We start from the raw sequence: 57,671 nt of genomic DNA on the forward strand, positions 1-57,671 counted from the left end.
AGAGTAGACTCATTTTCAAATGTTGTTAATTGTTATATAGAGTGTCGTAAAAACGATGGAACATATGATGATATAAGTAAGATGCTGGATGATGCAAAGAACAGTATAAAGAATATACCAGAGTCAGCGTCATATTATTCAAAATTAAAAGAATACTATGTTGAGGCAAACAGTTTCTATGAGTTCTGTTTAAGTCCAACAGGTAATTATGATGATGCAGGAAATAAGGTTGAGGAATTTAGGTCGAAATGTCAGGGATATAAGTCAGATTTATCTTTTGATTTAGAATAAAATATCATTTAAAGTTATGCATAACCCACTTGTGAAATTCAATTGAGCAAGTGGGTTATTTTCGATTCATATCGTTTTCAATTGCATTATTGGTCTTGATGTGATATTTGTACAGATAAGGACGAGGTGTTAAAGCTCATGAGCGTATTGACGCAGGACGAAAGATTTGAACAGGCGCAGGCTAACGGAAACAAATGAGAAACTGAACATATCAGTGGAGAAAGTCCAGAAGATAGCCGACACACTATAGGAGATGAAAAACATGCAGGTACACACACTTATATCTTCGGAAAATGGTCCGATCATCCTCTGGGTCATGTACCCACACAGGGGAGATGAACTGGAGCACACAGCGGATTCTATCAGAGAACTGGTGGGAGAAGAACAGTTTACACTTGTTGCGATACAGATAGATGACTGGAACAGGGATCTCTCACCGTGGAGATCGGATGAGGTCGATGGATCATTTGCCGGAGAGGCGGGACGGACACTGGATTATATAGAACATCAGGTCATACCGCAGTTGGATATTCAAAGTCGGGCGAACAGACCTCTTTATATTATGGGATATTCGCTTGCCGGGCTTTTTGCACTTTGGGCAATGTATCAGACTGATATATTTGCCGGGTGTGCCACATGTTCAGGTTCAATGTGGTATCCGGGATTTGTGGAATATGTAAACAGCCAGCCGACACTAGCGAATAAACGTATATACATCAGCCTCGGCGGCAAGGAATCGAGAACGTCAGACAGACTTATGGCAACTGTGGCGGATCGGACAAAGGAGATTTGCGGTCTGCTGAAGAAGGACAACGATGTGATATATGAGATAAATCCAGGCGGACATTTTGCCGATTCCGGGAAGAGGCTGGCGAAGGCTGTGAAGTGGATAGAGAAGGCAAAAGGATAACAAAAAGCACAGGAGAGCACATATATACAATCGTTCACTGGCAGAACGATACGAGGCATAACATATACCGGATAGATATATATTTTTATCGGAATAGATGATAATATATGGGGCAGACATATGGAGTAGATAGATTAATGGCAGACACGATCCGGTAAGTATATGCAGTGAAAAATCAGACCGTGGTAAGCCGGAAAGAAGGGCAACATGGGTAAACAGACAAAGAAAAAGAAAAGCACAGGAGCGGCAAAGGAGATATTTGCAAAGCCCCCAGGAAGGCTCGGCAAATGGAATGCGATAGCATTTGCAGTGCTTGTTGTGGGAGAGCTTATATACTATTATGCGGCAACACCGGCGATCAATATACAGAGTACAAGTTTCTGGGTATGGATGGTCATTTCAGTTGCGCTTGTTGGCTTTTGTACGCTTGATTTCACGGTGGAGAGTAATGATACCAGAAGTGTCGCAACGAAAGCAACGAAACCGGCAGCATGGATAGTAGTAATAATGATAGCGGTCGGACTCATTATGGTGGCGGCGTCATCCAAACTGTTTTGTGCATCAAAGTATGCAAGTCTCATCAATATAGAGGATGGAGATTTCCAGACAGATATCCCGGAGAGCAGGCAGATAAATGACATTGCGCTGATGGATACAAGCACAGCGAGGATCATAGGTGAGAGAGCCGTCGGTTCACTCTCGGATGTGGTCAGCCAGTACGAGGTCAGCGGCAATTACAGCACTATAGATTATAATGGCGCGCCGATGAAAGTCGCAGCACTCAATTATGCGGGCTTCATCAAATATATGAACAACAGGAAGAACGGAATCCCGGGTTATGTTCTTGTCGATCCGGTAAAGAATGAGGCACACTATATACAGACTGAAAAGCCTATAGTGTATTCACCTTCAGCGTATTTCAACAAGAACCTGTACAGACATGTCCAGATGGCTTATCCGACATATATATTTGAAGGTTTCTATCTGGAGCTCAGTGACGATGGCAATCCATATTACATCTGTCCGGTTCTTGAGTCGCATGCAGGACTCTTCGGTGCAAAGGATGTAAAGGGCGTGGTTATATGCGATCCGTGTACGGGCGATACAGAGTATCATGAAGTCAGTGATGTTCCACACTGGGTGGACCGTGTATATGATGGCGACCTGGTGTGCCAGAAATACGACTGGTACGGCGAGCTCTCAGGCGGCTACTGGAACAGCGTATTTGGCAATAAGGGCTGCAAGAGGACTACGGATGATTATGGTTACAAGGTTATGGACGGCGATGTGTGGGTATATACAGGTGTCACATCGGTAAATGGTGACGAGTCCAACATAGGATTTGCTCTGATGAATCTCCGGACAGGAGAGAGCAAATATTATAAGGTGGCAGGTGCAGAGGAATACTCAGCCATGTCATCGGCAGAGGGACAGGTACAGCATCTTGGTTATAAGGCATCCTTCCCATCACTCATCAATATCAGCGGAATACCAACCTACATCATGGTCTTAAAGGACAACGGTGGCCTGGTAAAGATGTATGCGCTTGTCGATGTGGAGAAGTACAATATTGTAGCTACAGGCACTACCCAGAAGGACGCACTTGCGGCATACAACAAGCTGCTGGCAGAGAACGGACTTAAGAGCACGCAGAGTATGACGGACGATATACCAAACAGACAGATCACGGTAGCTGATATCAAATATATCAACATGGATGAGACGACATATGTGTATATCACGGATGAAAATGGCAATGTATACAAGCAGGATTTCTCAGAGAACGAGGAACTGATATTTATACAGAGCGGGGATAAAATAAAAGTATTTTATCAGGAATCAGACAACGGCATAAATGACATAATATCTGTTGAGAGATAGATTTATTCACTAAATAAAAGCTCTCCCTGTGATAAACAGGGGGAGCTTTTTGCATGATAATGTGGTATTATAGAAATATCTTATTGAGAATAAATCTATATAACTGATTAATTATGATTGACAAGGAGGTTATTATCATGGATAAAAAGGCGATCTACAGTTTATCATACGGGATTTTCATGTTGTCCACAAAGCTGGGCGACAAGGCAAATGGCTGCATCATCAACACCTGTATACAGGTGGCGAACAATCCAACGCGGGTTGCGATATCGGTTCTCAACACGAATTACACATGTGATCTGCTCAAGGAGAGTGGTGTGTTTGCCCTCAGTGTACTTGACGAGCAGTGTACATTTGACTCGATAAAGCACTTCGGTTTCCAGTCGGGAAGAGACGTGGACAAATTCGAAGGAATAAGGATGCCGGAGGATGTCAACGGAATCCCTTACATGGGCTGGTATGCCTGTGCGGTTATCAGTGGCAGGGTAGTTGAGAGCCATGATCTCGGAACGCACACGTTGTTCATCGCGGAGGTGGTTGATGCAAAGATGCTGTCAGACAAGGCTCCTCTCACATATGCTGATTATCAGGCACATGTAAAGCCAAAGGCAGACAAGCCTCCTAAGACAGATAAGAAGATAGTGGGATGGCGCTGCAAGATATGTAACTATGTATATGAAGGAAGTGAGCTCCCGGCAGATTATGTATGTCCTCTGTGTGGACACGGAGCAGACGACTTTGAACCTATATATGAGTAATGTAAGATATGCCGTTATCGGCAAGAAATGAACGGTTTCAAATCTTGAAAAAGTTGATTTCTTGCCGGTAACGGCATATACTATCTATATACAAAACACTGTGCAGATGATAAAAGCCCATTGCGTAAAAGGAGGGATTTTCATGGGTTATATTTCAGTTGCAGAGACTGCAAAAAAATGGAATGTGTCAGAACGAACCGTTAGAAATTACTGCGCTCATGATAAGATTCCTGGGGCTTTTCTGACGGGAAAGACGTGGAATATACCGGATTCTGCGCAGAAACCAATGCGTCAATCTGCGGGAGAAGAGAACCGGGATCTGCTGACTGTGCTGAGAGAAGAGAAAAAAAATGGAATTAAAGGTGGCATTTATCATAAGATACAGGTGGATCTCACTTACAATTCCAATCATATAGAGGGCAGCAGGCTCAGTCATGATCAGACACGGTATATATATGAGACAAATACTATAGGCGTGAGTGATCAGGCGATAAATGTTGACGATATAGTCGAGACGACCAATCATTTCAGGTGTATAGATCTGGTGATCGATGATGCAAAGAACTTATTAAGTGAGAAAATGATAAAGGAATTGCATTTGATTCTCAAGAATGGAACTCAGGACTCACGAAAAGAATGGTTTGCGGTGGGAGATTACAAGAAAGTTCCGAATGAGGTGGGCGGTCATGATACGGCTTTGCCGGAAGAAGTTCCAGAGAAAATGAAAAATCTCCTTGCAAGATACCGCAAGCTCAATGAAAAGACACTAGATGATATTCTGGATTTTCACCATGAATTTGAAAGTATTCATCCGTTTCAAGATGGCAATGGCAGGGTTGGCAGGCTGATATTGTTCAAGGAGTGTCTGAAATATGATATAATTCCATTTATCATAGATGAAGATCTCAAATGGTATTATTATAGAGGACTTTCAGAATGGAATAGAGAAAGAGGATATCTGCGGGATACCTGCCTTACTGCGCAGGATAAGTTTAAAAAGTACCTGGACTATTTCAGGATACAGCACAGAGATTAAAATAATGGAGGAAATTATGGACAGAGAAAGAATGATGAAGAACGTAGCAGAGATATTCAGCCGCGGTGCGGTGGAGAAGAATCTTCCGGCATGGGTAAATATGCGCCACGCCTGGAAAGCAAGTGATGCGGCGAGAGACAGAGGGCTTGAATATCCGGCAAATGTTGTACAGATAAAGAATCTGGATTACAAAAAGGAGCTTGATGAGGTCCGTTTCAATGAGCTGATTGAAACATGGGACAAAGGTGTAGAGAGGAACATTATATTCTTTGCCGATTCCGGGGATGCCGCAGACGTGGATTCTGCAAGCTATACATCCAACAGCTACATGGATATCTGCGTTCCAATATCGTATATGACAGATGAAAACAGAAAATATCCGGTGATAGTGAGCGTGCATGGCGGAGGCTGGTTCTATGGTGACAAGGAACTGTACAGCCACTATTGCTGCCTTCTTGCGGAGCACGGGTACGTGGTGGTGAACTTTAACTATAGATTGTCACCGCAGAACAAATATCCTACGGCCATAGAGGATGTGGCGTATCTCATTCGGTATATCCATGAGAATGCGCAGACACTTGGAATAGACATGGATAATTTCTATATGGTCGGTGACTCGGCGGGGGCACAGCTCACGGCAAATTATTGCATCATAGCATCAAACAGCGATTACAGGGCAAAGCTTGATTTCTTCACATATGATCTACTGCCTAAGAAGGTATGCCTTAACTGTGGTGCATACAAGATGGCAGAGAGAAATGACAATATATCCGCATGGTATCTGAGAAATGATGTGGATGATGACCAGAATAGTGACGGAAAAACAAGTTCACACGACAAAGCTGAAAAATGTGAAAGTAAGAAAATAAGCCAGGCATATGCTGTGACGGAGGAACAGTACAAGTTGTTTATGGATCAGCTTGATTATATAAATACTGATTTCCCGGAGGCGTACCTCATGTACAGTGTAAATGATGATCTGGCATCACATACAAAAGCGTTGGATGAGGTGCTGAACAAAGTTGGAGTTGCACATATCACAAAAGCGTATGGACAGAACAATCCTGACAGCGGCCATATATTCCATATGAATATGTACAATCCAGAGGGAATACTCTGTAACGAGGATGAGTGTGCATTTATGAAATAAAAAAACTGTTTGACAACACGACATCAGAATGCTATCCTAAAAATCAGATAAAGGCAAAGACAGGAAGGAGTACTTAAGTCACTGTCACTTCAGAGAGTAGGCGTTTGGTGCGAGCCTATAGGACACCTTAAGGAAGCAGTCCCCGAGCTGTGACCGCGAAAGTTTTCCGGGTAGTGGTCAACGGAAGGTTCCACGTTATAGGAACAACGATAGTGATGGCTGTCGGCTGAGAGCAGGAATAAGTTCCTGAATTTAGGTGGTAACACGGACAAGAAAGTTCGCCCTAAGCATATTATAAGTATGCTTAGGGCTTTTATTTTGCGTTTTCAGGGTGACAAGCGGCTGCGATGCGCGAGCTTGCTCGCGGGCATCGGCAGATGCGGAGTAATCTCGAAGAAAACGCAAGTTAAAACCAACAATCAGCAAACACAGACAACAAGGGATCAAGAGATATAAAGGAGTGTGTATCATGAGAAAATTCGAAAAATCATCAAAGCTTGACAATGTGTGTTACGACATAAGAGGTCCTGTTATGGACGAGGCAAACAGAATGGTGGCTGAAGGGGTAAATGTCCTTAAACTGAACATAGGAAATCCTGCACCGCACGGACTTATGGCACCTGATGAAGTTGTAAGGGATATGGCATATAACCTCAGAGATACCGAGGGATATTCGGATTCAAAGGGACTTTTTTCTGCAAGAAAGGCGATCATGCAGTATTGCCAGCTGAAGAATATTCCAAATGTGGGAATCGATGACATATATACAGGAAATGGAGTCAGCGAACTTATCACCATGTCCATGCAGGGACTGCTTGATTCGGGAGATGAGATACTTGTCCCGATGCCTGACTATCCGTTGTGGACGGCTTCTGTTAACCTGGCAGGAGGAACAGCGGTTCATTATCTTTGTGATGAGCAGTCCAACTGGTATCCGGATATAGAAGATATCAAGAAAAAGATAACATCAAGAACAAAAGGAATCGTAGTCATCAACCCTAACAACCCTACAGGAGCTCTCTATCCAAAGGAGGTTCTTGAGCAGATAGTTCAGGTTGCAAGGGAGAATGAACTTATCCTTTTTGCCGATGAGATATATGACAGGCTCGTCATGGATGATAAAGAGCATGTGGCTCTGGCTTCACTGGCACCTGACCTTTTCACGATAAGTTTTAACGGACTGAGTAAGTCACACCGAGTTGCAGGTTACAGAGTTGGCTGGATGTGTCTGTGCGGAAACAAGAGCAATGTGAAGGGATACATAGAGGGACTTAACCTCCTGTCATCCATGAGACTTTGCTCGAATGTTCCTGCTCAGAGTATAGTTCAGACCTGTCTTGGAGGCTACCAGAGTGCAGATGAGCTGCTCTTGCCGGGAGGAAGGATCTATGATCAGAGGGAGTATATATACAAAGCACTCTGCGATATACCGGGAATAAGTGTGGTTAAGCCGGAGGCAGCGTTCTACATATTCCCGAAACTTGACAAGGAGAAGTTCAACATCACAAATGATGAACAGTTCGCTCTTGATCTTTTGAGGGATAAGCACATCCTCGTCACATGTGGAACGGGATTTAACTGGAAGGATCCGGATCACTTCAGAATAGTATATCTTCCGAATATGGAGATACTCAAGGCAGCAACAGCAAAGCTGGCTGATTTCCTGAGCTATTATCATCAGTAAAATATAAATATATGGGAAATAATAGGTAGGCTGAGATTTCAGTCTGCCTATTATTTTTTTATTCCCAAAATATGACAAATGTTATAAAATTAACATAATAGATAAACTATACCAGGGGGCACAAATGTATAAGATAGCAATTTGCGATGATGAAAGATATTTTAGAAATGAAATATACAGGAGACTTGAGGACTATTTGAAAAGAAAAAATATAGAATACGAGATAGATATATATACGACGGGAGAGGAATTGTGTGAGTTAGGTGAGAAGATCGTAAATTATTTAATTGTATTTTTAGATATCAATATGAAGGGCATGAATGGAGTTGATGTTGCGCAAAGGATAAGATTATATAGTGAAAAAATATTTATAGTATTTATCACAGCATATATAGACTATTCAATTGATGGATATAAGGTTGGAGCGGTTAGATATTTATTAAAAAACAATGAGAATTTTCAATTTGCTATTGAAGAATGTATGGATGCAATTGACAAAAAGATCAATACTTCAAGGGAGATAAGACGATTTATATTCACAGAGGGTCCGCTAGAAATAATGGTTGAAAAGATAATATATGTCGAGAGTAGTCTTCATAGATTGGAGTTTCACATAAGTGGAGAAAGCGGCGTAAAAAACATGTATGGACGACTTGATGAATTAGAAGAAGAATTTAAAGAAAATAGATTTATCAGGGTTCATCAGAGTTTTTTGGTTAATTTAATGTTTGTCAAAAAGGTTTCCAGGTATAGTGTTTTACTACTTACAGGAGAGTCGATACCCATACCAAGGGCAAGGTATAGGGCGGTGGAAGAAAAGTATATTGCATTTAAGGGGAGAATGTAGATGTTTGAATATATTGGAAGTTTATTTATTGTTATATTTGAGACGTTTTGTTGCAATATATTTTTTCAGAGCTTTGTATATAAAAGAGATAAATTAAAAGAATGGCAAAAAATTACGCTATTTGTTGTTATGGTAATATGTTTTTTTGCCAGTGGATTATTGCTATCATCTGTCCAAATAATAAAACTGATAGTTGCAATAATAAGTATCTCAACAATAATGTTTTTGACTTATCAAATAAGTATATGGCGTTCAGTAATTTTAGCCATGTTATTTTTGGCTATGGCGTGGGGGATAGATTATGTAGTTTATGTAGGAAATTCCCATATATTGTCGCAAGCGGGAGATGTAAAAAGTAAATATGAGATGCAGGGGGTGCTGTTGATAGTAATAGACAAGATGGTATTATTTCTGATTATCTTATTTATAAAGCGTTTCTTTTATCGGAAAAAAACAGAGATGCTTAGGGATTCAGAGTGGTTAAAGTTTATTGTATTTCCTATATTCACTATTATGGTTATAGCTGGAATGATAGCGGCTTTTTCTGATATAGATAGTCCAAAACAGATAGGGGTTGCTTATATGATAGCATTTGGCATGATAGGAATGAATTTAATCGTATATGTAATTTTGAATAGTGTGATTGATAACGCTATAGAGCAACACGAAAAAGAAGTTCTTGAAATACAAGTAAAAAATCAATTGAACCTGTATGATTCGATATCAAAAAATTATCAGAGACAGAAGCGTATTTCACATGAGTTCAAAAATCATATTTTATGTATTTCTGCATTGGTAGATAACCATCAGTATATTGATTTGGAAAATTATATAAATAAGATGAAAAACAAAATTAGGTCTGACGAAATATGTATAGACACGAATCATGTTATTGTAAATTCAATACTTAATGAAAAATATAATGAAGCGACTGAAAAAGGGATCTTATTTGTAGTTAAAGTGAATGATTTAAAAAATCTCAATATAGAAAATGAAGACTTGGTAGTATTGTTGGCAAATTTACTTAATAATGCAATTGAAGCCTGTGAAAAATGTGATAGTAAAAAAATTATTATGTTTAGATTCACCGTAGAGGATAATGAGACAGTTTTGTCTGTTGAGAACTCATACAATAGAAAATATTTATCATACCGGGGAAAGGAGATTGTCACAAATAAAAGAGATATATTCGATGAACATGGAGTAGGTATAAAAAATGTTGTAAGTATAATAGATAAATATAATGGAACATATACGATTGGATGTGAAGATAATAAGTTTTATTTTTCAATTGTATTATGATAAATTGCCTGAGAAATTCTTAATCAAACAATTTCCCGGGCAATTTTGTTGTTTTCTGTAAGATAATGTCATTTTCTGCAAGACATATTGCTATTGGGTAATTTCGTTACTATATTACAAATATGGGGGCGCAATATGGTTGCAAAACTTGCAGAGAGTATAGTTGATACATTGGAAAAAGAAAAAATAATTACTGCACAATTAAGAGAACATTATATATATGCCTGCATAACATTGATCGAAAGAATTGTAACATTATTGTCTCTACTGTGTATAAGCATAGGAATGGGAAATATAGCAAAGATTATATATCCGCCTGCTGAAGGGAGCACAGGTACTTCACTTTCAACAACTTTTGGAGTAAGCAAAGGAAAAACATATTATTTTTATACTGAACCGACTGGTGCAAATAATAGGACTGCAGGATCGTTCAGAGTAAGATGCTGATATTATAAAGAATGTGCTAAAAATATAGAAATATAGCTCCGTCATAATTTGACGGGGCTAATTGTGTATAGCGGGGGGGACATATGAAAACAAACTTATTTCTGATAACAAAATACTGGAGATATCATAAAAAGCAGTTTGCGAGCATGCTTACCTCGATAGTGATATTAACGGCTTTCCTGTTGATTGCACTTTTGATGGAGAGAACAGAATGTAGACGGCAGTATGATGACAAGCTGCGGGGAAGTAGTAAGACATTTTATCTGTATAGCAATCTTGGCAGTGATGCCTATGAGGAGATGTCAGAAGACAAAAGGGTCAGCATGATCGGGCGTACGGCTATATGTGGAAAGCTGGGAAATGACAAAACACAGTATACATATGGTACATATATTGACGATGCGGCAGAGGATCTTGAATATGTAAAGCTTTCGTCGGGAAGATTCCCTGAAAAAACCGGGGAGGCAGCAGTGTACGATTATGTGTTGGAGGATATGTTTTTTACTGTTGATCCTGACTCGTATGTTGGAAAGGAAGTAACCTTTGACAGTTATGATTTGGATGATACATATCTGTTGAGAACAGGTAGACATGTGGGACAGATTACGTTTACTATCACAGGTGTATTGTGTACAGACAGCAGAAGAGATCTTAAGGAGAACAGAGTAGACTGGGGATCAGACCTTTCGGAAGTACAGATGCCAACTATATATCTATGGCGGGATGACTGTGATTTGGACGAGAGTACATTCGTATATACTGCTGTCTCCCTGTATGGTGATGACGAGATAACAGAGCAGTCGGAGAGCGCTATGGAAGAGTTTGCGCAGGATTATTATGACAAAACTGGAATATGGCCAAGATCCGGCCGCAGCAGATCGGCTGCAGAAGATATCTGCAACATTACCCTTGGAAACGAGAAGCTCAACAGCGAAAGTTATCTGTCGGACTCTGTCCAGGGGATACTATATTTCAGTGTCATTGCTGTGATCTTGTCGGCTATATCCCTGTTTGGCGTGATGATAACTGTTATGAGCGAGAGACAGAAATCCCTGGATATCGTGAGAGATATAGGAGCCAGCCGGATGAAAGTGGCTTGGATACATATATTGGAATGGGGAATCCTGTTGGTTTCTGGAGTGGTATGCGGCGGAGTCGTTGGAATCACTGTATATGAAGTCATACTTGAGATTCAAAGTCGTTTTCTGGGGTTGCCTAAATTGCGCGGTTATACAGTGGAGTGGTGTGTACAGCAGATTACGGAAAATCCGTTTGTAATCTCTGTTGTGTGTGCAACAGGTACATTTACCCTTGGATATTTACTTTTTTATATATATCTTCATATAAAATCAAGAAGAAGGCTTATAAGAAGAGATCGTGTGAGATCATTCGGGAGAATCAAGTCGGTGGTTTCCGGTATTCCATTTGCAAATATAATGCAGATGTTGTCTGTTGCCCTGATCCTGTTTGCGGCGGTGATGTGCTACGCATTCTGCTCTATGGACGGCAAGGGAAAAGGATATTTTCACAATGATGATCTGGACAGAGACACATATTATACATATGGACAATTGGATATGGAAACCAGTGATGTAGATATATGCCTTTATGATCAGGGGTCGGGGATTACTGGTGGAGTATTGCTTACAGATACAGGACTTACTGAGGATGGGCGCAAGAGCATTGCGGATATGAACGAAGTAAAGTCAATAGAGAGTTTCTCCACAAACGATGGCTTTGATATATTTTATGATAGAAATGACGAGGATATTCCGGATGGATTGTGGCAGGCGGAGGTCCAGTTTCCTGAAGATACAGAAGAATTCTATCATGCAGACGATAGATTTTATTTCAATGTTCCAGCGATATGGCTGGATGATAACGGAATGAGAAAGCTGGATAAATATGTAAAAGAGGGGTCAATAGGTACCCATAAAAATGGTGTGGCGTGTGTTGAATATGAATATGACGGAATGACCGCGGAGTCGCCATATAAGATAGGCGATGTAATGCATACAATGACAGTGAACGGAAAAGGCGAATACAAGGAGACTGTTGAAATCGTGGATGCGATAATTGTGATTCCGGAGACCACAAAGGAGAGCGATCCGATATTGTATGCAGGTCTTGGCAGAGCTTCACAGTATGGATATGCAATAGTGGCCTCACAGGACACAGCAGTCAGTATTGGGATGTTTAAGACATGTTATGACGTTACATATATATCTCTAAGCAACAGGGGAGATATTGATAGAGTTGTATCCAGGTTTGCTGACATATTGGACTCTTCAATGGAACTCAGGATACGAACGATAGATGAGTGTGATAAGGAGTATCGTGAGGCATATATATCACAGTATGCGAGCACAATATGTCTGTTCTTTATTCTTCTTATCATGGCGGCATGGGGATATTGGGAACTTGTCACCATGCGTTACCAGAATGGCAGGCGGAACGTGGCGATCATGCGGGCTCTTGGAATGGAGAAGCACTCATGGAACATGACGTTTATATGGCATAACATAAGAAATGCCCTGGTATCATGTGCTGTCGGAGCCGGTATGGTGTATGGCATGAGATGGCTTTTGCGCTACAAGTACGAACAGGCGCTAAACATGTTCAACTGGCCGGAGACAGATTTATGGAACGTCGATGCAGATGTTATAAAAGAGGTAACGAGACTCCAGCATGTATTTCTATTCGACAGCGAGATATTTGTTGTCCCTGTGGGAAGAGCGTTGGTACTGATAGGAACATTCCTTGTTGTGATTTCGACGATTATTACGGTGCTGGTCATTCATAAGAAGAAATCGGAAGAGATAATTGATGATCTGGCTGAAAAAGAGTAAGGGGGACGATGCATATGATTCAGATAAAGGATTTAAATAAGACGTATGGTGAAGGAACAAATGCTGTTCATGCACTTCGCAACTGTAACGTGGAATTTGAGTATGGAAAATTTACGGCGATTATAGGAACATCAGGCAGTGGAAAGTCAACATTGCTACATCTGATGGGCGGACTGGATACAAAGGCAGAAGGAGAGATATTCTATGATGATGAAGATATACTCAGATATTCAGATGCACAGCTTGCAAAATTCCGCAGAAAAAATATAGGTTTCGTATTCCAGTTCTTCAATCTGGTGCCAGAGCTGACAGCAAAGGAAAATATATTCCTGCCAATGATGATAGATAAGGTTAAGGTAGATGAGGAGTACTTTGATAAGCTTACTGAAAAACTTGGAATTTCAGAGAGACTGACACATTATCCGTCACAGTTGTCCGGTGGACAGCAGCAGAGGGTTGCGATAGCCAGAGCGCTCATACACAAACCAAAAGTGTTGCTCTGCGATGAACCTACCGGAAATCTGGACTCTCAATCAGGAAAAGAAGTCCTGAGACTGCTTAGAGAACTGCAGAGTGAAGATGGACAGACTATAATTATGGTTACCCACGATGGAAATATAGCAGATCAGGCCGATCGTATCGTAAGGATAGAAGATGGACAGATAAAATGTGTATAATATTCACACAATTATATACATAAAAGACAATTTGATGATAAAACGCAACAACAATGACAATAAAATTGATAAATTGTCAAAAAATATGTTGACGATTTGCCTTGCATCATGTATAATAAAAGTACATTAAAGAACGGCCATTTGAAAAAGATACAGATGGCACACCATAGATTGTCACCCGTGACACGTAACATGTACGAAGTTATCTCAGAGATTTATAGAATCGTGAAAAAGACTTTACACATGGTGCGCAGGAAACAGAGATCCGTGGTACAAGTTCACGAAAGGAGGAGGTTCCGTTGGAGACAATTGAAGAACATTTTTATCATGATGGTAACTCAGAACTGGGAAGTTGTTTCCACACGAGATGCCTTTAAGATAAATCTTGAATCAGTCCACATGTAGATGCTGTATATAGCATGATTGAAGTGCCAGGACGCAGGTATTTGATACCAGATTTGATCCATCGTGATTGTTCAAAACACAAGATATGAGTGGTGTTTCAAGGGCATCAGGTCATATCACATACCGCAAGACCAGTGCTTATAAGAGGTTGGTACATATACAAGTTCATGCAGTGCATGTTATGAGTAGATGCAATTCGTACCCTGATAGTTTATATTCCGGTAAGTTTAATCTCTAGGCACAACGAATTTTTTCATAGATATTTATAATATAGTGGAAGAATCAATGGCATGTGTGGAAGCATTCAGATATTTTGATTAGATACTTCAATATTTGAAAAATGAATAAACTAATATAAAGCCAGTTGGTATTATGCCAGCTGGCTTTTTTATGTATTAATTACAACGTGTGTTAAACCACTGATTGCCCGCTCTGCGAGCTATAACAATCCGTGCGGCAACAAGAAACTAATATTAATTGCAAATAACTTAAATTATTGACTAATATGGCGTGCAAAAGCAATAAAAAACAACTTAAATATTCGGTAATTAATGACATGTTCAATAATTAAAAAATGAGTTAATATAAGTATATGTATAAATATTAATCACGAATTAGGCTGTTCGTGGTGAGTAAAGTGGAGGAATATCACAAAAAAGAAAGGGTAAGGAAATATGGTGAGATTTAGAACAAGACTTGTTGCTGTGACATGTGCAGTTGCAATGGTTGGCTCATTCTGGGGAAGTGCAGGGGCAATAGTCTCAGCTGATGCAGCAGATCCGTCTGCGGAAATGGCGTGGAGCATCACTACAGACAAACTGATATTTGACACTGGCGCAGATGCCAAGTGGACAGATAAAATTTATGCCAGCAATGATGAAGGTACATACCCAGAGTTAGGCAGGATCGATGATGTGTCTGTGGGTAAAAAGGCTGTGCTCACGGCAAATGTAACACTTAATGGAGATTTTTCAGGATTGGATGGTGCGGAGGCTGCTGACGGAACGTATAATGCGATCCAGCTTTCCTGTGCAATCAAGACTGGCGATGGATGGACATACACCAAGTCTGATGATTATCCATTCCTTAAAGCGGAAAATTTTACAGATGGCAAGACACAGGTATCATTTGCATTTGATGTGGAGGATACAGGAGCTGCGAACGAGATAGTATTCCAGTACAATTCAAACTCTGCATATACTGGAACAATATCAATATCTGATGTAGAGATTCAGAGTGATGATTCAGGAGAGGAGCCAGGTGGTGGAGAAGAGCCAGGTGGCGGATCATCAGCAACAGGAAATGTGACAGGTGTGGCAGCACCTTCGATCACAGACAATACAGTATGGAGCAGTTCAGATGCAGTTCTCACATTTGACGCTGCTTCAGATACGACATGGAAGGATAAGGCGTACGCCAGCAATGACAGCGATACATATGCTGATATGGCGAGAATAGAGGGTGCAACTGTAGGTGAAAAGGCGAAACTCACAGCTACGGTTTCACTTGATGGCGATATATCAGGCCTTGACGGTGCTGAGGCGTCAGACGGATCATATAATGCGATCCAGCTTGCTTGCGCTATCAAGGCAGGCGACAGCTGGACATATGTCAAGTCAGATGACTATCCATTCTTAAAGAGTGAGAACTTTACAGATGGCAAGTGCAGCGTAGAGTTCAACTTTAACGGAGTGGATGCAGGCGATGTTCAGGAGATCGTATTCCAGTACAATGCAAACTCAGCATTTACAGGAAAGGTTCTCATCGGCGGCGTTGCAGTTGACAAGGTAGAGAGTGGCAAGAAGCCGACTACAACTGAGACAGAGGCTGGAAACTTCGCAGATGCAAGCCTTGTATTTGACACAGCGAGCGATGCAAAGTGGACAGACAAGGCATTTGCCAGCAATGATACAGAAAGCTATACAGATCTTCCTACAGTAGACAATGTCAAAGTTGGAGCAAAGGCAAAGCTCACAGCTACGGTTTCACTTGATGGCGATATATCAGGCCTTGACGGTGCTGAGGCATCAGACGGATCATACAATGCGATCCAGCTTGCATGTGCCATGAAGACAGGCGACAGCTGGGATTACGCCAAGTCAGGCGACTATCCGTTCATCAAGGCTGAGAACTTTGTAGATGGCAAGTGCGATATATCATTTGCATTTGATGTATCAGAGGTGGGAAATGTACAGGAGATCGTATTCCAGTACAATTCAAACTCAGCATATGCCGGCAAGATCACAATAAGCAACGTTAAGGTACTTGATGTTAAGGAGAGCAGCGGCGGACTTGAGCAGAGAGATCCTGCTGTGATCTCAGATCTCTCATCGGCTGAGGATTATGACAAGTGGAGCACAGAGGCCGGATATGCATACAAGCACGGCGATGCAGCCAACAAGGCCGGTAATGCCACACCTGACATATCATATGACAGTGCAAATGAGAGACTTAAGGTTTCTGTTGACTACTCAGCAGATTCAACTTCCTCATGGAGTGAGGCAAAGGTTAAGTGTGTTCCTACAGAGGCTATGGATGTGAGCCAGTACAACCAGCTCAGTGTGGATATAATCTACCCGGCAAAGCTCAAGGGAAGTAAGATCAAGTTTTTTGCAGATGGAATAATAAATAAAGATACAACCATCGACGATGATGCAGAGGATATCGGAGATGGATTAAAGAAGGTTACAGTTACTATGGGATTTACTCCTACAGATAAACTACTCAGAGATGTGACAATAGGAATCATAGGAAGCAGCACAAGCTTTAAGGGAAATGTATATCTTGATAATCTTGTTCTGTCACAGGCAGATACAACAAAGGATTTTGTCGAGATAACAGAGACTCCTGGCGCTGGTTCACCAGCGGATCTTTCACAGATGCCATCATCAGTTAGAGTGAGCGATGCGAATGCAGCAGACAGTGCAAAGGCACTTGCGGCATACCTGAATACGCTCATGAATAGTGATCAGGTTCTGTTCGGACATCAGAATGATGTGAGCAGAAGCGTAAATCCACAGGCGTCACTCGGTGATGTATATGATGTGACTGGACAGGTCAGCGGTGTGTTCGGAATCGACTCACTGGCAGTTACAGGCTCGGAGGCAGGCGGTTCAGACGCGGCTTCGGCACTGGCAAACTCAGTGGCATACAGCAAGACTGCAGCGGCAAATGGTGCGATCGTGTCATTGTCAATGCATATGCCAAACTTCTCCAGCTCCAAGATAGTGAAGAACTCGGATGGAACATACAGTTTCTACGGATGTGATTTCTCAGAGTCCAAGGATCTGTCAAATGACATAGTAAAGCAGATTCTCCCAGGTGGAGAGTACAATGAGGTATTTACATCTTACCTCGATGTGATCGCAGACTACGCATCACAGCTTCAGGCTGCCGGAATACCTATCATGATCAGACCATTCCACGAGAATACAGGAAGCTGGTTCTGGTGGGGATCAATGAACACAGCTGAGACATACAAGTCTCTCTACAGATATACCAAGGATTACATGGAGCAGAGCGGTGTACACAACCTTCTCTGGGTATACTCGCCAAACGGACCTGTAACATCAGAGGCAGCTTACGTGTCATACTATCCAGGCGATGAGTATGTAGATATCCTTGCATTTGACTATTACAACGATTACAATTCGTACCCTGCAGCAGCAGACAACTCTTTCTTTGACAGTCTTGATACAACATGTAATATCGTGTCATCAATAGCTGCAAAGAGAGGCAAGATACCAGCCATCGCTGAGTGCGGTGTCAGAGTCATGAAGAAGGATGGTTCAGACAACGAGGGACTTCTCGTAAAGGGTAATCCGGTTGGAACAGAGGCTTCAGGAAAGAACTGGTATCAGGAAGTCAACGACATTGCGAAGAAGAACAACATGCCATACTACCTTGTATGGGCAAACTTCGGAGACAGCAACTTCTATGTACCATACAAGTATGATGCTACACATGGACAGGAGCTTATCAATGACTTCATAAAGTATTATAACGACGACTCATCAATATTTGGTGGCGATACAGGATTCTACAGTAACATGGGAACCCTTGCAGGAGTATCTGCAAATACATACACGGGCCAGATGGGTTACATGGTATATCCATTTGACAGAGATACCATCCTCAAGGCGACAACACTCAAGGCTGGTGTTAAGAATGCATCAAAGGTTCAGTTCATTATCAACAATCCTGATACAGGTGTTAAGCTTACACTTAACGCTGAGGCTGGAGCCGAGATTGCCGCTGCAGGATCAGAGCCAACACTTTACACGGCTGATCTTACAGAGAAGAATCTCAGCAAGCTTGGAAAGACAGATACAGCAACCATCACACTCTTGGCAGATGGCGAGCAGCTCGCACAGCTGTCACACATAAGCCTTGGAAAGGCCAAGGATAAGGCTCCTGCAAATGTCATCGAGGACTTCGAGTACTATTCAGGAAGCGACGGACTTCTGGATTCCACATACACATCTAACTCAGCCGCAGGATGCAGCTCAAGCTTTGTTCTTGACAAGACACATAAGAACGGTGGCACATACGGCGGTGCGTTCAAGTATAAGCTTGAGACAAATGGATCAGAGGTGTGGACAGGAAGAATTAAGTCAGAGCTTACAAACAATGATTTCTCAAAGTATAATGCGCTTGAGATGTGGGTACAGCCGGACGGTATGGGACAGAAGCTTGTGATCCAGATCACAGATGGAAGCGGCGAGGAATTTGAGGTATACCTCACAGATTTCGTAAAGGGAACAAAGGCACAGTATGTTACTATTCCATTCAGCTCATTCAAGGGTAAGAAGGGTGGTACACTCGATGCATCGGATATAGTCAAATTTGCTGTATGGTGCAACTCGATCGTGCCGGAGGATCACACTGGCAAGTGGACAGTTGACTCAACTATCTACTTTGATGGAATCCAGGCAGTGAAGCTCACAGATGATATGCTCAAGAAGAATCCAGTGGACAAGAATGGACTTATCATAACAGACAAGTCACTGGTTAAGAAGGATGCGGCAGATCCGGGTAAGGACGATCCAACAACAGAGGCTCCAACCACAGAGAATCCAACCACAGAGGATCAGACTACCGAGGCTCCAACAACTGAGAAGCCTGGCAATGACGACAAGACAACTGAGGCTACCACAGCAGCAACAACGGATGGAAGCACAGGTGGAAATGGACAGAACGTGGTAAATACAGGAGATAAGTCACCTGTAGACGTAATGTTTGCGATAATGATAGCATCACTTATCATGGCTGGTGCAGGCTATATCGTTATCAAAAAGGATAAGAAGTAATACTCATTTTAGCCATACAAAGAGCCCCACTGTCGGCGGTGATGAAGACCACCGTCAGTGGGGCTTTATTTGTTGGTTTATATTTGTATGCAATATCAGTTTGCAGCACGTCTCTTCTCAACAAGCTTCTCCACAGGGGTTGTGAGATACATTATGGAGAGCATCAGTGTACAGCAGAACCAGATGATAGGCTCTGTGATGGTAACTCCGAGATATCCAAGTCTTGGAGTGAGTATCATAACCGCAAGTACCTTTCCAACCAATTCTATAGTGGATGACATAACTGGAACGATCTTCCTGCCCATTCCCTGCATTGCACATCTCAGAACGAACAGAGGACCAAGTACATAGAAGCACGTCACGCCGATCCTTACATATCTCACGGCCGGATCTATGATGGCACTGGCAGATGTACCTGCAACCAGCTTTATAAGTGCCGGGCTGAGCAGCCAGCCGAATATTATCATGACAGTGGTTATGATCGTGTTTATGATGATCGCAGCCCTCACACCCTGATGTACCCGGTCGTATCTGCCTGCGCCCATATTTTGGCTTACATATGTCGTCACGGCATTTCCTACTATATATAACATGAACATGAGGATATCAAATATCTTTCTTGCCGCTGTGTGGGCGGTTACTATATCAGTTCCGAGTCCATTGATGGCTCTCTGGAGTATGACCGTTCCGATGTTCACTATACAGCTCATAAATCCCATGGCAAGTGCGGACTGTATGAGGTCTGACCGGTCACTCTTCTCTACGGAGTATTCATCCTTCTCCGGAATCAGATGCTTGGCCTTCACAAGTATATAGATCAGGGCAAGTATGCCCGCCAGCGCCTGTGATATATCGGTGGCGATGGCTGCACCTCGTACTCCCATGTCAAATGCCCTTATAAACATAAGATCCAGAACAATATTGAGGACAACTGATATACCGAGGAATATAAGAGGCGTCTTGCTGTCTCCGACTGCACGCAGTATGTTGGCGCACAGATTATATAATGAACAGAATATGATTCCAACGATTATGATTATAACGTAGCTTGCTGCCATATCCAGTATGTCGTCTGGTGTTTTGAGAAGTACCAGGATAGGCCTTATAAATATTAGACTCAGAACGGTCAGGACAATGGATGCCAGCAGTGTCATGATGGCCGATGCACCGATACATCTTCTCATATTGTGATAGTCCTTTGCACCATAGTATTTGGCTATAGGGATGGCAAGCCCCATGGTTCCGCTGTTGAGGAAGCCTATTATCATATTCGAAATGACTGAGGTTGCGCCAACCGCGGCGAGTGCCTGTGAGCTTACGTAGTTGCCCACGATGGCTGAGTCTGTAAAACTGTATAACTGCTGTGCGATCTGTCCCAGTATCATAGGAACAGCAAATAACCATATGACTTTCATTGGCTTTCCGACTGTTAGATCTTTCATATATAATAAACCTCCTTAATTTTTGCGCCTGATATTCGATTGTACAACAGTTCGCGATAAAGTCAATGTGGTTTTTGCTTAATTTTAAAGAAAAATGTTTTATTTTGTTATATAAAATGTTATGTTAAAGTGTAACGATTAAAAATGGCTTGATTGTGCATACTAACATTTGACATATATTTGTAGAAAGAAATGGAAAATATGGAAAAGAATAACAGACAAAAAAATAAGCGTAACAAGAAGAGACATGCGGAGCTCGAGAGAATTGCGTTATACGCAGTGGGAGTCATTCTGCTTGGACTGGTCATAGGCCTTGCTGTGAAAAACTATAGACTTAAGAGCAAACTGGATAATCATAATGAAAAGGACTCGGTTGCCACAGGAACATCGGCGGACAGTGATAATACGAATGGCGATGCTTCAGCAGCAACAACAGAAAAGGTTGCGGAACTCAAGGTTCAGGGAACTGTGGAATGTACGGACATAGCGGTTCCGGCGACTGAGCAGGAAGAGAATTATAATGGCGAGGATCTGGCGGACAATGGCTGTCCATACGCCATCAAGATAAACAGACAGGAAAATATAGTTACTATATACAAGCTGGACGCTGCTGGATATTACACTGTTCCGGTAAAGGCAATGCGCTGTTCGGTATCACCGGTGGGAGAGACTCCTGTCGGACTGTTCAACATACAGCTCAAGTGGGACTGGCTTGCACTGTTTGACAACTGTTATGGACAGTATGTGTCACAGATAGATGGCGACACCCTGTTCCATTCCGTGCCTTATCTGGACACCACAAAGGATTCGCTTGAGACATGGGAATTCAACAAGCTTGGAACCGGGGCATCACTGGGATGCGTCAGACTGTGCGTTGCAGATACCAAATGGATATATGAGAACTGCGAGTCTGGAACATATGTTGATATATTTGACAGTGACTATTATGGCCCGCTGGGAAGACCTGTGCCGGTGACCAGACTGGATAACACTGATGAGACCGGATGGGATCCGACAGACATGGTTGAGGAGAATCCGACCGCAGGAACAGCCGTGATATACGGTGCGGAGAGCCACAGCATAAACCAGGGCGAGAACTATGACACAATGGCGGGAATATGGGCCTTCAATTCACAGCGTGAGGATGTAACGGATCAGTTGAAGGTTGAGGGAACCGTGGACAATATGAAGCTGGGAAAATATACAGTAAAGTACAGCTTTACAGATCAGGGCAGTGAGATATGTAAGAGTATCGAGATAACAGTGGAGGATGATGAAGCTCCTGTTATAACAAGGGTTCCTGTGGAGATAAAGCTGGAGAGTTACAATGGACAGGCTGATGAGCTTGCAGATCTTGTTGCATCTTATGTGAACGCACAGGATGGTGATACACTGATAAGGACAGGAGTGGCCACAGATGGCAATGGCAAGACTCTGGATGGACAGGCACTCACAAGTCTTGGACAGGACGTTATATGTGTGGCTGTTAACAAAATGGAGTCCAAGGCGGGCAGCTATACAGTTGTGTGCTGTGCGCAGGACAGCAGCGGCAACAGATCATCCTATCACACAGTCACAGTCACCGTTGAAAAGTAGAGGTGGATCATGGCAGACAGGAAAAGTACAATTTATGATCTCGAAGCAGAGAAGATAAAAGAAAAGATAATCATATTTGCCGCCGATACAGGTGGATATACACAGAAAGAGGTCTCCTTGGAGATCCAGGCATCCCTGGACGAGCTCACGGAGCTCATAGACACAGCCGGAGCCGAGGTCGTGGGACGGCTGGTGCAGAACAGGGACCGCATTGCAAATGACTTGTATCTGGGAAGAGGAAAGGTTGAGGAGCTCAGGGAGATGATATATGAGCTGGGCGCCACAGGAGTGTGCTGTGATGATGAGCTGTCACCGGCACAGTTGATGAACCTTCAGGACGCACTGGACATAAAGGTTATGGACAGGACAATGGTCATTCTCGATATATTTGCAGCACATGCTGGAAGCTACGAGGGCAAGCTGCAGGTGGAACTTGCACAGCTTAAGTTCAGAGCCACCAGACTCGTTGGTATGAGAGATTCATTGTCGAGACTTGGCGGTGGAATCGGAACGAGAGGACCGGGAGAGAAGAAGCTGGAGATAGACAGACGAGTCATAAGGGACAGGATCTCCAGACTGAAGGCGGAGCTCAGGAACGTTGAATCCCAGAGAAGCCAGCAGAGAAAGCAGAGACAGAGGAGCGCTGTGCCGGTTGTGGGCATAGTCGGATACACAAATGCGGGCAAGTCGACCCTGCTGAATGCACTCACGGGGGCAGGAGTATTACAGGAAGACAAATTATTTGCGACCCTTGATCCTACGACAAGAGGATACAAGCTGCCGGGGGGACAGAACATACTGCTCACCGATACGGTCGGTTTTATAAGGAAGCTGCCGCATCATCTGGTCGAGGCCTTTGGCTCCACTTTGGAGGAGGCAAAATACTGTGATGTCATCCTTCATGTTGTGGACGCATCGGATGAAAACTGGGATAAGAACATAGAGACGGTGTACGGCACATTAAAGCAGCTCAAGATAGATGAGAATTCGGGAAAACCTGTGATAACTGTATTCAACAAGATAGACAGAATATCGAAGGATGACCTGGTGGGTGTGCGCGATCTGAGAGCGGACAAGACTCTGTATATCTCGGCTGCCACGGGACAGGGAATCCCGGAGCTTGCCAGTGCGATAGAGGAAATACTTAGAAATCAGAAGTCATATATAAGGCATACATTTGCATATTCTGAAGCAGGGCTCACAGGACTTATACACAAATACGGTGAGATCCAGACAGAGGAATATCTGGACGATGGCATATTTATAGAAGCTTATGTTCCAAAGTCAATACTTGGAAAACTTGGACTCAGTTTCGACGATGAAGCTGATTTTTAGTGCCGGCAATGTGGCGTATCAGGCGTTAACGTGCCATTTCACATTGCTTACATAATATGAAGAGATAATAAAAAATGTTTACATTTTATAAGTATTTGTGTAAATTTACAGAGGAAGGATAATGGTTATTCACACAGAAAGGGAGATATTATGAGTGATAATAACATGAATCAGATGCCGGACGGAATGAATCCTAACGGCGCCGATGGTCCACAGCCATCACAGAATCAGCAGGGTGATGCGGGTCAGCAGTATAGCGCAGACCAGCAGTATGCAGGACAGTATGGTCAGCAGCAGTACGGAGCAAACCAGCAGTACGCAGCGAATCAGCAGTATGCAGGACAGTACGGCCAGCAGCAGTACGGAGCAAACCAGCAGTACGCAGCGAATCAGCAGTATGCAGGACAGTACGGCCAGCAGCAGTATGGAGCAAACCAGCAGTACGCAGGACAGTACGGCCAGCAGCAGTATGGAGCAAACCAGCAGTACGCAGGACAGTACGGCCAGCAGCAGTATGCAGGACAGTATGGCCAGCAGCAGTACGATGCAAATCAGCAGTTTGCAGATCAATACGGTCAGCAGATGAATGCACAGCAGAGTGTATATGATCAGACCGTGAACATGTATGGTGATCAGGCGCACAAGCCTGAGTCTCCAAAGAAGAGAAAGGGTATCAAGATAGCCATAATAGCAGTTGTGGCAGCGCTTGTTATCATAGCAGCATTTGTTGTTGTATTCTTCGTGTTCATCAAGAAGAGTCCTAAGGATGCGGTTAAGGACGCGATGGAGAACACAGCAAAGGAACTTGAGAACAATAATATTGTGGGTATCGTCGGAGCAGATGACATAGATGTCGACAAGCTGGACGTTCAGTCAGATTTTACCATCGACAAGGTTGCCGGAGATGGTAAGCTCGACGGTTCAACATTTACATTTGACGCAAGCACAGCCAAGAGCGACGGACAGAACAGCTTCAAGCTTGATTCTTCCATGACACTGGCAGGCGAGACAGTCAGTGCGGATGTTGTAATGATCGGTCAGACGCTCTATATGTCATGTCCTGATCTCTTTACCAAGACATTTTCATTTGACATGAACAGTGTTATGGCAGAGCTCGACAGCAAGGATGCGGGAGCCGGCGGTTCAGTTGACAGCGAGGCTCTTCAGAAGATCATAGATGAGGATCTCAAGCCGGCTGCAGATAAGCTTGCAGAGTCCATAACATATGAGAAGGTCGGCAAGGATGAGTTTACAAATGCAAATGGCAAGACTATCAAGGCAGACCACTACACAGTGACAATCACAACAGACGCTATAGATGAGTTCTCACAGGCACTGGTTGACTGTCTGAACAAGTACATGGACAGCAATCTGTCAGATGATATGATGGATCAGATGGGTGTTACAAAGGATCAGCTCAAGCAGTCCATCGGCACTATTCCATCTCTGGTCAGCGCAGTAATGACAAAGGATGCCGTTGCAAATGTATACGTAGAAAACGACAAGGTGATCCGTGTTGACTGGGATTATGATCTTGCAGCAGCAGGCGTTAAGATTTCATTCACAGCAGATTACATGGGTGACGGAAATGTCACATCAGATGCTGTAACAAAGATAGCACTTACATACGGTTCAGATGTAAATATAGAGCTCAAGAGTGAGTCAAAGACTGACACATCAGGAGATAAGATATCAACTGACAAGAAGTACACATTATCAGCAATGAGCGGCGGAGAGAGCCAGGAGTTCACAGGAAATGTGACATCAGACTATGACAAGAACAGCGGTAAGATGAGTGGAAGCATATCTGTTGATGTACAGGGTGAGACTGCTCAGGCTGCATTTGAGGGTGTCCTTGCAGATGTCAAGAAGGGCGAGTCATTCAGCATAAATGATGCAAAGCTCACAGTTACAGTATCAGGCGAGGATGTTCTTCAGTGCTCAGGAAATCTCAAGGTAGCAGAGAAGGAAAACAAGATAGAGGCTCCTGCAGCAGGAGATGTGGTTGATTACTCAGTTCTCAACAGTGATGATGTAGATCAGTACATCAACATGGATAAGATGGAAAAGATCGTATCAGCATGGAGCGAGATATTTGACTCAGTAAGTGTTGACAGCAGACTTGACGGAAAGTTCGGCACCGACTCAAAGGATACTGAGGAGGAAGAGCCTGAGACAACAGAGGCAGCTACAACAGAGGAAGCAACCACAGAGAAGTCAAATGACAGCACAGAGGAGGAAGACCTTTCAAAGGTTACATTAAGCCTTGGCGATAAGTCAGTAAAGATCAATGATCCAAAGGGATACGAGAGAAGCTATGCTTCAGAGTATACCATATCTTATAATGATGAGAAGGGCGATGTATATGCAAGCTATTCTACATATACACACTATTCAGCAAGTGATCTTGTGAAGAACATGAAGGATACTTACACAGAGTATTACAACGATGAGAACTCCAAGGTCAACGAGATGACAGATGGCACAGTGAAGGCAAAGGATGGCACAGAGGTAACATATCTTGTGATACAGCTCACATCATATGATATGGACAGAACAGAGGTGCTGTTGGTATATCCTACAGGCGAGGATGTAGTTACATGTTCTATCAGCTACTGGGATAAGGTCGACAAGGTTGACGCGCAGAAGCTGTGTGAGACATTCATGGATGCAATTGAGATAAAGTAATAGCTGTACAGCGTGCAGGGAAAATGTGAAAAAGGCAGGAGGCAGTGATGAAGGTCGTTAATGTGAAGAATGTGGCGATAGGAGAGGGAATGACTAAGATCTGTGTACCTCTGGTAGCTCCGACGGATTATGATGTGGACTATCAGTTGAGGATCATAGCGAAGTCGGAACCAGACATGGTGGAATTCAGAGCGGATATGTACGAGAAGTGCTTTGACAGAGAGGCACTTATGAAGACTCTGGCTAAGATCCATGATAAGCTGGGGCAGTTCCCTATTATATTTACATTCCGAACAAAGGGCGAGGGTGGCTGCATGGAGGCAACACTCAGCCAGTATCACGACCTTCTTATTGACGCTATAGACAGTGGATATATAGACATCGTGGATATAGAATATTTCTCCGACATGGAGATTGTGGATGAAGTCATAGCGGAGGCTCATTCCAAGGGCGTGTATGTCATAGTGTCCAATCACGATTTCAAGACTACTATACCTATGGAACAGATAGTTGACAGATTTAAGTCCATCATATTCACAGGTGCAGATATAGCCAAGATAGCCATGATGCCTGAGGAGGGATCGCAGGTCGTAGATATGATGCAGGCTGCAAAGGAACTGCAGGATAGTGGAAATCAGACCCCTCTCATAGTTATATCCATGGGTGAACTTGGTGTGGAGACAAGAACCACAGGAGAGATGTATGGCAATACGATATCATTTGCCACAGCGGGCATACCTTCCGCCCCTGGACAGATATCTGTGGATGCACTCAGGAGCCAGCTCACCATGATACATCACATTATAGCTGGTAAATAATAATAATTATATGATGCTATTATTCTGGAAGTCACGGATGAATGCCGTGGCTTCCATTTTTTTAGTGTTGTGTGGCTTGTTTCGCAGATATATGGTATTATGACATAAATGTTCCGGGGCCTTGTATGGCAGACGGCGGCTAAGGAGATAAGAATATATGGAAGAAAAGATACACAAGAGGAGAGTGCACTACAGTGGCACCCATCCGAAGAGGTTTGAGGAGAAATACAAGGAGCACGATCCTGAAAAATATGCGGATACGATAGAGAAAGTCATAAGCAAGGGAAGTACCCCGGCAGGGATGCACATTTCAATATGTGTAAATGAGATACTGGATTTCCTTCAGATACAGCCGGGACAGCAGGGGCTTGATGCGACACTGGGCTATGGTGGTCACACAAGGCGTATGCTTGAGAAGCTTCAAGGAAAAGGTCATATGTATGCACTGGATGTTGATCCTATAGAGATAGTGAAGACGAAGCAGAGACTGGCGGAGGCCGGCTACGGTGAGGATATACTCACGATAAAGCAGACAAATTTCAGGAATATCGACCAGGTGGCAGAGGAGGCCGGGGGATTTGATTTTATCCTTGCGGATCTTGGAGTGTCTTCCATGCAGATAGACAATCCAGACAGGGGATTCACATACAAGTTTGATGGACCACTTGATCTGAGGCTTGATCCGGAGAAGGGTGAGTCGGCGGCGGAGCGTCTACGAGAGGTTTCGTATGAGGAACTCGTTGGGATGTTCCAGGAGAACTCGGACGAGCCTTATGCGGAGGAGATCGCCACGGTCATCATGAAGAGAAACCGAACTAAGAATTATGTGGAGACCACCACGCAGATGAAGGATGCCATCGAGGAGGCATTGGCATTTGTGCCGGAGAAGGACAGAAAAGAGGCTGTAAAGAAATCCTGTCAGAGGTGTTTTCAGGCTCTGCGAATAGATGTGAACAGTGAGTTTGAGGTTTTGTATGATTTCCTTGACAAGCTGCCGGATGCGCTCAGACCTGGTGGAAAAGTGGCGATACTGACATTCCATTCAGGTGAGGACAGACTGGTAAAGAGAGCGTTCAAGGCGGGAGCGAAGGCTGGTGTTTACAGCGAAGTCAGCAAGGATGTCATCAGACCGTCAGCGGAGGAGTGCGCCCGCAATCCGAGAGCAAGATCGACGAAGATGAGATGGGCTGTAAAAGCAGAATAAAGGACACAGAAAGGCGACATCGTCTGTATATCATGTTAATATGATGACAGGGGATGTCGCCTTTTGGACATATGTTTCAGATGTATTGTGGCTGACTATTTCATAGGAGTTGAGGCAAGTGAGATGAATGTGAGCTGCGCCTGTGATGGCATACAGGCAGAGGAAATGCTCTATGAGAATCGGTATGATCTTTTTTCGGTGGAGATAAGCTCCCAGTAAATGCGTAACAGGCATATAGAGGATAGTAAAAATGTCCAGGATAATTTAGGCAGAACATTTATAGAAATCATAATAAAATTTTCATATATAATACAAAAATATTCATATTTTTTTGATGTAATAGGTATGATATACTTCAAAATGTAGTGATAACTTGCATATATAAAAAGAAACCATCGTAAGGATAATTTTAAGAGAGGTATCAATATGGGAGATTATAAGGCAGCAGAGAATAGATATAAGAATGTTGAAGGAACAGGATTTTACAGACATTGCGGCAAGAGCGGTCTTATGATGCCGCCTCTGGCACTTGGACTCTGGCACAACTTTGGAACAAATGACGATTACGAGAATATGAAGAAGATGTGCTTTACCGCATTTGACAACGGAATAACACATTTTGATATAGCAAACAACTATGGCCCGGTGTATGGAAGTGCAGAGGAGAACTTTGGAAAGATACTCAGAGAGGAACTGGGTGCGTACAGGGATGAGCTGATAATCAGCACTAAGGCCGGATTCGATATGTGGGAAGGCCCTTACGGCAACTGGGGCAGCAGAAAATATCTCATAGCAAGTCTTGACCAGAGCCTTAAAAGACTTGGAATCCCATATGTGGATATATTCTATCATCACAGAATGGATCCGAACACTCCACTCGAGGAGACCATGGGAGCATTGGCGCAGATAGTGAAGAGTGGAAAGGCACTTTATGTCGGACTCTCCAACTATGACGGACCTACCATGGCAAAGGCGGAGCGCATACTTGATGAGCTTCATGTGCCATTTGTGATAAATCAGAACAGATACAGCATACTGGACAGATCTGTCGAGAACAATGGGCTTCTGAAGCAGACATACGCATCAGGCAAGGGACTCATATGCTTCTCGCCTCTGGCACAGGGAATGCTGACAGACAGATATCTGAAGGATATGCCGGCGGACAGCAGGGCAGTGAAGGACGGAAGATTCCTTCATGAGGATCAGGTGCTTGAAACTAGACCTCTCCTCAACCAGTTAAATGAGATCGCAGCCGGATATGATATGAAGCTATCAGAGCTTGCCATCGCATGGCTGCTGAACAAGCCGGAGGTCACAACAGTGCTGATCGGTGCTTCAAAGCCTGAGCAGATCATCAGCAATCTCAAGGCTGTTGAAAAGCAGGCACATACAGTCATGACCGATGACGAATTACAGAAGATCGAGGATGCTGTTGCAGCATTTGAAAGATCATAAAATAGGCAAAACTTTTTTTATACCCCCTCGCAGGAGAAGCCGGATAGAGCTTCTCCTGTTTTTTATATCTGTGCAGACGTTGGGAGAAGTCTGTGCTGTTACAAATACATAAAAGTATGGTATTATATCACACAGAATCTATGTTACGGAGAAAAACTGGTGAAGGAATATATAAATGAAGCACTTGAAAAATATATAGAGAAGGGTACATACCCGTGGCACATGCCTGGGCACAAGAGACAGCCGATAGAAGCCGTCCAAAATGTTGATAACATTTCAAAATCCCGGGACAACTTCTGGAATGGGGTGTATGCGCATGATTTCACTGAGGCAAAGGATCTTGACGACATGCATGAGCCGGAGATGTTCATAGCGGACAGTATTGCCGAGATGAAGAAGGTGTATGGAACATTTGCAACATATATGCTGGTGAACGGTTCCACATCCGGGCTTATGACAGCTATACATGCCACCTGTCACAGGGGAGACGTGATACTTGCGGCAAGGAACTGCCACAAGGCGGTGTACAACGCTATCTGTATGTTGGAGCTTGAGCCCGAGTATATAGTGCCGGATTATGTGAGTATGAGCTGGTCTGACGGTGTGGGTCAGAATGAAGTCGGAGCAATATCGAATGGAATGTCAGATGATGGAGAAGATGACTGCGAAATATCGGAAATGATGGCTCCAGGCGATGAAGATGATCGTGAAATGTCAGAGAGGACAGACATACTGGGTGACATATCGCCGGATAAGCTGGAGCTTGCTCTTAAGGAATTGGTAGCAGATGGCAGAAAGCCAAAAGCGGTGATAATCACATCGCCGACATATGAGGGTGTCATATCTGATATAAGGACCATAGCCGGGATAGTACACAGGTATGGAATATATCTCATTGTGGACGAGGCACAGGGAGCACATCTGAACTTCATGGAAGGACATGAGACCGCCATGCAGCAGGGCGCGGATATTGTCATCGAGAGCCTGCACAAGACCATGCCGGCACTCACACAGACATCACTTCTTCATGTGATGAATCCTGAGCTTGATGAGAGGGTTAGAAGATATCTGCAGATATTCCAGACATCTTCGCCTTCATATATATTTATGCAGAGCATGGAGAAGGCAGTTGCATTTGGCGCAAATAACAGAGATGAATTTGCCAGGTATGGGCGGAGGCTTGAGGCATTTGCCGGGAAATGTGATGGGCTCAGAAATATACGGCTGTTCAGACCTGATGCTTCCTCAGTGAAAAATGATGAGATCTGTAATGCGTGTAAAGTGTTCGACCGTGATGAGGGCAGGCTGGTATTTGTCGTGAGACCGGGAACTGTAGACGAGTCGGGACAGAAATTTACAGGGGTTATGCTTGCTGAAATTCTGGCGGACAGGTATGGGTTGATTGTTGAGATGGCATCGGTGAGTTATGTCATTTGTATATCATCTGTTGTGGACAGTGCAGACAGTTATGATATACTATTTAATGCTGTGGCTGAGATAGACGGGAACCTTGGCTATGAGCCGGATAAAACAGACCGGCAGGAGCTGGATATCATATCCGGCAGAAGGTCAGCTATGCCGCCGGGAACCGCGTGGGACAGACCAGTGGAGAGCGTGCCGATTGAGGGTGCGGCTGGAAAGGTGTCGGGGGCATTTGTATATGCATATCCGCCGGGAATACCTGTGCTGGCGCCGGGAGAGGTCGTTGACCGGCAGGCGGTGAACGGAATAAAGTCCATGATAGACAGCGGACTTAATGTGGCAGGAGTCAATGACGGTTATATCAAAGTGCTGTGCGGAGAATGATATGTAGCATTATGATCTGGAAGGTTTGATAAGAATCACAATATAAATATGAAAGGTGTACATGTGCAGGAACAGCATATGGCAGGGTTAGGATATGAAAGGAATATTTATAACTATAGAGGGCCCGGACGGAGCGGGCAAGACCACACAGAGGGAGCTGCTTAAGGAATATCTGGAGAAGAAAGGCTATGACGTGCTGATAACCAGAGATCCGGGGGGAAATCCCATAAGTGAGGCGATCCGCGAGGTTATATTGAACAAGGATTTTACAGAGATGGGATATATGACTGAGCTGCTTCTGTATGCTTCGGCGAGAGCCCAGCTTGTGAAAGAGAATATCAAGCCTGCACTGGATGCCGGTCAGGCGGTGATTGCAGACAGATTTGTGGACTCATCCGCTGTGTATCAGGGAATCGGAAGAGGACTCGGAGTTGACACGGTGTATAAGGTAAATGAATTTGCACTTCAGGGAATCATGCCGGATATGACATTCCTCATGGATCTTGACGCCCAGGAGGGAATATCCAGAAAGAAGAACCAGGCTGAACTTGACAGAATGGAGAATGAAAAAATGGAGTTCCATCAGAAGGTCGTGGATGGATACCGCATGCTTGCGGATATGCACACTGAGAGAATAGTGAAGATAGACGCTACTTTACCTATTGATGAGATTCATGGTATAATAGTAGGGTATGTAGAGAAGAAACTTAATCTTTAATATATTTTGATTTTGGAGAAGGTCAGAATAGACATACAGAAAAAATTAATTGTAAGGGGGTTGGTATATATGATAGATTTCACAGACATAATCGGACATGAGGACATAATACGCCACTTCAAGAGCAGCATTGAGCTGGGTAAGATATCCCAGGGCTACATCATCAATGGCGAGACAGGAAGTGGAAAAAAGACCCTTACCAGGGCGTTGGTCAAGACTCTCCAGTGTGAGGAGGGCGGTACAGAGCCATGTAATCATTGTAAGTCATGTCTTCAGTGTGAGACGGGAAATCAGCCTGATATCGTGTGGGTGACCCACGACAAGCCAAATGTGATCTCGGTTGAAGAGATACGTGATCAGGTGAATTCTGATATTGATATCAAGCCTTATAGCAGCAGATATAAGATATATGTTATAGAGGATGCACAGCTTCTGAATGTGAATGCACAGAACGCTTTGTTAAAGACGATCGAGGAAGCTCCGTCCTATGCAATAATCATACTGCTCACCAACAATCTTGATAAGATGCTTCAGACGATACAGTCCAGATGTATAGTGCTTAACGTTAAGCCTGTCAGGGAGCATGATATACTTGATTATCTCATGAACGAGCTCAAGCTGGACAAGCAGAAGGCTGACTTCTGTATGGATTTTGCCCAGGGCAATCTGGGAAAGGCCATCAGGCTTGCAACTAGTGATGAGTACAAGGAGATCAAGGAAAATGTGGTGAAGTTCATGAGACATATAAGTGATATGTCGGTTGATGACATGATATTTGCCATTAAGAATATGGAGCTGTACAAGCTCAAGGTAAGTGACTACATCGATCTGATGATGATGTGGTACAGGGACATTCTTATGCTTAAGGTGTCCAATAACCCGGGCCGGTTGATGTTCAAGGAGTATTATTCTGATATAAGAAAGCAGTCCTCACACATCAGCTATGAGGGTATAGAAAAGGTACTCAAGTCTATGGACAAGGCCAAGGTCAGACTTGAGGCGAATGTCAGCTTTGACATTGTCATGGAGCTTATGCTCCTAACCATGAAGGAGAATTGTTAATGAAAGAGATTATAGGAGTTCGTTTCAGACCAAACGGTAAGATATATTATTTTGATCCACAGAACTTTGAGGTCGAGGCCGGCAGTTTTGTCATTGTCGAGACCGCAAGGGGTGTGGAGTACGGCAAAGTGGTTCTGGGAAGACGAGAGGTAGAAGAGGGCAAGATAACGGCGTCACTCAAGCCGATCATAAGAATTGCCACAGAGGATGACACCAGAAGATACGAGGATAACAAGAAGAAGAGCAAGAGAGCATTTGGCATATGTCTTGAGAAGATCGCAAAGCATAAGCTGGACATGAAGCTCATCGAGGCTGAGTATACATTTGACAACAATAAGGTGCTGTTCTACTTCACAGCAGACAGGAGAATCGATTTCCGAGAGCTGGTAAAGGATCTGGCATCTGTGTTCAAGACAAGAATAGAGCTCAGACAGATCGGTGTCCGCGATGAGACCAAGATGGTTGGCGGAATCGGCATATGTGGAAGGGAGCTCTGCTGTAACAAGCATTTGTCGGAGTTCGTTCCAGTATCAATCAAGATGGCAAAGGAGCAGAACCTGTCACTGAATCCTACTAAGATATCCGGTGTGTGCGGAAGACTTATGTGCTGTCTGAAGCATGAGCAGGACACTTACGAGTATCTGAATGAGAAGCTTCCGAATGTAGGAGATTTCGTCAGGACCATAGATGGCAACAAGGGCGAGGTCATGTCAGTGAACGTTCTCCGGCAGAAGGTTAAGATCGTGGTGACAGACAAGGATGACAACAAGGAAGTTATGGAGTATCCTGTGGCTGAACTCAAGTTCAAGCCTAAGAGAAGAAAGAATTCAGAGAGACTCAGCGCTGAGGAGTACAAGGCACTTGAGGCATTGGAGGACAAGGGTGGAAAGTCCAAATTTGACGATTAGACCGGAAGTGGTTATAAAATCCTGTGAGAGGATAGATGACCTGCAGTGCAAGGGTTATCAGATCATACAGAACAGCGGAATGTTCTGCTTTGGGATGGATGCTGTGCTGCTGGCAAACTATGTGAGATTTAAGCGCGGTGGCAGATATCTGGATCTCGGAACGGGAACAGGTATCATACCTATACTTCTTGCTGCAAAGGAGTATGGGGAAGGCGCTCTTACCCGTGAAGAGAGACTTGCTGGTTTGAATGCTGATGCTTGTAGATCCTCACATGATTGTATTGCCGTAGATGGAGTTACTAATTCGGATGCAGGGGTGAATCAGCAGCCTAGCGGTAAAATGGCAGATGGAGCACGGTTTATAGGCATAGAGCTTCAGTCTGCATGTGCGGACATGGCGGCAAGGAGCGTGAGCCTCAATGGGCTTGACGGTTTAGTGCGAATAGATAACGGAGATATAAAGGAGGTCTCTTGTAACTACAAGAAGGCCTCCTTTGACATAGTGACCTCAAATCCGCCATACATAAAGGGCAGTCACGGTCTGGAGAATCCGGATGCACCTAAGAACATAGCGAGACATGAGGTACATGTGACATTGAATCAGGTGGTGGCGGCGGCAGAGTATGCCCTTAAACCCGGCGGAAGCTTCTATATGATACACAAGCCGTTCAGGCTTGCTGAGATATTTGAATGTCTGCATGAGCACAGGCTTGAGCCGAAGAGGATGCAGCTCGTACACCCATACATAGATAAGGAGCCGAACATGGTGATAGTTGAGGCTGTGAAGGGTGGCAATTCCATGATCAAGATCGATCCGCCTATGATAGTCTACAAGGCTCCGGGAGTGTATACGGAGCAGCTGCTGGCGACGTATGAAGGCAGTGCAAAGCGGTAACAGGCAACGGCTGCAGCATGAAAGTGAAAAATGTTGTAAACACCCTAATGTACATATTACAGATAGTGAGGTTTATATATGGCAGGCAAATTATATCTGGTGGCGACACCTATAGGTAATCTTGAGGATATGACATACAGGGCTGTCAGGGTTCTTGAAGAGGTGGATGTGATAGCGGCTGAGGATACAAGAAACAGTATCAAGCTGCTCAATCATTTCGAGATCAAGACTCCGATGACAAGCTATCATGAATACAACAAATACGATAAGGCGAAGGTTCTCGTTGAGAAAATGCAGCAGGGACAGAACGTGGCAGTCATAACAGATGCAGGAACTCCGGGAATATCTGATCCCGGGGAGGAGCTTGTGAGACAGGCTCTTGATGCCGGACTTGAAGTTACGCCTGTTCCGGGTGCCTGTGCATGTATATCGGCACTTATCAGCTCGGGACTTTCGACCAGAAGATTTGCATTTGAGGCATTCCTTCCATATGACAAGAAGGACAGGGCGAGGGTTCTTGAGGAGATGAAGCGAGAGACTAGGACCATGGTGATGTATGAGGCGCCCCACAAGCTGAGGAAGACTTTGGTGGAACTCATGGAGACACTAGGTGACAGGCATATCACGCTTGCCAGAGAGATCACCAAGAAACATGAAACCATAGAGCCTATGATGCTCTCTCAGGCGATAGCTCGTTACGAGGGGGAAGATCCGAGAGGAGAATTCGTCATAGTGATAGAAGGGCTTGATGTGAAGAAGCTTGAGGAGGAGAAGAAGAGCTCGTTCGAGGCTATGTCCGTGGAGGAACATGTCCAGATGTACGTTGATCAGGGTATGTCCAAGAAGGATGCGATCAAGCAGGCAGCTGTAGACCGCGGAGTCCCTAAGAGGGATGTGTATAATGCGGTGATGAAATAGAAAACGGAGGTAGATTGGTGTCAGGTGCGGATAAACAAAAGATTATCTGTACCTGACACTTCTTGCTTAAAAATCTCCTTCATTTCAGATTTATCTCCATCATTTTATCAATAAATGATGGAGATAATAATAGACATGATGGAAATAACACTCCCCATATTCACACCTTATCTTTTGAATTGTAAAACATACTGGTTTCTTATTCTCTGTTCCGGTCTGACATCAACCAGATATAAGAATAATAAAAATATCCATTCCAATGGTTTCATTATAATATAAACAACATCTGCTCTAAGAGGATTTGTTATGAGTTTCGACAGAGGATAGCCGTATGTATCATATATGTGGCGAACCATCCTGTGAAAACTTGGAAATTTTATCTGAATCACTTCTTCAAATGCGTTGGCAATACATAATTGCCTGTTTACAATGATCGTTGCACCTCTCCTGCTTCCAAATCTAAGCGGTTTCACAACTTTTTTGTGCCCACCGGCGGCTACCGTACAAAGATAATGTCCTTCGTAATCTGATGGCGGTGGTGGTGTCTGCTTTGAAAATGTCCAATCTGCAGTATCTGTAAATGCCTTAATCGGAGCATCCAGTCCCTGACCAATTAGGACAAATATAATCTCGATAATTGCCACAACCAGAAACAGTGCAACAAAAATTACAAAGGTGTACCTGGATAAGCTGTTAATGATATCGTAAAATTTCTTGAAACGTATATTGTTATCCTGTGCTGCTGCTCTGTTTTTAAAGATTTCTACCTGTTGCAGCATATGCCTCTGAATTGCTCTTGCAGATAACAGCAATATGTTGAAATGATAAACATAAAATGACAATTCTAAGGGATTATTGATATTTTTAGATAACTGAACAGCAAACGTAATCTGCAATATATTAAGCAGGATAATAAAGGAAATTGCAGCCGCGGATACTAATGGCGGCAGTCGGTCTGCATTTATGTATAACAACACAAAATATGCAGCAAATCCTAATAAAGCAACCCAGGAAATTCCCCAATACCCGGAAGAAATCACATAGTGAAATTGCATAGTATTAACCTGTTCATACCAGTCGCCGGCTGTATCATACGTTATCGCAAACAGCATCAGATATAACAGGCCGCCAACCAGAACGGTTACGGTTGAGATAAGCTTTTCCTTTTTTGGTTTGGCAGAAAAACAATTGTAAATATTCCAGACTGTTAAAGTTCCGGGTATAACAAATGCGACTATACCGAAAAATAAAAATATTAATATGTCGTTCAAATGAAACATTTACAAATCTCCCTTTCCCCAATACTGCCGATCAGATATCCCCATTTATATACACCCTCGGAACCCTTACCGATATGTTGCACACGATCACATCCACATTCGTGTCAAGCATATTTGCCATGTCTTCGATGGACATGCCCTCGCCGAGAAGAGTCACGGTGTCGCCGCGCTTTACATCCGGGATGTCTGTAATGTCTGCCATGCACTGATCCATACATACGCGTCCGATGATCGGCGCTTCATGGCCGTTTATGATGACCTTGCCCTTGTTGGACAGATAGCGGCTGTAGCCGTCGGCAAATCCGACAGGCAGAGTGGCGATCTTTGTAGGCCTTTTGGTGACAAATGTTCCGCCGTAGCCGATTTCTGAACCGGCAGGAACCTCCTTCACCATGGCAACGTATGTGTACCAGCTGAGGATCTCCTGAAGTCCTGAATTCTTCCAGTCAAAATCATCAGAAGGAGTGAGACCATAGAGGATATCACCGCATCTGACTGCGTCGAGCTGTGCCTCAGGCAACATCAGTATGGCAGGGCTGTTGGCTACGTGGTGCTTTGGTATGACAACCCCCATTTTCTCAAGTTCATTTACGGCGTGGAGGTATAGGTCAAGCTGCTTTCTGGCGCTTGTGTGGTCGCCCTCGTCTGCCCTTGCAAAATGTGTAAATATACCTGTTACGTTCAGGTCATCCATCTCGCAGATCTTCTTTATAGTGTCAAATGATTCCTGACATACCGGGAATCCTATTCGGTTCATACCGGTGTTCAGCTTTATCTGGACATTCTGTTTCTTGCCGGCTCTTCTTGCAGCGGCAGCCATGTTCTCAGCACCCTCCATTGAAAAGACAGTGAGATCAAGGTCGTACTTTGCGGCCTCATCCAGCATGTCATCTGCTGTATCGCCGAGGATAAGGATAGACTCTGTGGCCCCCGCGTCCCTGAGCATCTTTCCCTCTTCCCAGATGGCAACGGCGTAGCTGTCTATGCCACATTCCTTGAGTGTCGGGTAAAGTCCTGCAATACCGTGGCGGTATCCATCGCCCTTCATGACAGCGATAAATTCAACACCCGGTTTCAGTCTTGATTTTATGTTGGCAATATTGCTCCTGAGCTTTGCCAGATCTATAACTGCTGCAGTTCTTCCTGCAAATGGTCTGTTATTCATAGTCATTCTCCTGTTTTACAACTGTCAAATTATAGTAACCATGTAATTATATTTTTATTTGTTGAATGAGTCAACATGTGTGTTATGATGTTGTCAAAAGCCACGCAGAATATATATTTTACAACCCCGTTGTATCTAACTCTATGATCATCTGTTCCAGTTTTTGCTCTCTTAATAAATAGCACATATAGATTGGAAGATATGTTATAGCACCATCTGTCTCCACGTTTCCAATTGATAAAACATATGCTTTTTCAAGATGATAATCCGGAACTTTCATAAAATTATCCAACGCTTTGTGCGATTTATAAGCCTTTCCCGATTTAACTTCAATTGGAACAACCTGACCATTCATTTCTATTGCGAAATCCATCTCTCCGATTTTCTGCTTTTTACAGAAATAAGGTTCGAAACCATTGGCAACCAATTGCTGTGCGACTGCATTTTCAAAATGAGCACCATTGTTGACCTCTCCGTTTTTATTTATCAGCTCAACTTTAGTTTCTGCCGGATAAGCGCTGGTCAGCAGACCGATGTCACTCGAGAAAAGTCTGAACACATTACTGCTCTTGCTCGCCAGAAGTGGGATTACCGGCGCATCTACATTGTAAACAGGCAACGCCACGCCTGCATCTTTTAACCATAAGAAGCTGTTTTCATATCGATTAAATTTCAATTCTTTATCCAACATGGTAAATACAAACTTCTTATTTTGCTTGTTCAGCTCAGCCGGAATAATCTCATATATAGATTTCACCTTTAACTTTTTGTCTTCAAGCTCATATTGTGAAAAATCTTCCTTGTAAAGAGTTGTAATATCCCGTTGAACTTTATCGACTTCCCGAATATCTTTGGTATTTATATAAGCTTTGACAGCATCCGGCATTCCACCGACAATAAGATACACAAAGAACATTGACAGAAGCTTTTTGTGTATAAATTCATCAACCGGGCTGGCTGTTTTAAATTTATCCTCTAACATATTCAAGGTTGTTGCTGAGACATTATTTGCCACCATAAATTCTTCAAAATCCATGGGATACATTCTTAAAACTGTCAGATACCCGACTGGGGCAGATGCAATTCCTTTAAGTTCCACACCCAATAGTGAGCCGCTCATGACATATTTATAACTGCCCTCGTCTACCAGAAATTTTATTTTTGTTACTATTTCTGGGCATTTTTGAATTTCATCAAAAAAAACAACCGTTTCGTGCTCCTTACAATCTTCGGGCATGATCATTTTCAGTTTAACCAGAAATTCTTCTGCACTCATTTCTGCATTTAGATAAGATACCATATCCGGTTGATCAATGAAGTTGACTTCAAACTTGGTATATTTGCCCCGTTTTTTCAATTGCTATGAGATTATTTTGCCCCGTTTTTTACTATTTTATTTTGGCAAAAAGCCCCGTTTTAATTGCCGCTCCGAATAATTATTGTCATTAAAACCCGCAGAGGGTATAATATCAGAATATAAGCTCTAAAACAGGATTGGAAGGGAATTAAGATGAAGAAAGAATATGTAATGGGAAATGGAGCGATCGCCCTTGGCGCTCTTGCAGCCGGAATCAATTTGGTTGCCGGATACCCGGGCACTCCATCCTCAGAGATACTTGAGACAGTAGCAAAATACCCGCATGACGGAGTCCATGTGGAGTGGTCGGTAAATGAGAAAGCGGCCATGGAGGTTGCTGCCAGTGCATCATACAGTGGAGCGAGGACACTTGTGACCATGAAACAGGTGGGACTCAACGTGGCATCGGATCCGCTTATGTCGCTGGCGTATGTCGGGATAAAGGGCGGAATGGTCATCGTGTCTGCGGACGATCCGGGACCGATATCGTCACAGACGGAGCAGGATACGAGGATGTTTGCAGACTTCTGCAGGATTCCGGTATTTGACCCGTCGACTCCTGAGGAGGCGTATCAGATGATACAGGATGCATTTGACTACTCGGAGAAATACAAGACGCCGGTTTTGTTCAGACCGACAACCAGAGTGTGTCATGCATACGCATCCATAGAGGTAAAAGACGAGTGGAAGGCAAAGGAATATGAGGGATTTGTAAAGGATTCAAAGAAATGGGTCATCTTCCCGAGATTGTCATTTGCCAATCATGCCATGATAGAAAAAAGAAATGTGGAGATTGGGGATGACTTCGGCAGCTACTCCATGAATACGGTGGAGGGCAGCGGCAGCAAGGCGGTATTTGCATCGGGAATCAGCTACTGCTATGCAAAGGAGACACTTAAGAACGTGCCTGATGTGAAGCTGGTCCGTATAGCAACCCCGCATCCGTTCCCTGAGCAGTTCGTGAAGAATGCGCTGGACGGAGTGACGGAGGTCATGTGTCTTGAGGAGCTCAGCCCATACATAGAGAATCAGATATTACGCCTTGCAGGCAAATATCATATGGATATAGATGTCAGAGGAAAGCAGACCGGGGATGTGCCGGCGAGCGGAGAGCTTTCTACCAACAAGGCTGCGGATATCCTGTGCGATTTTCTTGACCTTGAGAAGACTTCCCAGGTGGATGTGTCAGATGCACCAGAGCTTCCTGTGAGGCCTCCGGTGCTGTGTGCGGGATGCCCTCACAGAGCGTCATTCTACGCGGTAAAGAAGGCGATGGCCGGAAGAAAAAGCTACTTCTGCGGAGATATCGGATGCTATACACTTGGAAATGCCATGCCGCTTGACATGGTGGATACCTGTCTGTGCATGGGTGCCGGAATCACCATGGCGCAGGGCTTCCACTGGGTGGATGAAGATGGCGTGTGCTTTGCATTTGTGGGAGATTCCACATTCTTCGCGTCTGGTATGACCGGCGTGGTAAATGCAGTGTACAATGATGCAAATATGATCCTGTGCGTGCTGGACAATTCGACCACAGCCATGACGGGACACCAGCCACATCCGGGAACAGGACGCAACATGATGGGCCAGTTCGTGGACAAGGTGAGTATACAGAAGGTTCTTGAAGGAATCGGAGTGAAGAAGATAGTCACTGTTGATCCGCTTGATCTTGAGGCGAGCGTGGCAGCAGTTAAGGAGTGTGCGGATATCAGAGGAGTCAAAGCGATCATTTTCAAGTCGCCATGTATAGCCATCACCAAGCCGTCTGGCAAGATGGAGATATCCGAAAAGTGTATACAGTGTAAGAAATGTATCAGAGAGATAGGCTGCCCTGCGATAATCCTGAAGGATGGTAAGGTGGCGATAGATGAAAGCCTGTGTACGGGATGCGGTCTTTGTTCACAGATCTGTCCGGTGGGGGCGATAGGAGGTGCTTGCAATGAATAAAGATATTCTGGTCTGCGGAGTAGGCGGACAGGGAACGGTTCTTGCGTCCAAGCTCATCGCATCGGCTTATATGGCAAAGGGCGAGACGGTACATTCGGCGGAGACCATAGGAATGGCGCAGAGAGGCGGAAGTGTCACGAGCCATGTGAGGATCGGTGAGGCGTATTCGCCACTCATAGCCCAGGGCGGTGCTGACATTATACTTGCGTTTGAGCCTGCAGAGGCGGTGCGCAATCTGGCTTATCTGAAAAAGGGAGGAATCGTCATCACCAATAACGTCCCGGTGAAACCGGCGACTGACTCGCTTATGAATTCAGGCTACGAGGCGCAGCCGATGCTTGACTACCTGAAGGATAAATGCGATTGTATAGTCATGGACGGCGCGGCGATAAGCCGTGAATTTGGTTCGGCAAAGTTCTACAACATAGCACTTCTTGGAGTTGCAGCAGCCAGCGGTAGACTTGGACTTTACGAGGCGGATATAATTTCAGCTATTGAGAATGGAGTGAATCCGAAGTTTGTAGAGGTGAACAAGAAAGTATTTGAATATGCGATGAAGATGTAGTTGGCGATGGGCTGACCGAAGGGAAAAAGGAGAGTAAAAATTATGAAGTTAAATGACACACAGCTCAGTCAGGTGGACGCTCAGATAAAAAGACTTGTAAAGACTGACAGCTATTATGGTAAGAAGTACAGAGAGCTTGGTATAACAGATGTGACAAGTCAGGAGGCATTTGAGGAGCTTCCGTTTTCAAGCAAGGATGATCTGAGAAATGCTTATCCACTGGGAATACAGGCTGTTCCGGATGAGGAAGTGGTACGTATCCATTCATCTTCAGGAACAACAGGAAAGCCGGTTATCATACCTTATACAGCAAAGGATGTCGATGACTGGGCAACCATGTTCGCAAGATGCTACGAGACAGCCGGAGTGACAAAGAAAGACCGAGTACATATCACACCGGGATATGGTCTGTGGACAGCCGGAATAGGATTTCAGGCAGGCGCGGAGAAGCTTGGTGCCATGGTAATTCCTATGGGCCCTGGAAATACTGACAAACAGTTACAGATGATGATCGATCTTGAAAGTACAGTTCTCACAGCAACGTCATCATACGCACTTCTTCTTGCCGAAGAGATAGATAAGAGAGGGCTTAAGGATAAGATACATTTGAAGAAGGGCGTATTTGGCTCAGAACGTTGGAGTGAGAAGAAGAGAGAGTATATAAAAGAGAAGCTTGGAATAGAGCTGTATGATATATATGGACTTACAGAGATCTATGGGCCTGGTATCGGAATAAGCTGCGATGCCCAGAATGGAATGCACTATTGGGATGATTATGTTTATATAGAGATAATAGATCCGAAGACCGGAAAGACTCTCCCTGACGGAGAGGAGGGAGAGATAGTTATCACTACTCTGGTTAAGGAGGGGGCTCCGCTCATCCGTTTCAGGACACACGATATATCAAGGATCATTCCGGGTGAGTGTCCATGCGGAAGAAAGCATCCTAGACTGGATATCATCAAGGGCAGAAGTGATGATATGTTCAAGGTACACGGCGTAAATATGTTCCCAAGTCAGGTTGAGGAGCTGCTTGCACTTGTGGATGGAGTCCCAAGTGAGTACACCATAAATATAGCCCATGACGAGCCTGCCAATAAGGATATCATGCTGGTTACAGTTGAGGCCGAGGGACGTGTAGATTTTGAGCAGACAGGACGTCAGATCAGAGATCTGTTCAAGTCAAGGATCGGAGTTACACCGAAGATTACTGTTGTCCCTGTTGGAACGCTGCCTAGAAGTGAGAAGAAGACACAGCGTGTCATCGACCATCGTGAGCAGTAGGTGACGGACGGTGAGCGTACGTAAGACGGACGCATCGGGGTTCTCATATATCCAATCAGGGTCGCTTGCGCTTAACTTCGGCGCGTAGCGGCACATAAGGCTCCGCAAGCGATTGCCAAGTGCCGACGGCCTCGTATTCCCTGATTTGGATATCATGAGAACGCCCGTTGCTGAGTCCGACAACTGAATAGGCGCTCACCTGTCTGAGAAGGAGATTTATATTTGTGGATGGGTCTTACATTGCATAAGACAAGAAGTTAAAGAGACTTTATCGGTGCATGGTAATACTTATGTAGAAGGGATTTTATGTTTATGAATTCAATTAATATAGCAGCTTGTATAGTTGCGTTTTTACTTGGGGTGGTGTTGTTTACTCTGGCGAATGAGATCATACTCAAGCTGCCGAACAATGAGAATATATTTAAGGGAAAGCCGAAGAGCTTTGAGAAGTTTTCTCCGAGATGTCTGTTCATACAGATCCTTGGTGGGGTGTTCGGAGTGCTTATGGTGTGGCAGTTTGATGTGAGCCTTGAGGCGGTCACGGTATTCCTGTTCTTTGGACTGCTGACTATCATCACATTCATAGACGCTGATACCATGGAGATACCATTTGTGCTGAATGTGTGTATACTGGTGCTTGGAGTTATATCCATATTCACGAGAGGTGGATTTTCACTGACAGGCGGAGACCTCTCTCTTGTGAGCAGACTTATTGGAATGCTTTGCGTGAGCCTTCCGCTGTTTCTGATAGTGCTGGTTATACCGGATGGATTTGGCGGAGGAGATATCAAGCTCATGTTTGCCGCAGGATTCTTCCTTGGCTGGAAGGCAACCGTCATAGCATTCTTCATCGGACTTATCATTGGTGGATGCCAGGGCGTGATACTTCTTGCAAGGCGTAAGAAAGGCAAGGACGATCATTTCGCATTTGGCCCGGCGCTCAGCGTTGGCCTGATGATTGCGACATTTGTGGGATCACAGATGATGAACAGCTATATCAATATGATCAAGGCATCATTCTATGCGTAGAGTGATGAATCCATGAAAAAGAAATAGTGCTGATGTATAAGTGATAAAAAACTTATACATCAGCACTATTTTTTATGATAGTATTCAAATGTAATTGCCTATTGTATATTTTCCATGTGAGGGATATACTGTAAAGAGCGTGCAATTTAACGCGTTAAAGCTTTTAATTGAGAAAGAAGAGCAATTATTAAGAGAGGTTAGGAGTTACGATTATGCCAATCACAGATTACTTAGAGAGAAATGCCAGAGAATATGGAAATGATGTCGCTCTGGTAGAGATAAATCCTGATGTGCAGGAGACGAGAAGGGTTACATGGAGAGAGTATGAACTCATAGAGTCTAATCCTACATGTCAGTACAGAAGAGAGATAACATGGAGCGTGTTCAACGAGAAGGCAAACAGATTTGCCAATCTTCTGGTGTCACGTGGAATCCAGAAGGGAGACAAGGTAGGTATCCTCATGATGAACTGCCTTGAGTGGCTTCCAATATATTTCGGAGTGTTGAAGACGGGAGCCATAGTGGTTCCGTTCAACTTCAGATACGATGCGGAGGAGATCAAATACTGTGTAGAGCTTGCAGATGTTGACGTGCTTGTATTTGGCCCTGAGTTCATCGGACGTATAGAGGCTGTCGTTGACGAGATAGCTGAGAAGAGAATCCTCTTCTATGTGGGCGGCAATTGTCCTACATTTGCAGAGGACTATGACAAGCTGACATCCAACTGCTCAAGCGTGTTCGAGAAGAGAGACATCAAGGACAGTGATGATGCGGCTATATATTTCTCATCTGGAACAACAGGATTCCCAAAGGCTATTCTGCACAACCATGAGAGCCTGATGCATGCGGCAAAGGTCGAGAATGTACATCACGGACAGACAAAGGATGATGTGTTCCTGTGTATTCCGCCACTGTACCACACAGGTGCCAAGATGCACTGGTTTGGAAGTCTGATAGTGGGCGGAAAGGCAGTTCTGCTCAAGGGAGTAAGCGCCAAGACTATACTTCAGACTGTAAGTGATGAGAAGTGTACTATAGTATGGCTTCTTGTGCCATGGGCTCAGGATATACTGCTTGCCATAGAGAACGGCGATGTACATCTGGAGGATTATGAGCTGTCACAGTGGAGACTGATGCACATCGGAGCACAGCCAGTGCCACAGAGTCTTATAAAGAAATGGAAAGAGATATTCCCTAACCATCAGTACGACACGAACTATGGACTTTCAGAGTCTATCGGACCGGGCGCTGTACATCTGGGAGTAGAGAACATACATAAGGTCGGAGCCATCGGTGTGCCGGGCTACGGCTGGCAGGCAAAGATCGTGAATGAGGACGGAACAGAGGTTGAGCAGGGCGCAGTCGGCGAGCTTATCCTCAAGGGACCTGGTGTCATGACCTGCTACTACAAGAATCCGAAGGCGACAGAGGAGTGCCTGAAGGACGGCTGGCTGTACACAGGAGATATGGCTATGCAGGACGAAGATGGATTTATTTATCTTGTAGATAGAAAGAAAGATGTTATAATCAGTGGTGGAGAGAATATCTACCCTGTACAGATAGAGAACTTCCTCAGCAAATACGAGAAGATCAAGGACGTTGCGGTCATCGGTATCGCAGATGCCCGTCTCGGAGAGATCACAGCGGCTATCATAGAGGTAAAGGATGGCATGACCTGTACAGAGGAAGAGATCAACGAGTTCTGTAAAGAACTTCCAAGATATAAGAGACCAAGGAAGATCATATTTGAGCACGTTCCGAGAAATGCTACAGGTAAGATAGAAAAGCCACTTCTCCGTAAGATGCACAATAGTGAGAACCTGGTAGCGGCAGAAAACAACGCATAGTGAGATACTTGCCGTAATACAGCACAGAAAGGACAAAAAAAGATGAAGACACCATTTATTACAAAGGCAAAGGCAGAGGAGATCATCAGGGAGATCCCTACACCGTTTCACATTTACGATGAAGAAGGAATCAGAGAGAATGCGCGAAAGCTTTATAAGGCGTTTTCATGGAATAAAGGATTCAAGGAGTATTTCGCTGTAAAGGCTACTCCGAACCCAACGATACTCAAGATCCTCAAGGAAGAGGGCTGCGGAACAGACTGTTCATCACTGACAGAGCTTATGATGTCAGACAAGATGGGATTTAAGGGCGATGAGATCATGTTCTCGTCCAATGACACCCCTGCCGAAGAATTCGTGCTTGCAAAGAAGCTGAACGCAACCATCAATCTTGACGATTTCACACACATTGATTTCCTGGAGAAGGCAGCAGGAATTCCAGAGAAGATCTGCTGTAGATTCAATCCGGGCGGAAAGTTCTCCATATCAACCACCATCATGGACAACCCTGGTGATGCAAAGTATGGTATGACAAAGGATCAGATCATCGAGGCATACAAGATCCTCAAGGCAAAGGGCGTGAAGAGATTCGGAATGCATGCATTCCTTGCCAGCAATACAGTGACAAATGAATATTATCCAACACTTGCAAAGATTCTGTTTGAGACAGCAGTTGAGATCAAGGAGAAGACCGGAGTGAAGCTTGACTTCATCAACCTGTCAGGCGGAGTTGGAATCCCATATACACCGGACAAAGAGCCAAATGACATCATGGTCATCGGCGAGGGTGTCAGAAAGGTATATGAGGAAGTGCTTGTACCGGCAGGCATGGGTGATGTAGCTATCTTCACAGAGCTCGGACGTTTCATGCTGGCACCTTACGGGCACCTGGTTACAACAGCCATTCATGAGAAGCACACACACAAGGAGTACATCGGAGTGGACGCATGTGCAGTCAACCTCATGAGACCTGCCATGTACGGTGCATACCATCATATCACAGTTCTCGGCAAGGAGAATGAGCCATGCGATCACAAGTATGATGTGACAGGCTCGTTGTGCGAGAACAATGATAAGTTCGCTATAGACAGAATGCTTCCAAAGATCGACATGGGAGATATCCTTGTCATCCACGACACAGGAGCACACGGCTTTGCCATGGGCTACAACTACAACGGCAAGCTGAAGTCAGCAGAGGTTCTGCTCAGACCGGACGGCTCATTTAAGCTTATCCGCCGTGCAGAGACACCTGAGGATTACTTCGCAACCATCAAGGATTTCTGGAATGTAGAGCTGTAACAGGCAGACCATAGATAAGCATAGAAAACCGGCAGTATATGAGTTGAAGTCCAACTGTATACTGCCGGTTTTCTATGTGCATGAGCTGCGTTACACTGTCACCTCGAAGCAAATATAATTCTGTCCGGATATGGTTCGGTTATCCAGACATATCTTTCCCTCATATTCATCCACAAGCTTTTTCATGTTCGGAAGACCATATCCGTGATGCTGCTTGTCGATGGTCTTGGTTGTGTAGCCGTAGGTAAACATATTTCTTCTAAGATCAGAGCTCAACACAGGACCTTTGTTCATGGTGCTTATGATGATCTGGTTCTGACTGCTGTCAAGAGACAGGGTGGCAGATCCCGGAGCATCTACAGCCTCCAGAGCATTGTCTATTAATATTCCAAGTATACGTATGATTTCATATTCGGGCATACAGCTTTTCAATGTATGCTGTCTGACTATCACATTCAGAGTCTTTCCGTTCTTTTCGGCATTGATCATCTTGCTATATATAAAACCGGCGACAACAGACAGATTGATGCGAAGCAGCTCAGACTCACGGTATTCAGATACCATATTGTCTGAATAGTTTATCAGGGCATTTTTCAGAGACTCATAATCCCTATAGGTGTATGGAAGCATTCTGACTGCAGTCAGATGGTTGTCAAAGTCATGCTGTTTGCTTCGCAGATCCTTTATCAGATCAGCCATCATAGGCTGATAGGTTTTAAAGCATTCCAGATCGTGCTGCTGCTTTCCTATGGTTCGCTGCTGTCCCAGAATGATGATATCCGAGAGAATGACCACAACTGCAAAGCATGATATCACAGGTATATACACCGAGGTGTCGATGGTACTGAATTTGTACAGCCCGGTCTCGATCATAAACACAACGTACAAATGAATAGACAGGAATTTGATAATTCCACTGCCGCCCATGAAGGTTTGGAACACATGGTTCATAGGCGCATATCTGCACAGAGCCACTGAAATCAGAAATGAAAATACAGCACAGGAAATGGACAAGTATGTCTCATTGTTCGCACCCAGACGTGTCATACCCATGATGATAATGTCCTCAAGAAAAGCCGCATACAGATATTCAAGAATATACGCCATCAATACATAAAAATATCTGGTCTTCATAATATACAACAGCATGAGATAGGATAGCAGGCATAATGCCAGCCATCCAAATGCATTTGGGAAAATTAAGGATACCGTATTCCCGAGTATAAGGTAAGCAGCCGTTCCGATAATTGGGTGGCGCATATCCCGGAATTTTCTTCCGATGAGGGCAGATATAAAAATAACATCCTTCATTGTTTCCAATGTAAAGCATAGGAGATCTATTATAGAATTCAGCATTTCAAATACCCCTTATCATTGTTAAGCCTGTTCAACGTGTTTGCGCGCAGCCGTGGAAGCTTTAAGTCTGTGACCAAACTCTGTGGCGTATTTGCGGCCAACCGGTATCCATTGATAGTCCGGTGTGTCAAGCGATACCATGGCGGTAACCTTGTCGTAGGTATCCACATGGTGAAGGTTTACGACAAAGCTCTTGTGGCAGCGTGCAAAATACGATGGAAGAGAGTCCGCAAATACAGAGAGTCTTGTTCCTGTGGATATAAATAGTCCGGTGGTTGTGTGGACATGCATGTTTCGCAGCTCGGATTTAATGTATAGTATATTGTCTGGTCTGATCCTGGCAAGTACACCATCTCTGTCGGTAAGCTCTATTGGTTCCTCCCTGATCAGAGAAAAGTTCAGAAGCTTGGAGACAGATTCTATCAGATCCTGCTGTGAGTAGGGCTTGACCAGATAATCGTAGCAGTTGGTCTTGTGGATCGCTCTGGGAGCTTCGTTTACAAGAGCTGTCACGTACAAAATAGGAGTTGTCTGATAACGCGGATTTCTTCGCAATTGTTCTCCCAGCTTTATTCCGTCCTTATCCGGGTCGGCGCCAAGCTGTATATCCAGCAGAAAAAGCTGGATGCTGTGCGAATCTGCCAGAGCCAGAGCATCATCATAACAGGCGGCCTTCAGACATTCTATGTCGGGGAAGCTTTCTTCTATTATCTCTGCCAGACCATTTAATTGTGCCACATTGTCTTCAACTACCAAAGCTCTCATTATAAAAGACTCCTTCCTTCTATGTGTTGTATTTTAAACCATTACTTCAAAACGCACCAGAGTATCATCCAGAAGATAATCGTTTTCCAGATATATTTTTCCATTATATTTAAATACCAGACGCCTGAGATTGTAAAGACCAAGGCCGTGCTTCTGACGATCACAGGTCTTGGTGGTATAGCCTGCTGTGAAAAGCTTTGCTCTGATCTCGGGTGTTAGCAGAGGACCTTTGTTCAGAGTGGTGATGATGATTCTGCCGTCCCGGCTATCCAGGTGCAGAGTCATACTATCGTGCTCAGATATGGCCTCCAGTGCATTGTCGATGAGTATTCCCAGAACCCTGACCAGCTCATATTCAGGCATCCGGCTCTCGAGCAGATAGCTGTGAACGACAATATTCAGCTTTTTGTGCGCCTTTTCTGCCTGCTTTTGTTTGCTGTATATAAACCCGGCGATCACGAACATGTTGATTTTTAGAAGCTCGGTGGTTCTGTATTCGGATATAACCTCATCTGAACTGCTGATAAGAGCCTCCTTTAATGAACTGTAGTCGGTGTGTGTATATGGAAGCATTCGAATACCGGTCAATATATTGTCAAAGTCATGCTGCCTTCCCGTGACGTCCTCAATCAGATCATCCATCATAGGCTGATAGACGTTGTAATTTGCCAGATCGTGCTGCTGCTTGCTGATGATCTGTTGCTGGCTGAGGATTACTATGTCGGTGATGAGGACTATCACGGTGAAAAATGAGATGAGGGGGATATATATGATTGTGTTAAATGTGCTGTATTTACGCAGTCCCAGCTCAAGCATGATTATCAGAAAAACATGTATTACAAGGTACTTGGATAAAAATCTGCCATTAATCAACTGAGAGTAGAAGCTATGGAATGGAAGTAGCCTGCATATAGCACAAGCAATAGAAAAAGTAATCAGGGAGCCTGCGATGGAGGAGGCTATCTGATTATTAAAATTCACTCTGTAAAATAACAGAATTATAGAATTTTGAATAAGAAGGATAAAAGTGTGTGATATGACGAAGGCAATTAGAGAATTAAATATAGTCGTATTTAAGATAAAAAGAGTCGTTAAATAGGCTAGTGAACATAAGATGATCCACCCAAGCGCACCTGGAAACAGGGATGAAAAAAAGGTTCCCAAACAAAAGTATAAAATTGCACTTATCACAGGATGTCGCATTTCTTTTATATGTACTCCGGCAATGGATGAGAGCATGATGAGATCATATAAAATTTCAATAATATAACAAAAAGAGTCTACGATATGATGTATCATGGCAACCTCCATAAAGATAATATAACATTATACAAAGACGATTTATACCGCGTCAATTGTCGTTTATGACATGATAGATACCGTTCATGACAAATTAAGCAAAATATATTGCAATCTAAGTAGTTGTATGATAAAAGAAAAGTGGAGGTGGTCAAATAGATAATCTAAACAATAAGCTGGGAATATTATTAACACAGATCCTGCTGGGCAGAAAATACAGAAGCGATGAGGATCGTGATGTAAAAATACAATATTCTATACTGCTTCTTATTGACAAGGTAGAGAAATATTTAATTATTTTGGGCCTCTTTTCAATATTGGGACACGTTGATATAGCAATAATAACAGGATTGACAATAGAACTTACAAGAAATTATCTTGGCGGTATACATATGAAAACATGGTATGGCTGTACAGCGGTGACTGTATTGTTTTATATCGTGGTGTTAGCATGCGGAGAAAATATTATATTGTCAAGCAAACTGCAGAATTCATTGTGGGTATCGGAGATAGTAGTTATAGCATTATTTGCGCCTATACCATCAAAACAGAGACCTAAATATAATCAACATAGAAAAAATATGATAAAGGCTCGTGGTATAGCAGGTGTGCTGATAATTGGAGCGGTGAGTCTTGGGGTGAAATCTTACAATAACTATATTGTATGGATATGGTTGTTGCAGATTATAGAAGTGATGATATTAAAATTATCATCTCTGATAAAAAGAAATAAATAGGGGGTGACAATGCGTGACGCAGAAGAGGGTTAGAAATATGCTGTCGGACATACTTGAGAATATGGCAGAAGATGTGATTAGACTGACAGGATGTTTCGGTGCATGGGGAGAGATAGAACTCCCAGAGTGTCTCAGGAATATCGATTCGCAGAAAGAGACAAAGTAAAATATCCTGAAGAGTTGAGCTTCAGGATATTAGAAATATCAAGACAATCATTTGCTGGAAAAATCTTGATAAGCGGATTGTACTATCAGACACAGAAAAGTACAATAGCAAAATTGTTAAAAGTGGCAAAAGTGGAGTAAAGACCGTAGATAATTAATTAGGAGGGACAAAAGGCTATGAAGAAGTCAATGAAAACAAAGCTTGCGATGTTTGCTGTCGCAGGCGCAATGGCGGTGTCAGGAACAGTGGGAATTGCAGCACCGGCTAAGGCGGGTAATACAACAAATGATGAGTTTAAATATAACAGTAATTCGCCAGCTGGAATAAGCAGATGGAGAGATAAAGAAAATGCCACAAAGGTATATATATATCCGACTACAGGGCCTGTAGTGGACTATAGAGTACAGGGAAAGGCTGGAGTTACAGGCACGGCTAATTATAGATCTGCATACGTGACCATACCAAGAGGCGTAGAGGCAAGTGTAACGAATTATGTATATGAAAACGACGAGAATTACGCCAGACTTCGCATGACGAGAAGATCAACAGTAACAGGTAAAATTACATCGGGATGGTGGAGTCCGGATTCTACGAAGGTATATACAGTATATCCTAAATAGATGAGAAAAAATGTGGTGGCTGTGCCTGTTGCTACAGGCACAGCTTGATTAGAGGTAATGTGTATGAATAGAAAAAAAACAGTGCTGGTTGCAGCAGGAATCTGTATTGCCTTGCTGGGATTGGCTTTTGTCAATAACAATCTTGAAAAAAATAAGAAAAAACCATATGAAAGAAACACAGAAAATAGTGATACAAGTGAAACTATATCTGAAACTGATGATCAGACTGATAGCGAACCAACAACCGAAGAATCTAAAAAGATATCTATCGTTTCAGGAGATGTTGGGAATAACGATGAAGAAAAGAATTGGAAGAATACTGCGGGAGATAATATATTTAATAGTGACGGAGTAAAAGTAGAATGTCTGTCTGTTGATGTGGTTGAGGATACTGATATTGTGAAACAGACAAAGTATTCTGCAGAATATTTTAAGACTGGTGAATTACCGGATCCAGATTTTATTGAAAAAATTACAGATATGGAAGCCGTATTTGAGCAGGCTCCCGATTATGAAAAATTATATAATTCTCCAGTGGAAAATGAAGATGATATGAATAAGCTCCGTGAAATGCAGGAAAAGTACAAGGATTTGCTGGAAGAAAATACAAAGTATATACATCCGAAGACCAGATATTATTTTGTTAAATGCAGGATAACGAATGAAAATGAGGAAGCTGTAGATAAGGTTCTAAGCTTTTATACGCAATTTGTTTTGTCAAATAAATCGCAGATGTGGAATATAGACAACCAGGTGTATTTTGATAAATCAATTCATATGGTAGGAGATGACAGGGCAGACTGGTTTTTCTTAAGAACGCTTGAGCCTGCGGAGGTTCTGGAGTGCACATTAGGGTTTGAGGTTAGTGACAGTTATAACGGAAGCGTAACTCTGTATATTGGAGAGCCGCCATTAACTGATGAATTATTTGATCCTGATTCATACCCGGATCTTGTGAAGCTTGACAATATACCGAGAGAACGATGAAATAAACAGCAGTCAGATGGAGGCTTTCAAGTATGATAAAAAGAATAGTCTGTGTAATAGCTGCCTGTATAATTGTGTTTTGGAGTGGACGAAAGTACAGTTTACAAGGGACTACACAGAGTAGGTATCTGACGGGAGGGGTTCCGCCCGTCAGATTTTCCATGTGATATTTAAGCTGTCGCTTGTGGCGGCTATGGTAGTAATCATCAAATCTACCACACGCCGCTTGTCGTCAAAGGATACATTTTCCCAAGTATCGAGGTAGCCGGAAATCTGGCTGACCTGTTCCGGGCTGATGGCTTCCACCGTCAGCTCCGCTATCCTCGCCAGAAGTTCCTGCTTGCGTCCGTCCAGTTCCGCTATCTTCACATTCACATAGGAGAGCAGGACATTGTTTGCACCCGTCAGACTGTCCACCAGCTTTTCAATCTCGCTGTCCACATGGGCAAGCTCCACTTGCAGGGCGGCAATTTTCGGGTTTGCCTTTGCCGCTTTCTTTCTGCCTGTCAGCGTCTTGTAGCTTGCCAGTTTCTTTACCATCTGCTGATAAACAACCGCTTCCAGTTCCGAAGTAATGATTTTCCCGCACCCCGGACAACTCTTGTTATCCAGCCGTTTCGTACAGCGAAGGTATTGCTTGCCGGAGGGATTGAAGATACTCATAAGGGCATACCCGCAGTTTCCGCATTTGATTTTTCCCGCCAGCCATGTATGGGTAGCTTTTCGGGCAGACTGGATTTTCATGTTGTTCATCAGCTTCTTACGGCAGGTCAGCCAGATGTCGGAGGGAACAATGCCCTCATGGGGAGCCAGTACCAGCATTTGGTCTTTCAAGTCGTTCTTTTTGCTGGGCTTCACATCCCGCCCTTGATACAGATAGCAGCCGTTCATGCCTGTAAAATCGGCAGCGTCATTGACAATGACCGTCCCTTGACTTTTGAAAAATTCGTACACATCAAGGTCTGCCTGCACATAGACAGGATTGCGTAACATCTGCGCCAGCGTGGGGCGTATCAGCTCTTTGCCATGGAACAAAATCCCCTGTTCCGCAAAGTACCGGGTAATGTCCCCGTAGGAGGTTGTGGGCTGGGCATACATCTCAAACATCAGCCGGATATTTGCTGCTTCGTCCGGGTTTACCACCAGCTTCTTTGTGTTGATACCGTCCATCTTAATCGGCTCTGTATGGAAGCCGTAAGGGTCTTTCCCGCCCATCTTGAAGCCCCGCTGACTGCGGGAGTAGTAAGCGTCCGTCACCCGCTTCTGTATCGTTTCCCGTTCAAGCTGGGCGAACACGATACAGATATTCAGCATAGCCCGCCCCATCGGGGTGGAGGTGTCAAACTTCTCCGTAGAGGACACAAACTCCACTTCGTACTTTTGGAAGAAGTCCATCATCTTCGCAAAGTCGAGAATGGAACGGCTGATGCGGTCGAGCTTGTAAACCACCACTTTCCGCACAAGGCCGCTTTCAATATCCCGCATAAGCTGTTGGAATTGTGGACGCTCCGTATTTTTCCCGGAATACCCTTTGTCCTTGTACTCTTTGCAGTTCCCGCCTTTCAATTCGTATTTGCAAAACTCAATCTGGCTTTCAATGGAAATGCTGTCCTTTTTGTCCACCGATTGTCTTGCATAGATTGCGTCTATTCGATTGTTCATATTATCGCTCCTTTTCTAAAAAAAGAAACGGAGCTGCTGACACCTTTATTATACCGTCAGCAGCCCCGCAAATCAACGATGGCTTTGGAAAACCTTATGCCCCGGCTTCCTCACTCTGCCGTTTGTCGGCATACTTGCGGAACACCTCATAAAGCTGCTGTTCCAGCTCCCGGCGTTTTGCCGCTTCCTGCTCCGGCGTGAACACCGGGGAGAGATTTTCCAGCGTGATTTCCTTTCCCTGAAAAGTCACGACTTCGGTTTCTTTCTTGTATCTGATATGCTCCATAGTACCTCCGTATTTAATTTTCAAAGTGCAGTGCCGTCATACCGCGGCGTGAAATGTTTTCTGTCATCAATCACCGTTTCCTTGTGTGCCGCTGCTGCCGTTTCAGTTCTGCCAGCACCTCCGGCGGGATACGGTCTACCAGCCGCTGAATGTCTTTCAGCTCGCTTTCCAGCTTTGCCCGTTCCATTGTATCTTTCATCTTGCCTTTTTCGCTGGCTTTGGCTCTGGCTTCCAACTGTTCATTTTCTGCCAAAAGGTCGTTTATCGTGACCTTGTATTTTTTAAGCTGCCCGGAGAAGTTCTCCATCTGCGGAAACCACTTTTTCAGCAGGGAGAGGGCTTCCTCTTTCTTCTTTCCGGCGTTGAACGGGGTAATACCGTCCAGTGTGGCTTCAATGGCTCTTGCCTGTTTGGAGAGATTGACCGCCTGCTTGAACAGACGGGTGGGGATATGCTTCCTGCCTGTCTTGCTGGCACTTTCTCCACGCTCCAAGTCGGGATATTTCTCCACCATATAGGCGTGAAAATCGTCCTGCCATTTTGTGAGGCTGGCTCTGTTCCCAATAATCTCCTTTGCACACAGGCGGTTGTCCTCTGTCAGCGGGACAAAGACCAAATGCAGGTGGGGCGTTTTCTCGTCCATGTGTACCACCGCCGACACGATATTTTCTTTCCCTACCCGCCCGATTAAGAAATCAGCCGCCCTCTGGAAAAATTCCTGTATCTCCTTTGGGGACTTCTTCTTGAAAAATTCCGGGCTGGCGGTAATCAGCGTATCCACAAACCGGGTACTGTCCTTACGGGTACGGCAGCCTGCCTGTTCAATACGGTTCTGTATAAAGTGGTAGTACCTGCCCTCTGGCTTAACGATATGGAAGTTGTACTTGCTCCGGCTGGTGTCAATGTCGGGATTGCTGGCGTACTGTTCCTTTTGCCGTTCGTGATGGGCTTCCAGCGGTCTTGCCGGATTGCCCTTGTGCTTTTCAAATCGCAAAATTGCGTGTTGTGCCATGAAACTCCTTTCCCCATTCCGTTCCTTTCCGGGACTTCTCCACAGGAAAATCCCGCAGAAAATATCTCGGATCGGAAGGGAATGGATAGAATATAAATCAATATTTTTATCTCTGTATTTCTATATACCGTCCGGTTTCCGTACTTCAAGAGAATTGATTATCGTACTTGTGGAGTGCGGTTTTCAGTCCGACCGCGTTCCATAACCGGATTTCTTGAAGTCGGTGTTTGGAACCGCTTCGTAGGATTTTGGGTAAATGCGGTTGGGTTTTCCACAGCCCTGCTTCTGAATCTCTACCAGTCCGGCGTATTGCAACTCCCGCAGGGTGTTGACCGCCTTCTGCCGCCCGCAGTGGAGCAGCTCCACTACCTCGTTGATGGGATAGTAGAGGTAAATGCGCCCATATTCGTCCGCCCAGCCGTTTTTCCGGGACAGGTCTGTCCGGCGTAGGATAAAGGCATACAATACCTTTGCTTCGTTGGACAGTGGCGTGAATGTGGGGGCTTCAAAAAGAAAATTGGGAAGCCGGGTAAAGCTGACCGCCTTTTCCGGCTGATGGATATAAATGGTGTTTGTCATATCGTGTTTTGTGGACGGTTAGAAGCCTGTTTCCGGGG

47 protein-coding genes and 1 other annotated feature (1 of these 48 running past the window's edge) are annotated in these 57,671 nt (G+C 44.1%); of the genes, 36 read left to right on the forward strand and 11 right to left on the reverse strand.

Annotated features, from left to right (window positions below):
* The 13 genes from ABUA31_RS07635 to ABUA31_RS07695 all read left to right on the forward strand — a co-directional run.
* Positions 1-291 carry the end of a hypothetical protein gene (locus tag ABUA31_RS07635; protein ID WP_118649501.1) on the forward strand. It extends 381 nt beyond the left edge of the window, so only the last 291 of its 672 coding nucleotides appear in the window; the start codon falls outside the window, past its left edge; it ends in the stop codon at positions 289-291.
* Between the two features lie 262 nt (positions 292-553).
* Complete coding sequence (locus ABUA31_RS07640) at positions 554-1,201, forward strand: alpha/beta hydrolase (protein ID WP_055272000.1); 648 nt, start codon at positions 554-556, stop codon at positions 1,199-1,201.
* A 207-nt stretch (positions 1,202-1,408) separates the two neighbouring features.
* Complete coding sequence (locus ABUA31_RS07645; protein WP_022217424.1) at positions 1,409-3,082, forward strand: hypothetical protein; 1,674 nt, start codon at positions 1,409-1,411, stop codon at positions 3,080-3,082.
* A 137-nt stretch (positions 3,083-3,219) separates the two neighbouring features.
* A complete protein-coding gene (locus ABUA31_RS07650) occupies positions 3,220-3,840 on the forward strand; it encodes a flavin reductase (protein WP_055271999.1) in 621 nt (206 codons plus the stop codon).
* 142 nt (positions 3,841-3,982) lie between these two features.
* Complete coding sequence (locus ABUA31_RS07655; protein ID WP_117875315.1) at positions 3,983-4,876, forward strand: Fic family protein; 894 nt, start codon at positions 3,983-3,985, stop codon at positions 4,874-4,876.
* Between the two features lie 16 nt (positions 4,877-4,892).
* Positions 4,893-6,026 carry an alpha/beta hydrolase gene (locus tag ABUA31_RS07660; protein ID WP_055271998.1) on the forward strand — a complete coding sequence of 378 codons (1,134 nt, stop codon included), beginning with the start codon at positions 4,893-4,895 and terminating at the stop codon, positions 6,024-6,026.
* A 47-nt stretch (positions 6,027-6,073) separates the two neighbouring features.
* Positions 6,074-6,315: a binding site (T-box leader), on the forward strand.
* Positions 6,316-6,495: 180 nt separating this feature from the next.
* Entirely contained in the window at positions 6,496-7,710 is a 1,215-nt protein-coding gene (locus ABUA31_RS07665; protein WP_055146066.1) for an aminotransferase class I/II-fold pyridoxal phosphate-dependent enzyme, read from the forward strand.
* Between the two features lie 124 nt (positions 7,711-7,834).
* Positions 7,835-8,557 (forward strand): LytR/AlgR family response regulator transcription factor, encoded by a 723-nt coding sequence (locus tag ABUA31_RS07670; RefSeq protein ID WP_055271997.1) that lies wholly within the window; start codon positions 7,835-7,837, stop codon positions 8,555-8,557.
* Positions 8,558-9,859, forward strand: a complete 1,302-nt coding sequence (locus ABUA31_RS07675; RefSeq protein ID WP_055271996.1) for a GHKL domain-containing protein — start codon at positions 8,558-8,560, stop codon at positions 9,857-9,859.
* Positions 9,860-9,994: 135 nt separating this feature from the next.
* Entirely contained in the window at positions 9,995-10,306 is a 312-nt protein-coding gene (locus tag ABUA31_RS07680; protein WP_349818681.1) for a hypothetical protein, read from the forward strand.
* Between the two features lie 83 nt (positions 10,307-10,389).
* Positions 10,390-13,155, forward strand: a complete 2,766-nt coding sequence (locus ABUA31_RS07685; protein WP_055271993.1) for an FtsX-like permease family protein — start codon at positions 10,390-10,392, stop codon at positions 13,153-13,155.
* A gap of 8 nt (positions 13,156-13,163) precedes the next feature.
* Positions 13,164-13,832 carry an ABC transporter ATP-binding protein gene (locus ABUA31_RS07690; protein WP_055271992.1) on the forward strand — a complete coding sequence of 223 codons (669 nt, stop codon included), beginning with the start codon at positions 13,164-13,166 and terminating at the stop codon, positions 13,830-13,832.
* A 1,079-nt stretch (positions 13,833-14,911) separates the two neighbouring features.
* Complete coding sequence (locus tag ABUA31_RS07695) at positions 14,912-19,546, forward strand: glycosyl hydrolase (protein WP_349818682.1); 4,635 nt, start codon at positions 14,912-14,914, stop codon at positions 19,544-19,546.
* Positions 19,547-19,641: 95 nt separating this feature from the next.
* On the opposite strand, the gene ABUA31_RS07700 is transcribed toward ABUA31_RS07695, so the two are convergent.
* Positions 19,642-20,988, reverse strand: coding sequence for an MATE family efflux transporter (locus ABUA31_RS07700; protein WP_161171477.1), 1,347 nt, complete (start codon positions 20,986-20,988; stop codon positions 19,642-19,644).
* A 201-nt stretch (positions 20,989-21,189) separates the two neighbouring features.
* Here ABUA31_RS07700 and ABUA31_RS07705 point away from each other — a divergent pair, with 201 nt between their 5' ends.
* From ABUA31_RS07705 to rsmI, 13 genes are all read left to right on the forward strand, one after another.
* A complete protein-coding gene (locus tag ABUA31_RS07705) occupies positions 21,190-22,584 on the forward strand; it encodes a L,D-transpeptidase family protein (protein WP_118649491.1) in 1,395 nt (464 codons plus the stop codon).
* A gap of 9 nt (positions 22,585-22,593) precedes the next feature.
* Positions 22,594-23,919, forward strand: a complete 1,326-nt coding sequence (gene hflX / locus ABUA31_RS07710) for a GTPase HflX (protein ID WP_349818683.1) — start codon at positions 22,594-22,596, stop codon at positions 23,917-23,919.
* 150 nt (positions 23,920-24,069) lie between these two features.
* Complete coding sequence (locus ABUA31_RS07715) at positions 24,070-26,607, forward strand: hypothetical protein (protein ID WP_349818684.1); 2,538 nt, start codon at positions 24,070-24,072, stop codon at positions 26,605-26,607.
* Between the two features lie 47 nt (positions 26,608-26,654).
* On the forward strand, positions 26,655-27,425 hold the full coding sequence (aroD, locus tag ABUA31_RS07720; RefSeq protein WP_022217433.1) for a type I 3-dehydroquinate dehydratase: 771 nt from the start codon (positions 26,655-26,657) through the stop codon (positions 27,423-27,425).
* A gap of 157 nt (positions 27,426-27,582) precedes the next feature.
* The gene (gene rsmH, locus ABUA31_RS07725) at positions 27,583-28,629 is read left to right on the forward strand and encodes a 16S rRNA (cytosine(1402)-N(4))-methyltransferase RsmH (RefSeq protein WP_055222406.1); all 1,047 of its coding nucleotides are present in this window, start codon (positions 27,583-27,585) and stop codon (positions 28,627-28,629) included.
* Between the two features lie 63 nt (positions 28,630-28,692).
* Complete coding sequence (locus tag ABUA31_RS07730; RefSeq protein WP_158565907.1) at positions 28,693-28,848, forward strand: hypothetical protein; 156 nt, start codon at positions 28,693-28,695, stop codon at positions 28,846-28,848.
* Positions 28,849-29,055: 207 nt separating this feature from the next.
* Positions 29,056-30,084: an aldo/keto reductase gene (locus ABUA31_RS07735; protein ID WP_022217435.1), complete on the forward strand. Its 1,029-nt coding sequence runs from the start codon at positions 29,056-29,058 to the stop codon at positions 30,082-30,084.
* 159 nt (positions 30,085-30,243) lie between these two features.
* On the forward strand, positions 30,244-31,890 hold the full coding sequence (locus ABUA31_RS07740; protein WP_349818685.1) for an aminotransferase class I/II-fold pyridoxal phosphate-dependent enzyme: 1,647 nt from the start codon (positions 30,244-30,246) through the stop codon (positions 31,888-31,890).
* A gap of 94 nt (positions 31,891-31,984) precedes the next feature.
* A complete protein-coding gene (tmk, locus tag ABUA31_RS07745) occupies positions 31,985-32,608 on the forward strand; it encodes a dTMP kinase (RefSeq protein ID WP_055146089.1) in 624 nt (207 codons plus the stop codon).
* 69 nt (positions 32,609-32,677) lie between these two features.
* Positions 32,678-33,670 carry a DNA polymerase III subunit gene (locus ABUA31_RS07750; protein WP_015534369.1) on the forward strand — a complete coding sequence of 331 codons (993 nt, stop codon included), beginning with the start codon at positions 32,678-32,680 and terminating at the stop codon, positions 33,668-33,670.
* Complete coding sequence (locus tag ABUA31_RS07755; protein ID WP_015534368.1) at positions 33,670-34,578, forward strand: PSP1 domain-containing protein; 909 nt, start codon at positions 33,670-33,672, stop codon at positions 34,576-34,578. The genes ABUA31_RS07750 and ABUA31_RS07755 overlap by 1 nt, the downstream gene beginning before the upstream one ends.
* Positions 34,553-35,473, forward strand: a complete 921-nt coding sequence (locus ABUA31_RS07760; protein WP_055280342.1) for a tRNA1(Val) (adenine(37)-N6)-methyltransferase — start codon at positions 34,553-34,555, stop codon at positions 35,471-35,473. The genes ABUA31_RS07755 and ABUA31_RS07760 overlap by 26 nt, the downstream gene beginning before the upstream one ends.
* Before the next feature lie 78 nt (positions 35,474-35,551).
* Positions 35,552-36,391, forward strand: a complete 840-nt coding sequence (gene rsmI, locus ABUA31_RS07765) for a 16S rRNA (cytidine(1402)-2'-O)-methyltransferase (RefSeq protein WP_349818686.1) — start codon at positions 35,552-35,554, stop codon at positions 36,389-36,391.
* A 167-nt stretch (positions 36,392-36,558) separates the two neighbouring features.
* On the opposite strand, the gene ABUA31_RS07770 is transcribed toward rsmI, so the two are convergent.
* The 3 genes from ABUA31_RS07770 to ABUA31_RS07780 all read right to left on the reverse strand — a co-directional run bounded on the left by ABUA31_RS07770 (position 36,559) and on the right by ABUA31_RS07780 (position 40,136).
* Positions 36,559-37,671 (reverse strand): DUF6688 domain-containing protein, encoded by a 1,113-nt coding sequence (locus ABUA31_RS07770; protein WP_015534364.1) that lies wholly within the window; start codon positions 37,669-37,671, stop codon positions 36,559-36,561.
* 31 nt (positions 37,672-37,702) lie between these two features.
* Positions 37,703-38,836: an alanine racemase gene (gene alr / locus ABUA31_RS07775; RefSeq protein ID WP_055146092.1), complete on the reverse strand. Its 1,134-nt coding sequence runs from the start codon at positions 38,834-38,836 to the stop codon at positions 37,703-37,705.
* Positions 38,837-38,954: 118 nt separating this feature from the next.
* Positions 38,955-40,136 carry an ATP-binding protein gene (locus ABUA31_RS07780; protein ID WP_278319649.1) on the reverse strand — a complete coding sequence of 394 codons (1,182 nt, stop codon included), beginning with the start codon at positions 40,134-40,136 and terminating at the stop codon, positions 38,955-38,957.
* Positions 40,137-40,346: 210 nt separating this feature from the next.
* On the opposite strand from ABUA31_RS07780, the gene iorA reads away from it, so the two are divergent.
* From iorA to ABUA31_RS07810, 6 genes are all read left to right on the forward strand, one after another.
* Entirely contained in the window at positions 40,347-42,140 is a 1,794-nt protein-coding gene (gene iorA, locus ABUA31_RS07785; protein WP_015534362.1) for an indolepyruvate ferredoxin oxidoreductase subunit alpha, read from the forward strand.
* Positions 42,133-42,705, forward strand: coding sequence for an indolepyruvate oxidoreductase subunit beta (locus tag ABUA31_RS07790; RefSeq protein WP_015534361.1), 573 nt, complete (start codon positions 42,133-42,135; stop codon positions 42,703-42,705). Before iorA ends, ABUA31_RS07790 begins: the two co-directional genes overlap by 8 nt.
* 42 nt (positions 42,706-42,747) lie before the next feature.
* Positions 42,748-43,989, forward strand: a complete 1,242-nt coding sequence (locus ABUA31_RS07795) for a phenylacetate--CoA ligase family protein (protein ID WP_015534360.1) — start codon at positions 42,748-42,750, stop codon at positions 43,987-43,989.
* 312 nt (positions 43,990-44,301) lie between these two features.
* Entirely contained in the window at positions 44,302-45,018 is a 717-nt protein-coding gene (locus ABUA31_RS07800; RefSeq protein ID WP_055146396.1) for a prepilin peptidase, read from the forward strand.
* 212 nt (positions 45,019-45,230) lie between these two features.
* Positions 45,231-46,865, forward strand: a complete 1,635-nt coding sequence (locus ABUA31_RS07805; RefSeq protein ID WP_055146095.1) for a class I adenylate-forming enzyme family protein — start codon at positions 45,231-45,233, stop codon at positions 46,863-46,865.
* A 42-nt stretch (positions 46,866-46,907) separates the two neighbouring features.
* Positions 46,908-48,164, forward strand: a complete 1,257-nt coding sequence (locus tag ABUA31_RS07810) for a diaminopimelate decarboxylase (protein ID WP_055146098.1) — start codon at positions 46,908-46,910, stop codon at positions 48,162-48,164.
* A 90-nt stretch (positions 48,165-48,254) separates the two neighbouring features.
* Here the strand turns inward: ABUA31_RS07810 and ABUA31_RS07815 are convergent, their stop codons facing one another.
* The 3 genes from ABUA31_RS07815 to ABUA31_RS07825 are packed head-to-tail and all read right to left on the reverse strand — an operon-like array spanning position 48,255 to position 51,101.
* The gene (locus ABUA31_RS07815) at positions 48,255-49,520 is read right to left on the reverse strand and encodes a sensor histidine kinase (RefSeq protein WP_055146101.1); all 1,266 of its coding nucleotides are present in this window, start codon (positions 49,518-49,520) and stop codon (positions 48,255-48,257) included.
* A 21-nt stretch (positions 49,521-49,541) separates the two neighbouring features.
* Positions 49,542-50,285 carry a LytR/AlgR family response regulator transcription factor gene (locus tag ABUA31_RS07820; protein WP_015534355.1) on the reverse strand — a complete coding sequence of 248 codons (744 nt, stop codon included), beginning with the start codon at positions 50,283-50,285 and terminating at the stop codon, positions 49,542-49,544.
* Positions 50,286-50,318: 33 nt separating this feature from the next.
* The gene (locus ABUA31_RS07825) at positions 50,319-51,101 is read right to left on the reverse strand and encodes a sensor histidine kinase (protein WP_015534354.1); all 783 of its coding nucleotides are present in this window, start codon (positions 51,099-51,101) and stop codon (positions 50,319-50,321) included.
* 686 nt (positions 51,102-51,787) lie between these two features.
* Here ABUA31_RS07825 and ABUA31_RS07830 point away from each other — a divergent pair.
* The 4 genes from ABUA31_RS07830 (at position 51,788) to ABUA31_RS07845 (ending at position 54,094) form a co-directional block, all read left to right on the forward strand.
* Complete coding sequence (locus ABUA31_RS07830; protein WP_278319650.1) at positions 51,788-52,321, forward strand: accessory gene regulator B family protein; 534 nt, start codon at positions 51,788-51,790, stop codon at positions 52,319-52,321.
* Between the two features lie 13 nt (positions 52,322-52,334).
* Positions 52,335-52,487 (forward strand): hypothetical protein, encoded by a 153-nt coding sequence (locus tag ABUA31_RS07835; protein ID WP_156332998.1) that lies wholly within the window; start codon positions 52,335-52,337, stop codon positions 52,485-52,487.
* A 176-nt stretch (positions 52,488-52,663) separates the two neighbouring features.
* Positions 52,664-53,107 carry a DUF2712 domain-containing protein gene (locus ABUA31_RS07840; RefSeq protein WP_055146110.1) on the forward strand — a complete coding sequence of 148 codons (444 nt, stop codon included), beginning with the start codon at positions 52,664-52,666 and terminating at the stop codon, positions 53,105-53,107.
* 63 nt (positions 53,108-53,170) lie between these two features.
* A complete protein-coding gene (locus tag ABUA31_RS07845) occupies positions 53,171-54,094 on the forward strand; it encodes a hypothetical protein (protein ID WP_055146113.1) in 924 nt (307 codons plus the stop codon).
* Between the two features lie 150 nt (positions 54,095-54,244).
* On the opposite strand, the gene ABUA31_RS07850 is transcribed toward ABUA31_RS07845, so the two are convergent.
* From ABUA31_RS07850 to ABUA31_RS07865, 4 genes are all read right to left on the reverse strand, one after another.
* Positions 54,245-55,756, reverse strand: coding sequence for a recombinase family protein (locus ABUA31_RS07850; RefSeq protein ID WP_257324679.1), 1,512 nt, complete (start codon positions 55,754-55,756; stop codon positions 54,245-54,247).
* A gap of 94 nt (positions 55,757-55,850) precedes the next feature.
* Positions 55,851-56,042, reverse strand: a complete 192-nt coding sequence (locus ABUA31_RS07855) for a hypothetical protein (RefSeq protein WP_002566025.1) — start codon at positions 56,040-56,042, stop codon at positions 55,851-55,853.
* A 70-nt stretch (positions 56,043-56,112) separates the two neighbouring features.
* Positions 56,113-57,054, reverse strand: coding sequence for a MobV family relaxase (mobV, locus tag ABUA31_RS07860; protein WP_257324681.1), 942 nt, complete (start codon positions 57,052-57,054; stop codon positions 56,113-56,115).
* Between the two features lie 183 nt (positions 57,055-57,237).
* Positions 57,238-57,633 carry a replication initiator protein A gene (locus tag ABUA31_RS07865; protein WP_008395205.1) on the reverse strand — a complete coding sequence of 132 codons (396 nt, stop codon included), beginning with the start codon at positions 57,631-57,633 and terminating at the stop codon, positions 57,238-57,240.
* Positions 57,634-57,671: the final 38 nt, after the last annotated feature.

It is taken from the genome of Coprococcus sp. RTP31081st1_H1_RTP31081_211007 (assembly GCF_040227275.1).
Classification (GTDB): Bacteria; Bacillota; Clostridia; order Lachnospirales; family Lachnospiraceae; genus Coprococcus; species Coprococcus aceti.

What these genes read in the sequence shown, in the direction of transcription:
- ABUA31_RS07770 (WP_015534364.1), bottom strand. Translation starts at nt 37,671, where the DNA reads ATGTTTCATTTGAACGACATATTAATATTTTTATTTTTCGGTATAGTC.
- tmk (WP_055146089.1), top strand. Translation starts at nt 31,985, where the DNA reads ATGAAAGGAATATTTATAACTATAGAGGGCCCGGACGGAGCGGGCAAG.
- ABUA31_RS07685 (WP_055271993.1), top strand. Translation starts at nt 10,390, where the DNA reads ATGAAAACAAACTTATTTCTGATAACAAAATACTGGAGATATCATAAA.
- rsmI (WP_349818686.1), top strand. Translation starts at nt 35,552, where the DNA reads ATGGCAGGCAAATTATATCTGGTGGCGACACCTATAGGTAATCTTGAG.
- ABUA31_RS07795 (WP_015534360.1), top strand. Translation starts at nt 42,748, where the DNA reads ATGAAGTTAAATGACACACAGCTCAGTCAGGTGGACGCTCAGATAAAA.
- ABUA31_RS07845 (WP_055146113.1), top strand. Translation starts at nt 53,171, where the DNA reads ATGAATAGAAAAAAAACAGTGCTGGTTGCAGCAGGAATCTGTATTGCC.
- ABUA31_RS07700 (WP_161171477.1), bottom strand. Translation starts at nt 20,988, where the DNA reads ATGAAAGATCTAACAGTCGGAAAGCCAATGAAAGTCATATGGTTATTT.
- ABUA31_RS07715 (WP_349818684.1), top strand. Translation starts at nt 24,070, where the DNA reads ATGAGTGATAATAACATGAATCAGATGCCGGACGGAATGAATCCTAAC.
- iorA (WP_015534362.1), top strand. Translation starts at nt 40,347, where the DNA reads ATGAAGAAAGAATATGTAATGGGAAATGGAGCGATCGCCCTTGGCGCT.
- rsmH (WP_055222406.1), top strand. Translation starts at nt 27,583, where the DNA reads ATGGAAGAAAAGATACACAAGAGGAGAGTGCACTACAGTGGCACCCAT.
- ABUA31_RS07705 (WP_118649491.1), top strand. Translation starts at nt 21,190, where the DNA reads ATGGAAAAGAATAACAGACAAAAAAATAAGCGTAACAAGAAGAGACAT.
- ABUA31_RS07665 (WP_055146066.1), top strand. Translation starts at nt 6,496, where the DNA reads ATGAGAAAATTCGAAAAATCATCAAAGCTTGACAATGTGTGTTACGAC.
- ABUA31_RS07750 (WP_015534369.1), top strand. Translation starts at nt 32,678, where the DNA reads ATGATAGATTTCACAGACATAATCGGACATGAGGACATAATACGCCAC.
- ABUA31_RS07755 (WP_015534368.1), top strand. Translation starts at nt 33,670, where the DNA reads ATGAAAGAGATTATAGGAGTTCGTTTCAGACCAAACGGTAAGATATAT.
- ABUA31_RS07690 (WP_055271992.1), top strand. Translation starts at nt 13,164, where the DNA reads ATGCATATGATTCAGATAAAGGATTTAAATAAGACGTATGGTGAAGGA.
- ABUA31_RS07695 (WP_349818682.1), top strand. Translation starts at nt 14,912, where the DNA reads ATGGTGAGATTTAGAACAAGACTTGTTGCTGTGACATGTGCAGTTGCA.
- ABUA31_RS07735 (WP_022217435.1), top strand. Translation starts at nt 29,056, where the DNA reads ATGGGAGATTATAAGGCAGCAGAGAATAGATATAAGAATGTTGAAGGA.
- ABUA31_RS07650 (WP_055271999.1), top strand. Translation starts at nt 3,220, where the DNA reads ATGGATAAAAAGGCGATCTACAGTTTATCATACGGGATTTTCATGTTG.
- ABUA31_RS07820 (WP_015534355.1), bottom strand. Translation starts at nt 50,285, where the DNA reads ATGAGAGCTTTGGTAGTTGAAGACAATGTGGCACAATTAAATGGTCTG.
- ABUA31_RS07850 (WP_257324679.1), bottom strand. Translation starts at nt 55,756, where the DNA reads ATGAACAATCGAATAGACGCAATCTATGCAAGACAATCGGTGGACAAA.
- ABUA31_RS07675 (WP_055271996.1), top strand. Translation starts at nt 8,558, where the DNA reads ATGTTTGAATATATTGGAAGTTTATTTATTGTTATATTTGAGACGTTT.
- ABUA31_RS07805 (WP_055146095.1), top strand. Translation starts at nt 45,231, where the DNA reads ATGCCAATCACAGATTACTTAGAGAGAAATGCCAGAGAATATGGAAAT.
- ABUA31_RS07670 (WP_055271997.1), top strand. Translation starts at nt 7,835, where the DNA reads ATGTATAAGATAGCAATTTGCGATGATGAAAGATATTTTAGAAATGAA.
- ABUA31_RS07640 (WP_055272000.1), top strand. Translation starts at nt 554, where the DNA reads ATGCAGGTACACACACTTATATCTTCGGAAAATGGTCCGATCATCCTC.
- ABUA31_RS07865 (WP_008395205.1), bottom strand. Translation starts at nt 57,633, where the DNA reads ATGACAAACACCATTTATATCCATCAGCCGGAAAAGGCGGTCAGCTTT.
- ABUA31_RS07680 (WP_349818681.1), top strand. Translation starts at nt 9,995, where the DNA reads ATGGTTGCAAAACTTGCAGAGAGTATAGTTGATACATTGGAAAAAGAA.
- ABUA31_RS07810 (WP_055146098.1), top strand. Translation starts at nt 46,908, where the DNA reads ATGAAGACACCATTTATTACAAAGGCAAAGGCAGAGGAGATCATCAGG.
- ABUA31_RS07655 (WP_117875315.1), top strand. Translation starts at nt 3,983, where the DNA reads ATGGGTTATATTTCAGTTGCAGAGACTGCAAAAAAATGGAATGTGTCA.
- mobV (WP_257324681.1), bottom strand. Translation starts at nt 57,054, where the DNA reads ATGGCACAACACGCAATTTTGCGATTTGAAAAGCACAAGGGCAATCCG.
- ABUA31_RS07840 (WP_055146110.1), top strand. Translation starts at nt 52,664, where the DNA reads ATGAAGAAGTCAATGAAAACAAAGCTTGCGATGTTTGCTGTCGCAGGC.
- aroD (WP_022217433.1), top strand. Translation starts at nt 26,655, where the DNA reads ATGAAGGTCGTTAATGTGAAGAATGTGGCGATAGGAGAGGGAATGACT.
- ABUA31_RS07780 (WP_278319649.1), bottom strand. Translation starts at nt 40,136, where the DNA reads ATGGTATCTTATCTAAATGCAGAAATGAGTGCAGAAGAATTTCTGGTT.
- alr (WP_055146092.1), bottom strand. Translation starts at nt 38,836, where the DNA reads ATGAATAACAGACCATTTGCAGGAAGAACTGCAGCAGTTATAGATCTG.
- hflX (WP_349818683.1), top strand. Translation starts at nt 22,594, where the DNA reads ATGGCAGACAGGAAAAGTACAATTTATGATCTCGAAGCAGAGAAGATA.
- ABUA31_RS07815 (WP_055146101.1), bottom strand. Translation starts at nt 49,520, where the DNA reads ATGCTGAATTCTATAATAGATCTCCTATGCTTTACATTGGAAACAATG.
- ABUA31_RS07800 (WP_055146396.1), top strand. Translation starts at nt 44,302, where the DNA reads ATGAATTCAATTAATATAGCAGCTTGTATAGTTGCGTTTTTACTTGGG.
- ABUA31_RS07660 (WP_055271998.1), top strand. Translation starts at nt 4,893, where the DNA reads ATGGACAGAGAAAGAATGATGAAGAACGTAGCAGAGATATTCAGCCGC.
- ABUA31_RS07790 (WP_015534361.1), top strand. Translation starts at nt 42,133, where the DNA reads ATGAATAAAGATATTCTGGTCTGCGGAGTAGGCGGACAGGGAACGGTT.
- ABUA31_RS07645 (WP_022217424.1), top strand. Translation starts at nt 1,409, where the DNA reads ATGGGTAAACAGACAAAGAAAAAGAAAAGCACAGGAGCGGCAAAGGAG.
- ABUA31_RS07825 (WP_015534354.1), bottom strand. Translation starts at nt 51,101, where the DNA reads ATGCTTGAGCTGGGACTGCGTAAATACAGCACATTTAACACAATCATA.
- ABUA31_RS07855 (WP_002566025.1), bottom strand. Translation starts at nt 56,042, where the DNA reads ATGGAGCATATCAGATACAAGAAAGAAACCGAAGTCGTGACTTTTCAG.